Annotated in this window: 57 protein-coding genes (1 of these 57 running past the window's edge); 19 read left to right on the top strand and 38 right to left on the bottom strand. The window is 36.6% G+C overall.

Features of this window, described 5'->3' with window-relative positions; translation table 11 throughout:
- Nucleotides 1–93: 93 nt before the first annotated feature.
- From FD31_RS02320 to FD31_RS02335, 4 genes are all read right to left on the bottom strand, one after another.
- Nucleotides 94–951 carry a GRP family sugar transporter gene (locus FD31_RS02320; protein ID WP_057891165.1) on the bottom strand — a complete coding sequence of 286 codons (858 nt, stop codon included), beginning with the start codon at nucleotides 949–951 and terminating at the stop codon, nucleotides 94–96.
- Between the two features lie 312 nt (nucleotides 952–1,263).
- Entirely contained in the window at nucleotides 1,264–1,938 is a 675-nt protein-coding gene (locus FD31_RS02325) for a 2,3-bisphosphoglycerate-dependent phosphoglycerate mutase (protein WP_057891166.1), read from the bottom strand.
- Between the two features lie 64 nt (nucleotides 1,939–2,002).
- Nucleotides 2,003–2,881, bottom strand: coding sequence for a cation diffusion facilitator family transporter (locus FD31_RS02330; protein ID WP_057891167.1), 879 nt, complete (start codon nucleotides 2,879–2,881; stop codon nucleotides 2,003–2,005).
- A gap of 145 nt (nucleotides 2,882–3,026) precedes the next feature.
- Nucleotides 3,027–3,239: a hypothetical protein gene (locus tag FD31_RS02335; RefSeq protein ID WP_232230838.1), complete on the bottom strand. Its 213-nt coding sequence runs from the start codon at nucleotides 3,237–3,239 to the stop codon at nucleotides 3,027–3,029.
- Between the two features lie 532 nt (nucleotides 3,240–3,771).
- Here FD31_RS02335 and FD31_RS02340 point away from each other — a divergent pair.
- On the top strand, nucleotides 3,772–4,176 hold the full coding sequence (locus FD31_RS02340) for a DUF5067 domain-containing protein (RefSeq protein WP_083483566.1): 405 nt from the start codon (nucleotides 3,772–3,774) through the stop codon (nucleotides 4,174–4,176).
- A gap of 12 nt (nucleotides 4,177–4,188) precedes the next feature.
- Here the strand turns inward: FD31_RS02340 and FD31_RS02345 are convergent, their stop codons facing one another.
- From FD31_RS02345 to FD31_RS02370, 6 genes are all read right to left on the bottom strand, one after another.
- Nucleotides 4,189–4,932 carry a CPBP family intramembrane glutamic endopeptidase gene (locus tag FD31_RS02345; protein ID WP_057891169.1) on the bottom strand — a complete coding sequence of 248 codons (744 nt, stop codon included), beginning with the start codon at nucleotides 4,930–4,932 and terminating at the stop codon, nucleotides 4,189–4,191.
- Nucleotides 4,933–5,220: 288 nt separating this feature from the next.
- On the bottom strand, nucleotides 5,221–5,754 hold the full coding sequence (locus tag FD31_RS02350) for a hypothetical protein (protein ID WP_057891170.1): 534 nt from the start codon (nucleotides 5,752–5,754) through the stop codon (nucleotides 5,221–5,223).
- A gap of 238 nt (nucleotides 5,755–5,992) precedes the next feature.
- Nucleotides 5,993–6,397 (bottom strand): DUF956 family protein, encoded by a 405-nt coding sequence (locus tag FD31_RS02355; RefSeq protein ID WP_057891171.1) that lies wholly within the window; start codon nucleotides 6,395–6,397, stop codon nucleotides 5,993–5,995.
- 108 nt (nucleotides 6,398–6,505) lie between these two features.
- On the bottom strand, nucleotides 6,506–7,417 hold the full coding sequence (locus FD31_RS02360; protein ID WP_057891172.1) for a PTS system mannose/fructose/sorbose family transporter subunit IID: 912 nt from the start codon (nucleotides 7,415–7,417) through the stop codon (nucleotides 6,506–6,508).
- A 19-nt stretch (nucleotides 7,418–7,436) separates the two neighbouring features.
- Nucleotides 7,437–8,252 carry a PTS mannose/fructose/sorbose transporter subunit IIC gene (locus FD31_RS02365; RefSeq protein WP_057891173.1) on the bottom strand — a complete coding sequence of 272 codons (816 nt, stop codon included), beginning with the start codon at nucleotides 8,250–8,252 and terminating at the stop codon, nucleotides 7,437–7,439.
- A gap of 51 nt (nucleotides 8,253–8,303) precedes the next feature.
- On the bottom strand, nucleotides 8,304–9,278 hold the full coding sequence (locus FD31_RS02370) for a PTS sugar transporter subunit IIB (protein ID WP_057891174.1): 975 nt from the start codon (nucleotides 9,276–9,278) through the stop codon (nucleotides 8,304–8,306).
- A gap of 625 nt (nucleotides 9,279–9,903) precedes the next feature.
- On the opposite strand from FD31_RS02370, the gene FD31_RS02375 reads away from it, so the two are divergent.
- On the top strand, nucleotides 9,904–10,440 hold the full coding sequence (locus FD31_RS02375; RefSeq protein ID WP_057891175.1) for a TetR/AcrR family transcriptional regulator: 537 nt from the start codon (nucleotides 9,904–9,906) through the stop codon (nucleotides 10,438–10,440).
- On the opposite strand, the gene FD31_RS02380 is transcribed toward FD31_RS02375, so the two are convergent.
- Entirely contained in the window at nucleotides 10,429–11,256 is an 828-nt protein-coding gene (locus FD31_RS02380; RefSeq protein ID WP_057891176.1) for an N-acyl homoserine lactonase family protein, read from the bottom strand. The genes FD31_RS02375 and FD31_RS02380 overlap by 12 nt on opposite strands.
- Before the next feature lie 319 nt (nucleotides 11,257–11,575).
- On the bottom strand, nucleotides 11,576–12,256 hold the full coding sequence (locus FD31_RS02385) for a DUF4867 family protein (RefSeq protein ID WP_057891177.1): 681 nt from the start codon (nucleotides 12,254–12,256) through the stop codon (nucleotides 11,576–11,578).
- A 146-nt stretch (nucleotides 12,257–12,402) separates the two neighbouring features.
- Between FD31_RS02385 and FD31_RS02390 the strand changes: the two genes are divergently transcribed.
- The gene (locus FD31_RS02390; protein ID WP_057891178.1) at nucleotides 12,403–13,341 is read left to right on the top strand and encodes a 2-dehydropantoate 2-reductase; all 939 of its coding nucleotides are present in this window, start codon (nucleotides 12,403–12,405) and stop codon (nucleotides 13,339–13,341) included.
- A 22-nt stretch (nucleotides 13,342–13,363) separates the two neighbouring features.
- Nucleotides 13,364–14,401, top strand: coding sequence for a PTS sugar transporter subunit IIC (locus FD31_RS02395; RefSeq protein WP_057891179.1), 1,038 nt, complete (start codon nucleotides 13,364–13,366; stop codon nucleotides 14,399–14,401).
- Nucleotides 14,402–14,830: 429 nt separating this feature from the next.
- On the opposite strand, the gene nagE is transcribed toward FD31_RS02395, so the two are convergent.
- A complete protein-coding gene (nagE, locus tag FD31_RS02400; RefSeq protein WP_057891180.1) occupies nucleotides 14,831–16,813 on the bottom strand; it encodes an N-acetylglucosamine-specific PTS transporter subunit IIBC in 1,983 nt (660 codons plus the stop codon).
- 690 nt (nucleotides 16,814–17,503) lie between these two features.
- Between nagE and FD31_RS02405 the strand changes: the two genes are divergently transcribed.
- Nucleotides 17,504–20,155 carry an HAD-IC family P-type ATPase gene (locus tag FD31_RS02405; protein ID WP_057891181.1) on the top strand — a complete coding sequence of 884 codons (2,652 nt, stop codon included), beginning with the start codon at nucleotides 17,504–17,506 and terminating at the stop codon, nucleotides 20,153–20,155.
- A 56-nt stretch (nucleotides 20,156–20,211) separates the two neighbouring features.
- Here the strand turns inward: FD31_RS02405 and FD31_RS02410 are convergent, their stop codons facing one another.
- The gene (locus FD31_RS02410) at nucleotides 20,212–20,952 is read right to left on the bottom strand and encodes a response regulator transcription factor (protein ID WP_057891182.1); all 741 of its coding nucleotides are present in this window, start codon (nucleotides 20,950–20,952) and stop codon (nucleotides 20,212–20,214) included.
- A 387-nt stretch (nucleotides 20,953–21,339) separates the two neighbouring features.
- On the opposite strand from FD31_RS02410, the gene FD31_RS02415 reads away from it, so the two are divergent.
- From FD31_RS02415 to FD31_RS02435, 5 genes are all read left to right on the top strand, one after another.
- Nucleotides 21,340–22,242, top strand: coding sequence for a phosphate ABC transporter substrate-binding protein PstS family protein (locus FD31_RS02415; RefSeq protein ID WP_057891183.1), 903 nt, complete (start codon nucleotides 21,340–21,342; stop codon nucleotides 22,240–22,242).
- 75 nt (nucleotides 22,243–22,317) lie between these two features.
- Nucleotides 22,318–23,235, top strand: coding sequence for a phosphate ABC transporter permease subunit PstC (gene pstC, locus FD31_RS02420; RefSeq protein ID WP_057891184.1), 918 nt, complete (start codon nucleotides 22,318–22,320; stop codon nucleotides 23,233–23,235).
- Complete coding sequence (pstA, locus tag FD31_RS02425; RefSeq protein ID WP_057891185.1) at nucleotides 23,236–24,123, top strand: phosphate ABC transporter permease PstA; 888 nt, start codon at nucleotides 23,236–23,238, stop codon at nucleotides 24,121–24,123. It begins immediately after the preceding gene.
- A gap of 11 nt (nucleotides 24,124–24,134) precedes the next feature.
- Entirely contained in the window at nucleotides 24,135–24,929 is a 795-nt protein-coding gene (gene pstB, locus FD31_RS02430) for a phosphate ABC transporter ATP-binding protein PstB (RefSeq protein ID WP_057891186.1), read from the top strand.
- A 142-nt stretch (nucleotides 24,930–25,071) separates the two neighbouring features.
- A complete protein-coding gene (locus tag FD31_RS02435; RefSeq protein ID WP_057891187.1) occupies nucleotides 25,072–25,416 on the top strand; it encodes a hypothetical protein in 345 nt (114 codons plus the stop codon).
- Nucleotides 25,417–25,602: 186 nt separating this feature from the next.
- On the opposite strand, the gene FD31_RS02440 is transcribed toward FD31_RS02435, so the two are convergent.
- From FD31_RS02440 to FD31_RS02455, 4 genes are all read right to left on the bottom strand, one after another.
- Entirely contained in the window at nucleotides 25,603–26,271 is a 669-nt protein-coding gene (locus FD31_RS02440; protein ID WP_057891272.1) for an HAD family hydrolase, read from the bottom strand.
- Between the two features lie 119 nt (nucleotides 26,272–26,390).
- A complete protein-coding gene (locus FD31_RS02445; RefSeq protein ID WP_057891188.1) occupies nucleotides 26,391–26,708 on the bottom strand; it encodes a hypothetical protein in 318 nt (105 codons plus the stop codon).
- Between the two features lie 96 nt (nucleotides 26,709–26,804).
- The gene (locus FD31_RS02450; protein WP_057891189.1) at nucleotides 26,805–28,565 is read right to left on the bottom strand and encodes a thiamine pyrophosphate-binding protein; all 1,761 of its coding nucleotides are present in this window, start codon (nucleotides 28,563–28,565) and stop codon (nucleotides 26,805–26,807) included.
- A gap of 354 nt (nucleotides 28,566–28,919) precedes the next feature.
- Entirely contained in the window at nucleotides 28,920–29,168 is a 249-nt protein-coding gene (locus FD31_RS02455; protein ID WP_057891190.1) for a hypothetical protein, read from the bottom strand.
- A 268-nt stretch (nucleotides 29,169–29,436) separates the two neighbouring features.
- Between FD31_RS02455 and FD31_RS02460 the strand changes: the two genes are divergently transcribed.
- The gene (locus FD31_RS02460) at nucleotides 29,437–30,102 is read left to right on the top strand and encodes a phosphatase PAP2 family protein (RefSeq protein ID WP_057891191.1); all 666 of its coding nucleotides are present in this window, start codon (nucleotides 29,437–29,439) and stop codon (nucleotides 30,100–30,102) included.
- Nucleotides 30,103–30,143: 41 nt separating this feature from the next.
- On the opposite strand, the gene phnW is transcribed toward FD31_RS02460, so the two are convergent.
- Genes phnW through FD31_RS02490 form a run of 6 tightly spaced genes read right to left on the bottom strand, consistent with a single transcriptional unit; the run spans nucleotide 30,144 to nucleotide 35,493 of the window.
- On the bottom strand, nucleotides 30,144–31,235 hold the full coding sequence (phnW, locus tag FD31_RS02465; RefSeq protein ID WP_057891192.1) for a 2-aminoethylphosphonate--pyruvate transaminase: 1,092 nt from the start codon (nucleotides 31,233–31,235) through the stop codon (nucleotides 30,144–30,146).
- The gene (gene phnX, locus FD31_RS02470; RefSeq protein ID WP_057891193.1) at nucleotides 31,229–32,023 is read right to left on the bottom strand and encodes a phosphonoacetaldehyde hydrolase; all 795 of its coding nucleotides are present in this window, start codon (nucleotides 32,021–32,023) and stop codon (nucleotides 31,229–31,231) included. The genes phnW and phnX overlap by 7 nt, the downstream gene beginning before the upstream one ends.
- 17 nt (nucleotides 32,024–32,040) lie before the next feature.
- Nucleotides 32,041–32,892 (bottom strand): PhnE/PtxC family ABC transporter permease, encoded by an 852-nt coding sequence (locus tag FD31_RS02475; protein WP_057891194.1) that lies wholly within the window; start codon nucleotides 32,890–32,892, stop codon nucleotides 32,041–32,043.
- On the bottom strand, nucleotides 32,889–33,683 hold the full coding sequence (locus FD31_RS02480; protein ID WP_235805320.1) for a phosphate/phosphonate ABC transporter permease: 795 nt from the start codon (nucleotides 33,681–33,683) through the stop codon (nucleotides 32,889–32,891). The genes FD31_RS02475 and FD31_RS02480 overlap by 4 nt, the downstream gene beginning before the upstream one ends.
- Nucleotides 33,680–34,435 (bottom strand): phosphonate ABC transporter ATP-binding protein, encoded by a 756-nt coding sequence (gene phnC, locus FD31_RS02485; RefSeq protein ID WP_057891196.1) that lies wholly within the window; start codon nucleotides 34,433–34,435, stop codon nucleotides 33,680–33,682. Before phnC ends, FD31_RS02480 begins: the two co-directional genes overlap by 4 nt.
- 14 nt (nucleotides 34,436–34,449) lie before the next feature.
- Nucleotides 34,450–35,493, bottom strand: coding sequence for a phosphate/phosphite/phosphonate ABC transporter substrate-binding protein (locus FD31_RS02490; protein WP_057891197.1), 1,044 nt, complete (start codon nucleotides 35,491–35,493; stop codon nucleotides 34,450–34,452).
- 175 nt (nucleotides 35,494–35,668) lie between these two features.
- Between FD31_RS02490 and FD31_RS02495 the strand changes: the two genes are divergently transcribed.
- A complete protein-coding gene (locus tag FD31_RS02495) occupies nucleotides 35,669–36,544 on the top strand; it encodes an aldo/keto reductase (protein ID WP_057891198.1) in 876 nt (291 codons plus the stop codon).
- A gap of 169 nt (nucleotides 36,545–36,713) precedes the next feature.
- Here the strand turns inward: FD31_RS02495 and FD31_RS02500 are convergent, their stop codons facing one another.
- Both FD31_RS02500 and FD31_RS02505 read right to left on the bottom strand, forming a co-directional pair.
- On the bottom strand, nucleotides 36,714–38,042 hold the full coding sequence (locus FD31_RS02500) for an aspartate kinase (RefSeq protein ID WP_057891199.1): 1,329 nt from the start codon (nucleotides 38,040–38,042) through the stop codon (nucleotides 36,714–36,716).
- Nucleotide 38,043: 1 nt separating this feature from the next.
- Nucleotides 38,044–39,216 (bottom strand): homoserine dehydrogenase, encoded by a 1,173-nt coding sequence (locus FD31_RS02505; RefSeq protein ID WP_057891200.1) that lies wholly within the window; start codon nucleotides 39,214–39,216, stop codon nucleotides 38,044–38,046.
- A gap of 110 nt (nucleotides 39,217–39,326) precedes the next feature.
- Here FD31_RS02505 and thrC point away from each other — a divergent pair, with 110 nt between their 5' ends.
- Together thrC and thrB are read left to right on the top strand one after the other, a co-directional pair.
- Nucleotides 39,327–40,817, top strand: coding sequence for a threonine synthase (thrC, locus tag FD31_RS02510; protein WP_057891201.1), 1,491 nt, complete (start codon nucleotides 39,327–39,329; stop codon nucleotides 40,815–40,817).
- On the top strand, nucleotides 40,804–41,676 hold the full coding sequence (gene thrB, locus FD31_RS02515; RefSeq protein WP_057891202.1) for a homoserine kinase: 873 nt from the start codon (nucleotides 40,804–40,806) through the stop codon (nucleotides 41,674–41,676). Before thrC ends, thrB begins: the two co-directional genes overlap by 14 nt.
- On the opposite strand, the gene FD31_RS02520 is transcribed toward thrB, so the two are convergent.
- Nucleotides 41,673–42,521, bottom strand: a complete 849-nt coding sequence (locus tag FD31_RS02520) for an AraC family transcriptional regulator (RefSeq protein ID WP_057891203.1) — start codon at nucleotides 42,519–42,521, stop codon at nucleotides 41,673–41,675. The two genes, thrB and FD31_RS02520, sit on opposite strands and share 4 nt — an antisense overlap.
- Before the next feature lie 145 nt (nucleotides 42,522–42,666).
- On the opposite strand from FD31_RS02520, the gene FD31_RS02525 reads away from it, so the two are divergent.
- Complete coding sequence (locus FD31_RS02525) at nucleotides 42,667–43,470, top strand: alpha/beta hydrolase (protein WP_057891204.1); 804 nt, start codon at nucleotides 42,667–42,669, stop codon at nucleotides 43,468–43,470.
- A 39-nt stretch (nucleotides 43,471–43,509) separates the two neighbouring features.
- Here the strand turns inward: FD31_RS02525 and FD31_RS02530 are convergent, their stop codons facing one another.
- Complete coding sequence (locus tag FD31_RS02530) at nucleotides 43,510–44,472, bottom strand: agmatine deiminase family protein (RefSeq protein WP_083483568.1); 963 nt, start codon at nucleotides 44,470–44,472, stop codon at nucleotides 43,510–43,512.
- 259 nt (nucleotides 44,473–44,731) lie between these two features.
- On the opposite strand from FD31_RS02530, the gene FD31_RS02535 reads away from it, so the two are divergent.
- Nucleotides 44,732–45,484 (top strand): DeoR/GlpR family DNA-binding transcription regulator, encoded by a 753-nt coding sequence (locus tag FD31_RS02535; RefSeq protein WP_057891205.1) that lies wholly within the window; start codon nucleotides 44,732–44,734, stop codon nucleotides 45,482–45,484.
- 13 nt (nucleotides 45,485–45,497) lie between these two features.
- Nucleotides 45,498–46,124, top strand: coding sequence for an HAD family hydrolase (locus FD31_RS02540; protein WP_057891206.1), 627 nt, complete (start codon nucleotides 45,498–45,500; stop codon nucleotides 46,122–46,124).
- 82 nt (nucleotides 46,125–46,206) lie between these two features.
- Here FD31_RS02540 and FD31_RS02545 read toward each other — a convergent pair whose 3' ends face one another.
- From FD31_RS02545 to rpmG, 6 genes are all read right to left on the bottom strand, one after another.
- A complete protein-coding gene (locus FD31_RS02545; protein WP_057891207.1) occupies nucleotides 46,207–47,595 on the bottom strand; it encodes a flavocytochrome c in 1,389 nt (462 codons plus the stop codon).
- A 1-nt stretch (nucleotide 47,596) separates the two neighbouring features.
- The gene (locus tag FD31_RS02550; RefSeq protein WP_057891208.1) at nucleotides 47,597–48,982 is read right to left on the bottom strand and encodes a class II fumarate hydratase; all 1,386 of its coding nucleotides are present in this window, start codon (nucleotides 48,980–48,982) and stop codon (nucleotides 47,597–47,599) included.
- A gap of 96 nt (nucleotides 48,983–49,078) precedes the next feature.
- Nucleotides 49,079–50,608 carry a YfcC family protein gene (locus FD31_RS02555; protein WP_057891209.1) on the bottom strand — a complete coding sequence of 510 codons (1,530 nt, stop codon included), beginning with the start codon at nucleotides 50,606–50,608 and terminating at the stop codon, nucleotides 49,079–49,081.
- Nucleotides 50,609–50,692: 84 nt separating this feature from the next.
- A complete protein-coding gene (locus tag FD31_RS14215) occupies nucleotides 50,693–50,806 on the bottom strand; it encodes a putative metal homeostasis protein (RefSeq protein ID WP_162258534.1) in 114 nt (37 codons plus the stop codon).
- Between the two features lie 14 nt (nucleotides 50,807–50,820).
- Complete coding sequence (rpsN, locus tag FD31_RS02560) at nucleotides 50,821–51,090, bottom strand: 30S ribosomal protein S14 (RefSeq protein WP_057891210.1); 270 nt, start codon at nucleotides 51,088–51,090, stop codon at nucleotides 50,821–50,823.
- Nucleotides 51,090–51,239: a 50S ribosomal protein L33 gene (gene rpmG / locus FD31_RS02565; RefSeq protein WP_057891211.1), complete on the bottom strand. Its 150-nt coding sequence runs from the start codon at nucleotides 51,237–51,239 to the stop codon at nucleotides 51,090–51,092. Before rpmG ends, rpsN begins: the two co-directional genes overlap by 1 nt.
- 267 nt (nucleotides 51,240–51,506) lie before the next feature.
- On the opposite strand from rpmG, the gene FD31_RS02570 reads away from it, so the two are divergent.
- Entirely contained in the window at nucleotides 51,507–52,205 is a 699-nt protein-coding gene (locus FD31_RS02570; RefSeq protein ID WP_057891212.1) for a MarR family winged helix-turn-helix transcriptional regulator, read from the top strand.
- 24 nt (nucleotides 52,206–52,229) lie between these two features.
- Complete coding sequence (locus FD31_RS02575; protein WP_057891213.1) at nucleotides 52,230–53,996, top strand: ABC transporter ATP-binding protein; 1,767 nt, start codon at nucleotides 52,230–52,232, stop codon at nucleotides 53,994–53,996.
- 216 nt (nucleotides 53,997–54,212) lie between these two features.
- On the opposite strand, the gene FD31_RS02580 is transcribed toward FD31_RS02575, so the two are convergent.
- The 4 genes from FD31_RS02580 to trpB form a co-directional block, all read right to left on the bottom strand.
- Nucleotides 54,213–55,007 carry an SDR family NAD(P)-dependent oxidoreductase gene (locus tag FD31_RS02580; RefSeq protein ID WP_057891214.1) on the bottom strand — a complete coding sequence of 265 codons (795 nt, stop codon included), beginning with the start codon at nucleotides 55,005–55,007 and terminating at the stop codon, nucleotides 54,213–54,215.
- A 15-nt stretch (nucleotides 55,008–55,022) separates the two neighbouring features.
- Nucleotides 55,023–55,862 carry an aldo/keto reductase gene (locus tag FD31_RS02585; RefSeq protein ID WP_057891215.1) on the bottom strand — a complete coding sequence of 280 codons (840 nt, stop codon included), beginning with the start codon at nucleotides 55,860–55,862 and terminating at the stop codon, nucleotides 55,023–55,025.
- A gap of 202 nt (nucleotides 55,863–56,064) precedes the next feature.
- Complete coding sequence (gene trpA, locus FD31_RS02590) at nucleotides 56,065–56,844, bottom strand: tryptophan synthase subunit alpha (protein ID WP_057891216.1); 780 nt, start codon at nucleotides 56,842–56,844, stop codon at nucleotides 56,065–56,067.
- Nucleotides 56,837–57,671, bottom strand: partial view of a tryptophan synthase subunit beta gene (gene trpB, locus FD31_RS02595; RefSeq protein WP_057891217.1) — the 3' portion only. 374 nt of this gene lie beyond the right edge of the window; only the last 835 of its 1,209 coding nucleotides appear in the window; its start codon lies beyond the right edge, outside the window; it ends in the stop codon at nucleotides 56,837–56,839. The genes trpA and trpB overlap by 8 nt, the downstream gene beginning before the upstream one ends.

Here is a 57,671-nt window from a genome sequence, read left to right on the forward strand (position 1 = left end):
CCATGCCGGGCGCACATAAAAAAGACACTTCTCGGTATTTTTCCGAAAAATGTCTTTTTGACTTATTTATTAACTTATATAAACCATAACGGCTTATGCGAATGATGTAGCAACACTTCCAACAACAATCAAGACGATTCCTAAAATTGTAAAAGTTAACTCACGGTGACTCTTACGTTCATGTAGCACGAAGATTCCACCGAATGTTCCGATAACTACGTTTAGTTGTGTCCAGATGAAAGCTGATGTATTTCCGTTTGCCTTAGCTGAGAAGATGTACGCAAATGCGGCAATTCCCCAAGCGATTCCGGCGATGATGTTTTGATATTGTTCTTTTTGTTTAAATGAATTCTTATCTGTAAATAAAGCATAAATGATTGAGCCTAACAAGATTCCTAACATTTCTGGTAAGAAAATACCTGTTGGACTTTCTGATTTAACGATTGGCATATTTGGAAATGATGAATAGATCCAGAAACCAACTGTTGTACACAATAGGAAGAGTGCGTCTTTTGTTTGCATCTTTTGTCCATCAGTACTGTCCGAAACTGATGTTAACAACGCACCGACAACGACGATTGCCAATGCAATAATACCGATAATTTTAGCTTGTGCTCCAGCCCAGTCACCGAAAATCAACATCCCGATTACTGAGTTACCTACTAATTGGAACACGGTTGATAGTGGAACTGTTCCCGAAACACCAATTCTCTTGAAAGAAATAAACTGACCAATTTGTCCAATTGTCCACAAAGCACCACAAAGGACTGAGAACCAAAAAGCTTGAGCACTTACGCTTGGTTGTGTAACTAAAAATGAAATCAACCCAACGATAGTAGCACCAGCACCAATACCGAACATTTGGTTAACTGGGGATCCCCCAACTTTACCAGTAATGATTGGCATGAAGCCCCAACCAAGCGCTGGAATTAAAGCAATTAAAATATTCATTATGAAACTCCTTCTTGTTTTAAACTGAATATTAGTAATAATTATTTTTTAACGTGACATATGTGATTGGAAGAAAAAACTATTTGTTTCTCATAATACAATCTCTATTATTCATGCTGAACATTATTACAATTAAATCGCCCACATAAGCCTTTTGGCACAAAAAATGTCATGACTTATCTAGACCATTTTAATAGTTTAACGCATTCTCAAAAAATTGAAAGCATTTTCTTTTAAAAAATCAAAAAAAAATGAAAGTGCATCCAAAGTCTTTCTTGACCTCAATGCTACTTTCATTATTTTCAAATTATTTTATTTTTCAACACGATTACTACTAATAATATTCAACTTATCGTCGAATTCATAAATCAATGGTTTGCCGTTTGCAACTTCCACACCATCAATATCTTGATCACTAATACCTTCAATATATTTGATCAAAGCTCTGATAGTACTACCATGAGCCACAATCAATTGATCTTTGTTATCCAACAATTCTGGTGCCACATGATCGACATAATATGGAATGATCCGTTGATACGCTTCGTACAAACTTTCTGCAACTGGCATAATACTAGACTCATAATATTTATATGGACCAACATTAGCATCAGGTTTTTTCAATGCGGGTGGTACAGAATAGAAACTTCTGCGCCATTGATGAACTTGAGCAACACCAAATTCACGTCTAGTTGCATCTTTATTTTGACCACGTAAAGCTCCGTAATGACGTTCATTTAAGCGCCAACTTTTAGTAATTGGCACGTAATTAAGATTCAAATCATCTTGGATAATATAGGCAGTAATAATAGCGCGTTGCAAAACAGATGTGTGGACATGATCGAAATAAAAGCCTTGTAGCTTCTTAGCAGCCACATGTGCTTGGACGACACCCTCTTGAGTTAAACCAACATTATTCCACCCCGTATATTGATTTAAAGCATTAGCAATACTCTCTCCATGTCTCACCATGACAAGTTTTACCATATTACGACATTCCCAACTTTCATATAGAATTACCTACTAATATTAGCACAATTCAGCTTTCTTATTAATCGATCAGGGAATTATCCAGACCTCTTGAACATTCAGCCTGTAAGGTTACGTGCGTAATATTGAACTTATCTTTTAATAATTTATCAACTTTATCATACAAGCCATCAAGCTCATTCATATTACAATTTCTCTTTACATTAATATGAGCATCCAACATGATGTGATTTTCATCAATCATCCAAACATGAACATGATGAACTTTAACAATTTCAGGGATTGTTAGAATTACGTCCTGAACGGCATCCAAATCAATTTTTGGACTAGCCTCCATCAAGATATTAATTGTTTCTGAAACGACCGTATACGCTTCTTTTAGAAGCCAAATGGCAATGACAATTGTTATAAGTGGGTCGACCCAATTCCAATTGAACAAAATGACGAAAATTGATGCGATGAAAACACCAACGGAAGATAAAGTATCCGTCAACATATGCAAAAACGTCGCTTTGATATTTAAATTATGCTTGGAACCAGCTAATAGCATCAACATTGAGACAAAATTAGCTGCTAAACCAATCAATGAAACAATCATCATCAACTTTCCATTGATATGCTGTGGCTGTGATAAGCGCCGAAATGACTCAACGACCATCATCAACGTTATCACGACTAAGACAATTGAATTAACGAAGGCTGCCAAAATTTCTGCCCGCTTGTATCCAAAAGTCTTCTTAGTATTATTTTTACGCTGACCAATCACGTTAGCTGCGTATGAAATGACAATTGAAAGTGAATCCTCAAGGTTATGGAAAGCATCTGAAATCAATCCTAAACTACCAGAGAAGAATCCTCCGACGAATTCAGTAATTGTAATTACAACATTCAATACGGTGACATAAAAGAAACGTCTACCAGTTACTTTTTCATGATCCATAGCCGTCACCTCCTCGTGTCTATCATACCAATATTTCATTTAAACAGTTAGCGGTTTGAGACGTCTCAATTTTCAACTTTCATAAAGAAAATAAAAAAAGATGGAACCCAACTGTTCCACCTTTTTAACCCTATATTGTATCCTTCTATTTAGTTGTTAGCTTAGCTACAACTTTAATGGGATGAGCTACATCAATGATATCAGAGAATCTGTTTGTAACATAATCTCTCATACCGTCACGGGCTTCTTTTTTAGAAACGTTGTGACAAATGCGCTTCTTAGCAATTGTTTGGCCTTCTTTGCTAAAGAAATTACAAGTAACTTCATAATCGCCATGATTACCAAAAAACAACATCATTGTGACCCCCTTCTATGCAAAATAACTATCTCATTAACTTCGACCAGATATTTATACCACTTTTTCAAAGTCAGTTCAACAACGTATTTTCAAATTTCTTTTTTTAAGAAAAATTAAGCATTATTTAGTTAATTAATTCCTGGTTACTAATTATGATATTATGGTCTTAACGAATTATTCACAGGGGAGTATCGTTATGAAAAGGCAAAACGGCAATGGTAGATCGCGCATGACTCGTTCGGCGCTTCGTCGTAAAAGATTACCATTTTATAAAAAAAATTCTTTCATCATTTCTAGCTTTTTAATTGTCATCGTGCTGATTGGTATATTCGTTTTTTGAAAAGCAAATTCTTCCAATAATACTGCTTCAACCCAACCATCTCACAAAGTTGAAAAAGTTAAGCCTAAGAAAGAAACTAAAAAGAAAACTGTCAAGAAAGCCAAGAAGACTACTAAAACTCCAAAAGTAACAAAAGATCAACCAGCCAAACAAGTTGAGAAACAGCCTGAGAAAAAACAAGAAGCTACCCCAATCAAAAATCCGGGTACATACAATGATTTAACTTATGATACTGATTGGTATACATTCAAAATTTCGAATGAAGTTAAGTTGATCAAAGATGCTAACGGAGATGCTGCTTTATTAGTTAAATACAACTACACTAATAAAACTAACAACAATGAAGTTCCTCAACAAGTTCAAAATAATGCTATTATGCTCAAACAAGACGGCAAACAATTAGCTGCTACAACTGCAACTGGTGACAACGCCGCAATTGTGAATAGTAGTAATAACGGGCAAGTTCAACCTGGAAAAAGTTTTGATGGTGCCCTGCTAGTTAAGGTCGGTAGCACCACTTCCGAAGTTACAATGTACTTTAAGAATATCCAAACAAATGCTTGGCTTGATAGTACTCAACCACTTAAATTAGACTAAAAAAGATGCGGCTTAGGCTGCATCTTTTTTGATTACAAAGTTTTGTAACTGAGTATGAGCAATAAATAAGGCTATCAATAAAAAAATCACTGTAACGTACAAGGAGGCTGCCGAGAAAGACATCTTACTGGCCTCTGCCATCATTTTATTTGAAAACATTGGAAACATATCACGTAAGGCATGTAAAACAATGACAATGGCAATATTATGCGTTTTGATATAAATTGTTCCAAACAAAATTCCAATTGCTGCTGCAAAAATGACTTGAGCGGAAACATAACCAATCGGCAAAGCTTTTAAATTCATCATGTGAATCAGGCCAAACATAATACTAGAGCCGACCACAGCTCCTAAGGCATTATTATGTGTCACCTTTAAAAATAGACTAATTAACAATCCACGGAAAATATATTCTTCCGCTAAACCAACTAACAGACATATAACAATTATTTTCAATTTAACTTGAAAATCAGACACGGCCAACATTGGTGAATCTAGAAAAGCAATGATAATAATTGCAGGTAAAGCTGTAAATAATTGTTTACTAACATTGTGAGCGTTAAACCAATAAACTTTTTGCTGAAAATACTTAGCATTCAAAATATAAGCTAAGAGAAAAACTACCAAGTCCCCTGCGCCTTGCCAAATACTGTTAGACGACTGTTTGGTTACAAATAATCCCATCAAACTCAAAACGACGGGAAAAATCAAACTTGCGATGATAATCTTCGTAATATTATTTTTTAATAGTTTCATGCTTACCCCTTTTCGTTTGTTTAATAACATACTGTAATAATTAAATTATATTCGATTATTGCTTGACATGAAACGCGTTCGATAAAGTATTCTATAAACGTTGAGATACAGGTTTTGTAAAAAAACACTGCATGATTCTCTTTTACAAAGCTTACCCTTCAAATAGTATTTCACATAAATTTGTTTATTTGTAAAAGTCCACTTTGTGGGCTTTTTTGCTATTTTACTTAAAAAACACTCCATAAAAAGGAGAACAAACTCGATTGAATTTGTTCTCCAAACTGTTAATTACAACTTTGAATTTAACAGTTCAACTACTTTTTGAATATCGGCAGTCGTTGTTGGAATTCCTGAGGCTTTCCACGCACAATTCAACCTAACTTCATGATGACTTGTCTTAATCACCAAATAATGAATTTTACGTGCTAATGGAACGTTCAAAGCCCCACCTAATGGATACTGTGTATTCATGATGGATTTACCATCAACAACTGAAAATTTTTTAATAGCTGAATATGGCACTGCAATCGGCTTTTCATACGATGGCATAAAAATAGCTCGAATTTTCTTTTTCCAAGTACTGTAATCATAGTAGTAAATGCCCTGATTATCGATTTTCCAATAACCATAGGAATTCGACAGATGTCTTGGATAAATCAGCATACTTTCGATAACAAAAGCCAGCACGCCACAAAGAGTCCAAATTAATGGATATTTAGGAAACATTGAGTAGACAATCGTCCCGACAACGATTCCAAAAAAAATACTGATCAACAATGGTTCGAAATTGATTTTTCTAGCAAAACTCAACCCTTTTTCCATTTTAATCACCCTATGTTTACTCTATGATCACTATAAAAATAATACTTAACGAATATTTTTACCAAAATATTGTCCTCAAACTATCCCAAATGTCATTTTTGGCATAAAAAAAGCCAGATAAATTTTTTGAAATTTACCTAGCCTTTTAAGATAAATAAGCCCGAAACTAAAATTGACAACTAATTCAAAATTAGATTAAAGAGTTTATTTATATTAATAATTAACATGTGAGCTATTATTAGCTCTTTTTATTTTTTCTGTACTTCTTTGACTTTTTAGATGGATTTCTCGTAAATGCACGTTTGATAACTTGGAAAAAACTCAACGAACGTACAATATGATCTGCCTTAATATAAACTCGAACAGCTCGTAGAACTGCTTTAGGATCTCGAGCAGAAAATGAAAAAGTTCCATTTTTCTTTGTCTCGATTGCAAATCTTGGAATCCATCTGCCACCGAACATAACTGAAACGATGACTAGTCGTACTTCGGTCCAAGGAATTTGGATGTAGTTATTGGCATCACGATCATCGTAAAATTCGAAGCCCTTATCTCCGATCATGATCTTACCGTAATCTGTCATTCCTAAGTGAGAAGTTGCATTCACGACCAAATCCGACTTCGTATTTAATGATTGAACCATTTAAACTAACCCCTTTGTCTCTATATAAAAAGTATTATACTTCTTTATCTATTATCAAAAAAGAGGCGGAACTCAATTGAGCCCACCCCATGTGAAAGTTTCGAATAATTACATAATGTGAAGTACGTGTAGGACAACACCTACAACGAACAAACCAAGAATGACAACGATTGGAGAAACTTTCTTCTTTAGTAACCACATACAGAACAATGTTAGTAGCAAAGCTGCTAATCCAGGGATCAATTGATCCAAGTTATCTTGCAATGTTGTTACTTTGTTAGCTGTCAATGATAGACCAGCTTTTTGTTGAATCAAGGCTTCCTTGATTCCTTGTGCACCGGCTGGAAGATGTGACCAGTCAATGTAAGCACCTTTATCTAGTTTAACTGATGAAACAGTTGGTGTGAACTTAACAACAACCCAACGGTTAATCAATGAACCTAGAATGAACATACCCAAAATTGAAGCACCCTTTGTGATATCTTGTAGAATACCACCAGAAAGGTCATCTGTAATCTTTGAACCAGCTTTGTAGCCAAGTTCTTGTGTGTACCACATGAAGGCCATACGAATGGCATTCCATGCTACGAAGTAAATGATAGGTCCAAGAATGTTACCTGTCATAGCAAGTGAAGCAGCTAAGGCACCAATAATTGGCTTAACAGTGAACCAGAACACAGGATCACCAATACCAGCTAGAGGACCCATCATACCAACTTTAACACCTTGAATAGTTACATCATCAATAGGTGCACCATTAGCACGTTCTTCTTCCAAAGCCATAGTAACACCAATGATAGGTGAAGCTAAGTATGGGTGACAGTTGAAGAATTCCATGTGACGCTTCAAAGCTGCGGCACGGTCTTCCTTTGTCTTATATAATTTTTTAAGTACTGGAATTAATGAATAAGTCCAGCCACCATTTTGCATACGTTCGTAATTCCATGAACCTTGAAGGAATGTTGAACGCCACCAAACGGAAATTCTATCTTTTTTAGAAATTTTTACTTGATCTGCCATGTTTGTGTGTTCCTCCCTCTTAGTAGTTATCTATTATGTCGCCGACTGGATCACCAGTGTTAGAGTTTCCTCCACCACCGTTGCCGCCGTTACCACCTGATTTAGATAATTTCAAGTAGATAAGCGCCATAGAAATACCGATAGCACCAAGACCGATAAGTGTTAATTGTGTAACTGTTGCAAGTACGAAACCAATTGCGAAGAATGGCCATACTTCTCTTGTAGCCATCATGTTGATAACCATTGCGTAACCAACAGCAACAACCATACCACCACCGATTGACAAACCATCTGACAACCAAGCAGGCATAGCATTCAACATTTCCTTAACGGGACCAGCACCAACAGCTAGAATCAATGCAGCAGGGATAGCGATACGAACACCTTGCATTGCAATAGCGATATATTGCCACATTTCAATCTTTCTAAAACTACCTTCTTCGGCAGCTCTATCCATGATGTGGACAATACCAGTTGCCAATGTACGTGCCAAAATTGTTAGTAACAATCCGGCAACAGCCAATGGAACGGCGATAGCAATAGCAGAACCGACACCGGCTTTACCTTTGCCACCAAGAACAAGAATAATAGCTGAAGCAACGGCTGCCAAAGCAGCATCAGGTGCTACGGCAGCACCGATATTAGCCCAACCTAAGGCGATCATTTGTAATGAACCACCTAGGATAAGACAAGGTAATAATTGACCTGTAACTAAGCCGATTAAAGTACAAGCGATAACTGGTTGGTGAAAATGGAATTCATCCAAAATACCTTCCATACCAGCTAAGAAAGATACAATAACGACTAAAATCATTTGAATAGCATTCAATTGCATGATTATAATCCTCCGTGTTATTTCTTACATATATATATTATTTATAAAAGTTTATTTCTCTTTGTTCAATTCATCTTGAGCTTTTTTCATGATGTTATCGAGGTTATCTTCAGAGTCTGTAGGAACTTTACGAACATCAAACTTGATGCCATCTTTTTCCATAGCCTTGTAAGTATCGATATCATTTTGATCAAAAGCCAAAACTTTATTTGGTTGAACTTTACCAACTGAGTGAGCCATTGAACCAACGTTGATTGTCTTCAATGGAACACCTCCGTCAATTGCCTTCTTAACATCTTGTGGTGTTTCGAAAAGCAATAGTGCACGTTCGCCACCAAAATGTTTGTCATCTTTGGCAAGCTTAATCATTTGATCGATTGGGACAACGTGAGCATGAACACCAACTGGTGCAGCTTGCATAATTAATTGTTTACGCAAGTCATCCTTAGCAACGTTATCTGAAACAACGATAATACGTGTAGGATTTGTTGTCTTACTCCATGCAGTAGCAACTTGACCATGCAATAGACGTGAATCAACACGAGCCAATACATATTTCATTGAACCAGGTTGACCACCCTTTGGTCCTTGTTTTGGTGCAGCAGCCTTAGGAGCTTCCTTTGGTTGTAGTGATTCTGGACGAACCTTAACACCATCTTTTGCTGTTTCAATAATGTGAGCAGCAATTTCTTGTGCTGAGTTCATTGATAGACGTGAAGCATATGCCTCAATCAACATAGGCAAGTTAAGACCGGCAACGATAGCCCATTTGTCTTTATGTGCCTCGAACAAACCATTGACTTGGTTGAATGGTGTTCCACCCCATAAATCAACTAAGAACAAAACTTGTTCTTGGTCTTCTAGGGAAGAAATAGCTTCTTCCAATTTTGCTTTAAGGTCATCAGGACCCATGCTAGGTTGCAATGTAACGGATTGAACATCTTTTTGTTCACCGAAAATCATTGAACCTGACATCTTGATGCCATCGGCAAAGTCACCATGGCTTGCAATAATAATTCCAACCATGTTTAATCCTCCTTTATTTTTATGTCATTAAAGCGCTTACTTTGACCTCCCATTTCAGGTCAATACTGACAATAAAAATAGAATAATTTCTAAATAAACCGCTTTAATAGAGCTCACCCTTCATGTGAACCCTTACATAATATCATTTTTTCAGAAAAAAAACAGCTCTTTTAACAAAAAGAACCAAATAAAAACAAAACTAAACTTTTAAAATAAATATTTTAATTCATTTTTCACGCTTCTGGTTCTTCAATCATGTCTATCGCAACGGGAAGTTTAAAAAATAGGTATTATTTAGTCAAAAGTAAATAAGTCGTTTTTTCCTTAATTACTGACACTTTGTGACGATTGAAAGTTTGCTGAATTTTTCACTATTTTCAATTACTATAGAGTTTAAGCCCTTTTATATCAGCATTTTCAATTTGGTTAAAAAAGATGATAAATTACGATAAGATTTTTTTCACATGTTACTTCTATGTAACAGCTTGTTACATATGTTTCTAAGGGTTTAAGTTTGAGAAAAATACTGTCGAACAGATCATAATTTACTGAAACTGGTAGTTACCAATTTGTATAGCCCAATTTTAGTAAAAATAAATTCTTAAGATTTTCTAAAGGAGAAAAAATGGCTAAAAAAGATCTCAGATTTCAAAGAACCGATGAGCTAATTCAATCATCTTTGATTGATTTGTTGCAAAATAAAACTTTCGAAAAAGTTACCGTCAACGACATTTGCCAAAATTCGTTGGTTGGTCGCAGTACCTTTTATCATCACTATACAGATAAGTACGAATTATTGAATCAAATGATTGCTAAGATGAGTCAGAAATTTCAAGAACTTATTAATGGGAGAAACATGCAAGTAATCGACGATACCCTCTTGATTTATTTGTATCATGAACTATACGATCAAAGACAAACATTTCTAACCCTCTTAGATATTAAATCAACTTCCAATGATCTAGCTACAAAAATTCAACGAATTTTGAAAAAAGCTAGTGAGAACCTAACATCAAAAATAAATACTGTTTTACCACTGGATTTCTTAACTGACCTTTATGCTAGTAATGCTCTAATCGCTATCACTTGGACATTAAAAAATGGCTACTCAAATGAAGTAGCCACTTTTATGAATCAATCACTAAAAAAATTAATATCCTAATTCAATTACCTGCTGTTCAACTTCCGGATCATGATTAGCGATTGCTTTAATACAGTCTGGATTATGTGCCATTTCTCTAGTCCATCCTAAAGAAGTAATGGCTTGATTACGGTTAACACAAATACCGGGTGTCAACATCTTATCCCAGGACATTTGCGAATAACCAGTATCAGCTGCCAGCAAAACATATTTACCATCATTACCCCTAATTAAAGTTGAAGTTAGCCCAACAGAATGACCTGGTGTATAAATTTGAACAACACTGCCATCACCAAATAAATCCAGTGACTTATTAAAAGGTCCAATTTTACTTTGTTCAAAATTATACGTTTCAACGTTCACTCCTGACCATTCATGTGGTAAATAAACCAATGATGGCTTGTTTGCTACTTGCCATTCGTCACGCGAAACTAAAATTCTTTTAGCATCCTTTATTAATTTCATGCCACTAGCATGGTCACAATGTAAATGACTCATTAAAACATAATCTAGGTCCGAAGGTTGATATCCTAAAGTTTCTAACCGTTCATCTATCGCCCATCCCCCTGGTAGATAACCTTTGTTAATCTGCATCTGTGGGCCTAATTCTTGCCAATTACTCTGGCGAATCGTTTTACTCCAACCTGTATCAATCAAAATCAACCCCTTGGGATGTTCAATCAAATAACTGGAAACAGGTAAAATCACTTGATTGACCTCGCTCCGAAATAATCCTGTAAAAGCTAAGGGATTACGATAAAGTCCATGATATGGTAATGATCGATCAACTTTTACCAATCCAGTATGTAATACATGAATTCTAATTTTATTCGACATAAGAAAACCTCCAGTTATTCATCTCAATTGCAGATATATCATAACTGGAGGTTTATTTAATTAATAGAATCAATTTGGCACTGATTGTAGCTTACGCCACTAAATATCAATTTTTGTGTATTATTGTAAAAATCCATCAACTTTTTCACGAATGCATTTTGATGTTAATAATTTTTAGCTTGTCTTATTATTCGAAAAAAACATCAAGCTGGAATGGATTAAAAAAAAGCCACGCTAAACTTTAAATTAAAGATTTAGCGTGGCATTTTATTTTGGTCCTCTAACTGAATTTTAGCGGGAACCAAATTTTTCTACCATATTATTCTGCTAATGGTTTCATTTCAATCATCTTACCTGTTAAACCAACTTCAACGCCAATAGCAATCTTATCTTTACGACTAGGATCAACTAATTGGAACTTGTTTTGTTTAACAATACGTTTGTTAGTGCTCTTGAATCCTGCTGGCAACTCTTCATTAGTACCCTTAATCAACATAACAATAATTGAAAAGCCTGAATCGTGAACCTTGATTGGTGCATAGTGTAATGTTGAGCTATAAAATTCAACTACAGTACCTGCTGGAACAAAGAATGTTTGTCCATCGTCGGCTGGGCTATATGAACCTTTAGTATCAAGTATTGAACGTTGGCCTAAAACCATGATGACATCAGTCAACATAATATTAGTTTCACTACCTTGGTGATATTCGATAGCTGAAAAATTAGTTGATTGACCAGTACATTCGCCCGCTTCAATAGGCATGTTGGCATAAATATCCTTGCCCATTTCTTGAATAGCAGGAATTGCCTCTAGTCCTTTATTTGATGGAGTGTAAAAATTGGCTGGACTTGAAATCTTAACATTCTTATCCATATAGTCAGTTACTTCACTAATATCATAGTTTGTATAAACTTTACCGTACTTCTTGAAATCTGGATCATCAATTGAGAGGATCTTATATTCTGGATTTAATTTTTGAAATTCTTCTAATGAACTCATGCTGTTCCCCCATGTTTACTATTGTTTATTTCAAACATAATCTAACAGTTGAAAGCGTTTTAGTCAATAGTTATGTAAATACTTGTAGCTTTTTTCACAATAAACCAAGTATAATGATGAAGTAGAAAACTTAAGGAGAAAACACTATGAAAGTTATTATTGCAGGTGCGGGTGCTATGGGTAGCCGCTTCGGAATTATGCTTCACCAAGGTGGCAACGACGTTACTCTAGTCGACGGTTGGCCAGATCACGTCAACGCCATTAGAAACAACGGTCTAAAAGCTAATTTGAACGGTGAAGATATCACAGTTAATATCCCCGTTATGCTTCAATCAGAAATCAAGGCGGATGAAAAAGCTGATTTAATTATTTTATTCACTAAATCAATGCAACTAGACAAAATGCTCCAAGATGTTAAACCATTGATTTCTGATAATACAAAAATCCTTTGTCTCTTGAATGGTATCGGTCACGAAGATACCATCGAAAAATACATCCCAATGGAAAATATCTTCATTGGTAATACGATGTGGACTGCCGGTTTAGTTGGACCTGGACAAGTTAAACTATTCGGTAATGGTTCAGTTGAACTACAAAATCTTGGTCAAGACCAAGAGTCAGCTGCACAAGATTTAGCTAAAGTTCTTTCAGATTCTGGTTTAAATGCCAAATATTCTGACAATATTCACTACTCTATTTACCGTAAAGCTTGTGTCAACGGAACAATGAACTGTCTATGTTCAATTCTTGACGTCAACATGGCTGAATTTGGTGCAACTAAACCAGCTCACGATATCGTTGTAACTGTTGTAAACGAATTTGCAGCCGTTGCTCATGCTGAAGGTGTCGATTTAGATGTCAAAGAAGTCGTTGAACACGTTGAATCATGCTTTGATCCAGAAACAATTGGCAAACATTATCCATCAATGTATCAAGATTTGATTAACAACCATCGTCTAACAGAAATTGATTACATCAATGGTGCCGTTTCACGTAAAGGTAAAAAATATAATATTGCCACACCATACTGTGATTTATTAACGCAATTAATTCACTGTAAGGAAGATATTCTAGGCGCTAAATAATTAAATTACAGGAGATTCCCCTATGAAAGACAAACTAACAGCTAAGGTTTTCCTTAACAAAGTTTTATCAGGAACAGCTACTGGTATTATTATCGGTCTGATTCCGAACGCTGTTCTAGCCGCTATCTTAAAAATCTTTGGAGACAATCCCTTTGCCATAGCCATTGGTCAAATGGCAATTATTTTCCAACTAGGAACACCACTTTTAATTGGTGCCCTAATTGCCCTACAATTTGGTTTTAAACCAATGCCTATGATGGTCGTTGGTGGAGCTGCCTTCGTTGGTTCAGGAGTAATCAAATTCAACGAAAAAGCTCAAGCATATATCGGTGCTGGTACTGGTGATATCATCAACACCATGTTAACTGCCGCTATTGCTGTAGGAATGATTTTATTGATTGGTGAAAAATTTGGTTCCGTAGCAATTGTTTTAACACCAATCGTCGTCGGTGTCGGTGCCGGATTAATTGGTTTCTACCTCTACCCATTTGTCACTGACATCACTAAGGCTATCGGTGATGGAATCAACTCCTTCACAGCCCTCCAACCAATCTTAATGTGTATCTTGATTAGTTGTGCATTCGCCACATTGATTATTTCTCCTATTTCCACCGTAGCAATCGGTATGGCAATTCAATTAAACGGAATTTCAGCCGGTGCCGCTGCCATGGGTGTTGCCGCTACAACAATCGTTCTAGTTGTTAACTCATGGAAAATCAACAAACCTGGTGTTACCATTGCGATTGCCTTAGGTGCGATGAAGATGATGATGCCAAATCTCTTTAGAAAACCAATCATCCTAGTACCATGCTTAATCACAGCCACAATCTCAGCCATTCCAGTCGCATTGTTCAGTATTTCCGGAACACCTGCTTCAGCTGGATTTGGGCTAGTAGGTTTAGTTGGACCATTAGCTTCATTGGAAGCAGGTTTAAATATCATCTTACTATTGATCAGTTGGCTAATCGTTCCAATCGTAGTTGCTATTGCACTACAATTCTTACTTGAAAAAGTTTTACACTTATATAATAGAAAAGACGTCTTTGAATTCTTAGGCTAATCTTGAGGTTAGCCTTCGAGCATTAAGACAAATAAAACAAGCAATCCAACTTCGGACTGCTTGTTTTTTGCTTTAATTGGAAGAGTTTATCCATCCTTTTTTAGATTCTATTCTAATTAGATTTCAAATGATTTAGGACTTAATTATGTCATGCTAAAAATAACTAATACACTAGCCTCTGGGTGCAAGAATTGTTGGCAGCAGTGCAGGTGGCGTTAGAGCTTTAGCTCTTACACCACGGGACGAGTTTTGAAATTCGCGTTCTTTGCGAAGTTCAAAATCGAGGTTCGAGACCGCATTTTGGCTCGAACCGGTCCTCACAGCGCCAACAATTCTTGCACCCAAAGGCGGCTCAAATTCAAAAAAGAACCAATAAAAGAGCACTGGAAAATTCCAGTGCTCTTAAGTGATTTATGAAGGGTGAAATACTTATTTGGTTGTTACTTTAACAACTTCGGTATCTAATTTAACATCCTTGTCCAAGACATTATATTTCATGTAGGCAACACTAGGCATGTTAGTTACAATCACCATCATGTCAGTCTTCTTGCCTGCTTGCTTGATTTTATCCAAATCTACTTGTGCCAATTGGTCACCATGTTTAATTGTTTGGCCTTCTTTGACCTTCAAATCAAATGGTTCACCTTTTAATTGAACAGTATCAATTCCCATGTGTACCAAGACTTCCAAGCCATTGTCAGTCTTAATGCCCATAGCATGTTTCGTTGGAAAAATCGTAGTAATCGTTCCGTCAACTGGTGCAGTAATTTTACCATCAATTGGCACAACGGCATAACCATCACCGAGCATCTTTTGAGCAAAAGTAGGATCAGACACTTGTTCAATATCTTCCAAGTGTCCATTAGCAACACTATAAAAGACATCTGTTTCCCCAGCTTTGACATCGCTGACAGGTTCTGCTTTTGTTTCTGGCTTATCATCAGTTGTCTTGGAAGCTGTTACAGCAACGTTATTAGCATAAAGCTCCTTTAATGCGTCTGCAACAAATTGCACTTCCGTACCGACAACGATGTGAATATTAACTTTATCCAAAACATTTACACCAGCAACACCGGCACTCATAATTTGGGATTTGTTAATCTTACCCGTATCTTTCAATTGCAAACGTAAACGCGTCGTACAATTATCAATCACACTAATATTATCGTGACCGCCGATACCAGCGTAAACTTTTTTAGCCATAATCATGTACTTATCATCAGTCTTAGAAGTTGAAACTTCCTCAACTGGTGCATCATCAGCTTCAATTGGTTCACGACCTGGAGTTAATAAGTTAAACTTCTTAATTGCAAAGTCGAAACCAAAGTAATAAATAACTGCCATAACTAAACCTTGAACTAACAACATATAAGGTTTGTTAGCAATTGGCATGTGGAAACTCAAAATATAATCGACTAAACCTGCACTAAACGTAAATCCAGCCGTCCAATGCATGAATGCTGCAAAGGCCATTGATAAACCAGTAAAAACAGCATGAATCACATAAAGTGGCCATGCGACGAACATAAATGAGAACTCTAGTGGTTCAGTAACACCTGTAAAGAATGAAGCAAAAGCTCCAGCTAACATTAAACCAGCTGTCGTCTTTTTACGTTCTGGTAAAGCATTTTTATAAATTGCTAAAGCACCTGCTGGTAAGCCAAACATCATAACTGGGAAATAACCAGCTAAATACATCCCGGTAACACCTTTAGTACCCTTGTTAGCCCAGAAATTACCGATATCATTAATACCAGCAATATTGAATTCAAAGACTTGGTTCAAAGCTTGATGCAAACCAGTTGGAATCAACAAACGATTGAAGAATCCAAAGAGACCAGCTCCAATCCAACCTAAGTTAACAATAAATTTACCAAAGGTAATTAAGGCACCATATAAAACGGGCCATATAAATAACAAAATAACTGATAAAACTAACATTACTAATGTAGCCAAAATTGGTACTAAACGTTTACCACTAAAAAATGACAAGGCCATTGGTAATTTAGTTTCGTGAAAACGGTCAAATAAAGCCGCTGCAATCAATCCAGCAACGATACCGATAAAGACATTTCCGGCAATCGCATTAAAAGCTGGATCAACCTGACTAACTTTAATACCCTTTAATAAAGCAACTTGATTTGGTGCTAAAACATAAGTTGGAACAATATAAGCCACGACACCAGCCATAGCGGCAGCACCATCTTTAACTTTTGCCATCCCAACTGATAAGCCAATTGCAAATAACAATGCTAATTGACTAAGAATAGCCGTCCCACCGACTTGTAAGAATTGTGACAATCCCCAACTTTGTGGCAACCAATGACCGATACCTTCAAGTAACGCTGCAGCTGGCAAAACAGCTACTGGTAATTGAAGTGATCGACCCATTCTTTGAAGATAGGTTTTCATTTTCCTATTTTCCTCCCTCAAATTAGAATAAGTTTCTAACGATTCCAATCATACTGGTATACATAGAGGATATCAATGACTTTATTAATATTTATCTACCATGTAAGGTAGTTAAACGTTTTCAGCATGCAATTGGACTAGATTGATTTGCAATTGGTATATTCCGAAGGTGGAATTTACATCAAGTTATATATATCTAAAGCTTGAGAGTTCCAGATAGCCCTTAAATCTCGGTAATATAACAACTTGGAATAAAAGCAACGAATAAACTAGCCGGAGGGAACAAGAACTTAGGTCGCTGTGAAGGTGGCGTTAGGACTTTAGTCCTTACACCACGGGACGAGTTTTGAAACTCGCGTCTTTTGCGAGGTTCAAAATCGAGCTTCGAGACCGCCTTTCGGCTCGAAGCGGTCCCCATAGCGACCTAAGTTTCTTGTTCCCGGAGGCGGAATATCACCATTACCACTGCCTATTTAAATAACATCACATACGAAAAACTAATAGTTACTCTAACATTGACATTATGTATATACCCTGATATATTTATATCTACACATAATTTAAGGAGTGAACTTTAACTGAAAACGAATCTTATATATTTCTTGCATCGAATTCGGAGCTGAGTGTCTGCACATTACTTTTCATAGCAATGCGCTTTTTTTAACTCTAAAAACACACGAGGAGATGTCAATGAAACCTAAACCCTATCAGATAGGATTTAAAGCTTTACAAGAAACATATAACACAAATGAATTTAAAGAAGGACTTTCTACAAAAGAAGCTCAAAAACGTTTGAGTGAAAATGGTCCTAACAAATTAGAGGCTCATAAAACGCCGAAATGGAAAATCTTTTTCCGTCAATTTAATAACATGGTGATCTACGTCTTAATTGCCGCGACGATTATCACACTATTAATGCAACATTATTCCGATGCCATCATCATTTTCTTGGTTGTTATTATCAATGCCATTATTGGTTACTATCAAGAATCAAATGCTTCAGATGCTTTGGATAAAATCAAACAGATGTTGTCGATTGAAGCAACCGTCTACCGTGATGGTCAAAGAAAAGACATCCCTGCTGAGGACTTAGTCGTTGGGGATACCGTCTTCTTAGAAGCTGGTGATAATGTCCCTGCCGACTTAAGAATTATTGATTCCGATAATTTACGTATTCAAGAGTCAGCTCTAACTGGTGAATCCAATTCAGTTGCTAAAATTGCTGATGCTTTCACAGATGAGATGCCTTTAGCTGAACAAACTAACATGGCTTTTGCTTCAACCGCTGTAACTAACGGTAGTGGTAGTGGTGTTGTCGTCGCAACTGCTAAAGATACTGAGATTGGTAAAATTTCTGCTGAAGTTAGTTCTGTCAAACAACGTAAGACACCATTGATGCAAATCATTGATAGTTTAGGAACAAACGTTTCTTACTTTATCGTGGCTGCCTCAATCGTTATTTTCATTATTGGCTTGATTTTTGGAACTTACTCATTACCAGTACTTTCCCTAGCAGTTGTAGCAATGATGGTTGGTGCCATTCCTGAAGGTATGCCCGCTACTACTTCGGTTATTTTAGCCAAAGGTGTTAGTGACATGGCTAAACGTCAAAATACAATTGTCAAAACTTTACCCGCAGTTGAAACGTTAGGATCAGTCGACGTTGTGGCAACTGATAAAACTGGTACCTTAACTAAGAACGAAATGACCGTTACCGATATTTTGATTGATGATCAAGAATATCAAGTAACAGGAACTGGTTATGAACCCGTTGGTAAAATTGTTCAAAATGGAAAAACAGTCGAAATTTCCGAACGATTAAAATTATTTTTAGAAGCTGGCTATCAAGCTAACGATACAACCTTAGTGCATGAGAATAATCAATGGATCATTAATGGTGAACCAACTGATGGTGCCTTTTTGACGCTCTACCACAAGGTTTTTCCTTATGGACAAACGAGCACTTATCAAGAAGTTGATATTTTACCATTCGATTCAGACTACCGTTATATCGGTAAAATCGTCCAAGATGCTGATAATAATCGTTTATTATTCGTCAAAGGCTCACCTGATAAATTATTGGAAATGGCCCAAAAACAAGATAACAACTTTAATTACGATTATTGGTTGCAAAAAGTTCAACAATTCTCAGCCGAAGGTAAACGTGTCATTGCCGTTGGTTACGAAAAAGCACCTAACGATGCCGACGAAGTAACTCACGAAATGATTGTCGACGGTCTGAACTTCTTAGGCTTAGTTGCCATTATTGACCCACCACGTGAAGAAGTTATTGAATCATTGAAAGTCATGCGTGGTGCTGGTGTTGAAGTCAAAATGATCACTGGTGACAATGCCATAACTGCTAAATCGATTGGTGAAAAGCTTGGTTTAGCTGATGAAATTCACGCTATTACTGGACCAGAATGGGACGCCCTTTCTGCCGCCGATAAGATTGTTGCCGCTGATAAGAACCAAGTCTTTGCACGAACAACCCCTAGCAATAAGTTAGAAATTATTGAAGCTTTACAAGAAAATAACAAAGTTACTGCCATGACCGGTGACGGTGTTAACGATGCCCCAGCTTTAAAACGTGCCGATATTGGTGTTGCCATGGGTATTAAGGGAACTGACGTTGCAAAAGATTCCGCTGACATGATTTTAACTGACGACAACTTTGCAACAATGTCATCAGCCATTAAAGAAGGTCGTCGAATCTTCGATAATATTAAGAAAAGTATCCTCTACTTGCTGCCAATCTCCTTTTCGGAAGGTTTGATTGTGGCCTATGCTATCTTGACTAAGCAAGAGATTCCATTACAGCCGAGTCAATTGCTCTGGATCAACATGGTTTCTGCCATTACGATTCAGTTTGCATTAATCTTCGAACCAGCTGAAGATGGCATCATGAATCGAGCACCAAGGAAAACCGGTAGTAAATTAATGAACCGCCACGATATTTTCCAAATGACTTACGTTGCTATTTTAATTGCTGCCGTTAGTCTTATCATCGACATCTATTTGAATAAACAAGGTGTTGGTGAAGTGATTTCAAGTACGACGATGGTTAATACTTTGATCATTGGTAAAATTTTCTACTTATTCAATATCAGAACACCGAAACTAGCACTTTCCAAAGAACTCTTCTCTAATCCTAAAGCCTTCGTTTTCGTTGGTTTAATGATTCTACTTCAACTTATCCTGACATATGTTCCATTTATGCAAGGGATTTTCTACACTGGATCAATCGGATTAACTGAGTGGGGTCTGGCAATTGCTGCCGGTGCTATCGTCTTGGTCATCACTGAAATTGATAAATTGATTCGTTTACAAATGAATCGATAATCTAAAAAAAACAAAATAAAGACACGTCCGTAATGTAATTTTACGAACGTGTCTTTTTATTTTCCTGAAACTAATGGGTAGTCATTATCTAATACATAACCAAAGCCACGGACCGTTTTAATACAATCTTGTGACTCTGATCTCTCAGCTAATTTATCTCGCAAATGACTAATATGAATATCAATTGTTCGACTGGAACCGGCTGAATCATAACCCCAAACACCTTCTAACAATTGATCTCGACTCATGACCTTGCCTCGATGTTGGACTAAATACCAAAATAAACTAAATTCCTTAGGTGTCAGCCCTAAATCATAACCATTGTGTGTTACTCGATAATGCTTAAAATCAATCACAATATCGTTAAATTTTACTGTTTCATTTTTTAATTCTTTGTGTGAGCTTTTCGGAACATCTTTCGTAATTGAAAAACGATCATACACCCAAAATAGTTGTTTGACTTTGGCAACTAATTCCGGATATTCAAATGGTTTCGTGATAAAACTGTCGATGTTGATGTTATAAAACAATGAACGACGTTTCTTTTCTTTAGCTGGCGCCAAAACAATGATAGGACCAGAAATTTTACTGCGTATTGCTTTTAAAATCTTCAATGATTGATGTAAGTCAGTAATCGAAAAATCCCAGAGTAATCCAGCAATATCTTCTTTTTCTACTAATTTTTCAACTTCTTTTGGATCAGTTATATTTCGAATAAACCAACCTTGATTATTGAAATATCCATTAATTTCAATAAAGAGCGGTAATTTATTGCTTAGCAATACTAGCGGTTGCATGTGCATTACTTCCTTCCTGTCATTTAATATTGCAAGGGCAAAAACTATTACAATATTAAAATTCAAGGCATCCTTGCTAACAGATTTCTTGAAATAAACAATAACTATAGCCAAATTATATTTTGATTATAACAATGTAAAGAATGGCGGTCATTCATATCGCCCGAATCGTCCATTGTCTTTCAATATATACAAATATAAATCCAATAATAATTAGCCATCCCTTAATTCCCCTGCGTTTTTCAGTCTACAAAGTAAATGTATATTTTTTTGACAACTTTACAAAAACTTTACATTAAATAAACATTATTTATACACGTCACAGCTATCTTTATAAGTGTTCACTAAAAGATTTCATCAATTTGAATTTGAATAGGGGTTTTAGAAATGAAAAAGAAAACTATTATTTCACTAGTTTTAGGTTTCGCCGCATTGATGTTGGTTCTAACTGGTTGTGGAAATAACAGCAGTAAGAGTAGTACTTCATCAAAAGATTCCAGCAGTGAAGCTTCGGGCAAGATTACAGCAGTTGGTTCAACAGCTTTACAACCACTTGTAGAAAAAGCTGCAACTAACTTCCAAAAGAAGAACAGCAAAGTTAATATCACCGTTCAAGGTGGTGGTTCTGGTACAGGTTTAAGCCAAGTCCAAGACAAGTCAGTTACTATTGGTAACTCAGATATTTTTGCTGAAGAAAAGCAAGGTATCGATTCTAAGAAATTAGTTGATCACAAGGTTGCCGTTGTTGGTATGGCACCAGTTGTTAACAAAGATGCTGATGTTAAGAACCTCTCAATGGAACAAGTAAAACAAATCTTTACTGGTAAGATTACAAACTGGAAAGAAGTTGGCGGTAAAGACGAAAAGATTACCGTTGTTAACCGTGCTAAAGGTAGTGGTACACGTGCCACTTTCGAAGCAGCCGTTCTTAAAGGTGAAGAAGCCGTTAAGTCACAAGAACAAGATTCAAATGGTACCGTTCAAAAAATCGTTGAAAGCACACCAGGTGCTGTAAGTTACCTTGCATTCTCATACATTAATGACAAGATTCAAGCAATCTCAATCGATAACGTAAAACCTACTGACGAGAACGTTGAATCTGACAAGTGGAAGATCTGGTCATATGAACACATGTACACTAACGGTAAAGCCGACAGTGCAACTACTAAGTTCCTTGACTACATGAATTCTAAAGATGTTCAAGACTCATTAGTTAAAGACATGGGTTACATCAGTATCCACAATATGAAAGTTCAAAAAGATTCAAAAGGAACAGTTAGTTCAAAATAAATAATTGAGAAAAGAACTTCAACCTTGCCCAATCTTGGTCGAGGTTCTTTTTTTAATCTACAGGAGTGATTCCCGATGGATGACATTCAAAAAAAATTACAAACGAAATCCAAAGCCACTTTTCAAGACTACTTTGGCAAGGGAATTTGTTACCTTTGTATAGGTTTAATCATTTTATTGGTTACTTGTATTCTTTACTTTATCGCCTCAAAAGGTCTAGCAACATTTACAAAAGATCATGTACGAGTGCTTGATTTTCTAACGAAGTCAAACTGGAACCCTGGTGCTACTGATGCCAAGGGACATCCCGACGTTGGTGCCTTACCAATGATTGTGACTTCATTCAGCGTTACTTTACTAGCAGCTCTAATCGCCACCCCTTTTGCTCTAGGCGTTGCCATCTTCATGGCAGAATTTTCTAGCAAACGTGGTAGTAAAATTTTACAGCCAGTTATTGAATTACTAGTTGGTATCCCTTCAGTTGTTTATGGATTCATTGGATTATCAGTTGTCGTTCCATTTATCCGTGGTATTTTTGGCGGAACTGGTTTTGGTATCCTTTCTGGGACGTTGGTTCTCTTCGTTATGATTTTACCAACGATTACTTCCCTATCCGTTGACAGTTTGAAGTCTGTACCACTTTACTATCGTCAAGCATCACTAGCTTTAGGAGCAACAAGATGGCAAACAATTTACAAGGTTATCTTACGTGCTGCTGTACCAGGTATTTTGACAGCCATTATCTTCGGTATGGCTCGTGCCTTTGGTGAAGCCTTAGCCGTTCAAATGGTTATTGGTAATGCAGCCTTGATGCCAAAGAATTTAATTTCTCCGGCTTCAACTTTAACAAGTAAGCTAACAACCGATATTGGTAATACAGTTATGGGAACCCTTCCTAACAATGCCCTTTGGTCATTAGCTCTAATCTTGTTATTAATGTCATTAGTTCTCAATATGCTTGTTAAATTCATTGGAAAGCGAGGTCGTTTCTAGATGAATGCAAAAAAATGGGATCATGTTGCCACAGGAATCATTTATGCTTTGGTAGCAGCGGTCGTCTTTATCTTAATTGCAATTTTAGGTTACATTCTTTTCAACGGTGTTCCTAATATCTCTTGGCACTTCTTAACATCCCCCGCCCAATCCTTTAGTGCTGGTGGTGGGATTCGTGATCAACTATTCAACTCATTGTACTTACTAGTTTTAACTATTATCGTTTCACTCCCAATTGGTTTAGGAGCTGGTATTTATTTATCTGAATATGCTGCTGAAAATTGGTTTACTGACTTAATCCGGACTAGTGTTGAAGTTTTGAGTTCTTTACCATCCGTAGTTGTCGGTTTGTTTGGTTATTTATTATTTGTTATCAAATTAAACCTTGGCTTTTCAATTTTATCTGGAGCCATTGCCTTAACCTTCTTCAATTTGCCACTATTGACTAGAAATATTGAAGAATCACTCCGGAGCGTTCCTAACTTACAGCGTGAAGCCGGAATGTCACTAGGACTATCCAACTGGAAGACGACAACTAAAATCGTTCTGCCAGCCGCCTTACCAGGTATCCTAACTGGTTTGATCTTGAGTGCCGGAAGAATTTTCGGTGAAGCCGCTGCTCTAATTTATACCGCTGGTCAAAGTGCTCCAACTGTTGATTACACAAATTGGAATATTTTCTCCGCTACTAGTTTTCTTAATCCAATGCGTCCAGCCGAAACATTAGCTGTTCATATTTGGAAAGTTAATACCGAAAGTGTTACTCCCGATGCCGCTTTAATTTCAAGTGCATCATCTGCTGTTTTAATCATCGTTATTTTAATCTTCAACCTAGGAGCACGTTTCTTGGGTAATAAATTGTACAAAAAAATTACTGCCACGAAATGAGGTCCTAACTCTTGAAAGAATATAATTTGAATGATTCATACATCACAAATATCCCCGAAAGAAAGGCTCTCACAACCAAAGATTTACAAGTTTATTATGGTGATAACCATGCTATCTTTGATGCCAATCTTGATTTTCCCCGCTACAAAATCACTGCTTTAATTGGTGCTTCAGGATGTGGTAAATCAACCTTTCTTCGTTGTCTAAATCGCATGAACGATAAGGTAGCTAAAGTCGATGGCGAAATCATGTATCGAAACGTTAATATCAACGACCCCAAAATCAACGTTTATGAAGTTAGACAACACATCGGTATGGTTTTCCAAAGACCAAATCCTTTTGCTAAATCCATTCAAGAAAATATTACGTTTGCTTTGAAAAACGCTGGTATTAAAGATAAAACAGAACTTGAAAAACGTTTGGAACAAAGTCTAAAAGGTGCCGCTCTTTGGGATGAAGTTAAAGATGATTTGAATAAAAGTGCTTTGGCGCTATCTGGTGGTCAACAACAACGTCTCTGTATTGCCCGTTCCATCGCTATGCACCCCGACATCTTGTTACTCGACGAACCAGCCAGTGCCCTTGATCCGATATCAACATCCAAAATCGAAGAGACACTTCAAGAATTAAAGAAAGACTATTCAATCATTATCGTGACACACAACTTGCAACAAGCTTCGCGTATTAGTGATTACACAGCTTTCTTACATTTGGGACATGTTATTGAATACAATTCGACAGCAAATGTTTTTACAAATCCTAAAATCCAAACAACTGAAGATTACGTTTCAGGAAACTTTGGTTAAACAAAAAAGTTTCGACTCCATCAAAAAGGAATCGAAACTTTTTTAATTGCCATTTAAGAAGTAAAACACGCTATTCAGGATTAATTTTTCCCGTCGTGACAGCCAATGTTAAACTTAAAACGTTAAAGAAAAGAGGCTTATCATGGAGGAACAACGTCAAAAGCTTATCGACCTAATGGACACCGCCTATAATGACATTCAAAATCCAAAGTTTAATGATTTTCGTAAAAAATTAGTGGAACTCTCTCAAGAATTAAATAATGACGAGGATTACATTAAAATCATGCTTGCGCTTAGAACTGATTTGCTACAAGCTGATTTAACTCTAAATCTTAAAAATCGAATTTCAGGGTTACCTGCAGAATATAGTGCAATTTATTACTTTATCGAACCCCAATTAAAAGCAATCGATGCTAAAGTTTTGGATAGATATACTCACTTTGGATTTATTCCCCTTAAATTTGGCAGTACAGTTAAATACCCTTAGACTCAAAAAGAGAGTGGGACAAAATAGGTTCATTCGAGCATTAAGGCAAATAGCTCCAGTAATCCGATTTTGGATTGCTGGAGCTATTTGTTTTAAGCGGAAAAAGCTATGTTTTGTTCCACGTTTATGTAGCATGTTTAAAGGCAATAATAGTTTTGTCTCAGACTCTTTTTTAATATAACTTGGTTACATTTCTACAGCTAGATTTTGATAATCATTAATCATTTGATCAATTCTTAAATCACCTGGAATTTTTATTGAAGCCAATTTGGCATCTTCAACTAAAATAACTTTACCAGCTTGGGCATTATTAGCTGCTTGAATGCCAGAAACAGAATCTTCAAAAATTGCACTATGCTCTGAATTGACCCCAACATTCTTCATAGCATGCAAAAAGATATCTGGGGCAGGTTTTCCCGCTAAATTTCCATCATTCAAAGCTACCTTCTGGCGATCAAACCAACGGTCAAGTTGTAACTGCTCAAAGAAGAAATCAACATTACTTGCCTCGGATGCTGTCGCAATATTTACCTGAATCTGCTTTTTCAGACACTTGTCCAAAAATTCTGGCAATCCGGCTACTAATTGAAACTCATTAACTCGCCTTAAACATTCAGCACGATACATCTGTTCTTTCTGTTCCGAAATATCAGCTAATTCTGAATCACTCAACCGTCTTTGTAAATAGTATTCAAAAGTATGCCGATTATTTCGACCAGCAATATGCTGCGCAAATTCAACTTCAGTCATATTTCGATTAAACTGTTGCTTTAAAAAGGCTCGCCATGAATCCTTTTGAATTCCACCGTCAAAAATCATCGTACCATTGAAATCAAAAATCATTGCTTTTATCATAATCAACATCCTTTCAACTCAATCAACTTAATTTTTACATACGTGTGGATAGTATTCAAGACAACTACGACACTTAGAAAAATATTTTAGATTTAGAAAAACATTGCAAATTATGAAAACTATTTAACGCGTAATACTAGTTTATATTTTGTATTGTCATCTGTTTTCTTGATGATATATTTCGTAAAAATTACATGTTTCAAATCTTGCAAATCACGTTTTTCCTGACTCATGAATGCTCGATGAATCTTATGATTAAAGCCCGTCACTAAGGCCATCCAACCATGTGTCACCGCAATTGACCAATCAGCACTGCTACCAACTACTTGTTCCATATGAATTTGATAACAAAAATCAAACGCAGCATTGGCAACCTCAAATTCCGTTTGCTTATTAGCTGTCACTTTTTTCAAATCTTCAATTTTTTCAATTAGCATAAATAAATTCCCCATATATAAAATAAAAAAGACGGGTCTTTTCGACTCGTCTCTTATTTTACTTGTTTATCAAATATTTATATAGCCCGATAACGATTAATCATTATCTCCTTGCGCTCTCAATAGTTCACCCAAAGCTGGTTGGTCTTTAGGATCAATTTCATATTGTTTAGCAAAAGCGTCGACTGCTTCTTGACCATACAACTTAGCATCCATTGGCATGAAGGCTGTGGCAATTGGGTCAACTTGTCTAATAACAGCATTAACAACGATTGGTTTCTTGTTACCAGCTGCTTGCAAGTCTTTAATTTTACCAAATACTTCATCAACATCTTTAATTGATGAAACAGTAAAGCCAATACCACCTAGACCTTCAGTAACTTTAGCCCAATCGGCTCCAGTCAAATCGACACCATATAAGTGTTGCTTTGAAGCCACTTGTTCATAGTAAATGAAACCTAATCTTTCATTTGAAAGAACGACATTAATAACTGGCAATCCATATCTAGCTTCAGTAATAATATCAGGAGCAACCATTGAAAAGCCACCATCACCTGACAAAGTCCATGCTTGTGCATCAGGTACACTCAAAGCACCAGCAAGTCCGGCAGGTAAACCAAAGCCCATTGTGGCGAACAATCCTGATAAAGCAAAACGTTGATTATGATTCATTGGCAATCCACGGACACCGAATTCAGAAACATTTCCGGTATCAACACCATATGTATCGTTGGGACCAGCCATTTCGGCCATTTTCTTCGTAACTGTCTCCGGATTCAAACCTTTACTATCATCTTTAGCACGGTCATCCAACCATCTGTCCCAGTTAGCTTTGTTTTCTTGGTTGGCTTTCAACCAAACTCCAGCTGGCAAAGTTTCCTTTGTATCAATTAGACCTTGCAAATAACTCTTGGCATCAGCAATAACAGCATAATCTACATCTACGGTCTTACCGATATCATAAGGATTATTATTAACGTTAATAATTTTGACACCTTCTGGCCAGAATCTAGCAAATGGAAATTCTGAACCGATGAACAAAATCAAATCAGTATGTTGTAAAGCCTCAAAACCCGATTTACTACCCAAACGGCCAAATGTTCCGATAAAGTTAGGGTGATCAGAACTAATAACTCCAGTGGCTGGAACGGTTGTCATAACTGGAATATTAAATTGCTCTGAAAACTTAGTCAAAACATCCTTAGCACCTAACAATCCAAGACCAGCATAAACTAGTGGATGTTTAGCTTCTTTTAACATCTTCAATGTATTTTGGATGTCTTCAGGATTAACCGTTTGCGTATATGTTTGTTTAACAGTCTTTGGTGTCTTAGTTGGTACATAGTCAATCTCATCACTAGTTAAATTTTCAGGCAAGATTACTACTGAAACACCGTTTTGACGATATGCCTCACGAATAGCTTGATTAATGACATATGGAATTTGTTCAGCCGTTGTTACAGTCCGATTATAAACGGCCACGTCAGCGAACATTGGACCTTCATCCATTTCTTGGAAATAGTTAGTGTTCATATTTTCTTGTGGTACTTGACCAACTAAAGCCAAAACTGGCACGTGATCCATCTTAGCATCATACAATCCATTAAATAGATGTGTTGCACCAGGACCAGCGGAACCAAAGGCTACACCAATCTTACCAGTAAATTTGGCGTCAGCAGAAGCAGCAATTGCTCCGACCTCTTCATGACGAACTTGAATATACTTAACTTTATCCTTTTCCAAATAAAGTCCTTCAACAGTATGATTGATTGAACCGCCAGGAACACCGTAAACGTGATCAACGTCCCAATCCTCAAGAACCTTTACTAAAGCTTGTCCAGCTATCATTTTTGTCATTTTTTCCACTTTCCCTCTTAAAAGTTTCAATCAAAACCGTAAAACCATATAAGTTGCTTGCAAACGTTATCATCGGACACTTTTACGGAAAAATCAAATAATTCATCTTGTTCATAATTTAATTAGTAACTTGATTATTATTTCATCAAAAAATATTATATTTTTCGACATTGCGGACAAAAAAAGTTTGGGACAAAACTATTATTGTCTCCAAACATGCAGAATAAACGTGGAACAAACCATAGCTTTTTCCGCTTAACCCAAAAAGAGCAGCAATCCAAAAATCGGATTACTGCTCTTTTTGCCTTAATACTCGAAAGCTGAACATGGTTTGTCCTACTCTCTGAGTTTTTATCAATTATTAAAAAACCGTGATATGACTAAGAAAACTATTCCACCTACAATTACGCCAATTCCAATAATCAGGTAATTCCATAATCCTAATACCCCTAACAAAATCAAGACTATCCCAATAATTGGATGATGTAATAAAGCAATCCCCGTTTTGATAAATAACCAAATAATCACGAGAATAGCCACTCCAATAGCAATCAACAATGGTGCTGCTGAACTATTAGAACTGGCTGCCATTAATGTGAGCATTTTAAGCCTCCTTTTTTGTAAAACAAATTATATCATTAATACAATCTGGAGGTATATTTATTTGTACGAATCAAGACCTACTGTAATTAACTGAAGGTTGAAAAAATCGAAAAGACATCTTTTACTATCCTAAACGTAAAAAGTTAATTAAATATATTCTAAATTTTTATGTAAATTCCTGTATTTCTTATGAAAATAATATTACAATCAAGGCTTAGGAAAATGATAGGGGCGTTTTCTTATCATTCTATCTTCAAAGGAGTTTATTTTGCTATTAGAAGAAAATAATCACAGAAAATGGTTTGCGATAGTTTATTTGGTCGCATTCTTTCTCTTAGAAATTATGGTCATTACCAACAATTTTATCGTAACTGGTTTTGATCAAACAGCTCAACATATTTTCAGTTCCATGGTTACACCATTTAATACCAAACTATTCACAATTATTACCTTTCTTGGCAGTCCTGCTATGGATGTGATCTACCTAGTCATTATGGCGTTACTGTTTTATCGAATCGGTAGAAAAGATTCAAGTTTCTGGATTGCCTTTATTTTAATCGGCGGGAATATTATTTCCTACTTAATTAAAATAACTGTTAAGCGATCCAGACCGACTGGTAAAATCATTCCTGCTTCAGGATATAGTTTTCCCAGTGGACATGTTTTTGGCACGATGTTAGTTATTCTAACCTTGATTTTCCTAGTTTTGCCCACATTGAAAAGCTTATCAACTCAACATATTATTACTGCCGTTTTAATTATTTGGTTGGTAATAGTCGCTATTTCACGAGTTTATTTACGGGGACATTATCTCAGTGATGTAGCTGGTAGTATGTTATTGGCGGGTGCTTGGTGGGAATGCTCGGAAATGTTGTATTTGAAATATTATGATACAATTGGCAATTTCTTAAAATTGAATAATACGAACCAATAACAAAAAATCCAATTAGCGATTAGGCTAATTGGATTTTTTGTTTATTGACTAATGATATCTTTAATCGCAGCTAGCAACTTAGTAATATCTTCATCATAAACTTCCCCGATGTTACCAATTCTAAATGTTGGTACTTGTGAGATTTTACCTGGATAGATAACAAATCCGTCATTTTTCAATTGATGGTAAAACTCATTGAAATCAAATTCATCATTTGGATAAATGAATGACGTGATGATTGGTGATTGATAAGTTTCATCAATCAAAAGCTTAAAACCAAGGTCAGCCATTCCAGTAGCTAAATGTTTTTGATTACTTTCATATCGCTTATGACGAGCCACCACGCCACCCTCTGCTTTTAACTCAGCAAGAGCTTCATAAAAGGCATGTACAACGTGTGTTGGTGATGTAAAACGCCACTTACCGTTATTTCGTTCCATTTCAGCATATTGATCGTACAGATCAAGTGACAAAGTTCTGGATAATCCTTTGGTTGCTTCAAGAATTTGCTTTCTAGCAATTACAAATGAAAATCCAGGCACACCTTGAATACACTTATTGGAACTACTAATTAAGTAATCAATTTTTTCTTCTTTGACATCAATCGGAACACCACCAAAACTACTCATAGCATCAACGATTGTAACAATTCCGTGTGCTTTAACATAAGGAATAATATCTTCAATCGGATTAAGAATTCCAGTTGTTGTTTCACAATGAATCATTGCAAAATGTGTAATATCTGGATATTGATCAAGATATTCAGTCACTTTTTCCAGAGTAATTGGTTCTCTTTCGTCTACGACCAAGTCAACATGTTCGATGCCATAAATATCGGCCATCTCACTGATTCGTTTTCCATAAGCTCCGTTGATAGCAATCATTAATTTATCGTCCGCAGATATTGTTGAGCTAATGACTGATTCTACACCATAAGTACCACTACCTTGAATCGGTACGGCTGTGTATTCTTCTTCAGAAACTTGTGCTATTTCTAACAGTGACTGACGAAATGATTGAGTGATCTTTTTATAATCGTCATCCCAAGTGCAATAGTCAAAATCCATTGCTCCCTTAACTTCCTCACTAGTCGTTAAGGGTCCTGGTGTTAAAAGTAAGTATTTTTCTACCATTTTTTATCCATCGATTCATTCAAATATTCAATAATTTGTACCAAATCAAAAATGTTATCAATTACAAAATCAGTGTTTACTGATTCAAATTTACGTTTTACGTCGTTACGTTTAGAAATTTGTTCTTCAATACTCAATTCATCAAATTCAATCTGTGATAATCCCATCAAACTACTGCCTTCGACTATCCCAACGGTTTTAACACCGGCATTTTGACCTTCATCAACATCAACCAAAGTATCACCTACTTTGATGATTTTTTTAGGATCATCAATATTGAACTTTTTCATAATGAATTGAATCATGGCTGGGGATGGACGTCCTAAGCCATTAACATCTTCCGATGTAACAACCATGTCTGGAGTATAACCGGCCTCTGCAGCCTTGTCCTCAACAATTTCCATCATCTCTGCAGTATAACCAGTAGTTGTCGCAACTTTTATTCCGTATTCTTTAAGGTAATTGAAAGTTTTTAATACCCCGGATTTCAACTCTGTTGATTCTTTCAAATAACGAAGAAGGGCTTCTTGAAAATCCGCATAGATTTTCTTACGATCATCATCATTTGGCTTAGTCGAATACTTTTGTTCCCATTGTTGTTTAACATCATCAAGTTCTAAGATTTTCCCGATATGGTCCCATTTTGCCATGCCCATATCTTGACGAATATCATCATCACTCAATTCAATACCGGCATCTTTGAACGCCTTTTTAAATGCGATGACAGGAGCTAAACTGCCATAATCGACAGTGGTTCCGGCCCAATCAAAAATTACTGCTTCAATCATAAAATTCTCTCCCTAACTTAACGGTTCAAATAAATTTGTCTAATTTTAACCGCAATAAACTCAAGTGCAAATGTTACTAAAATAACTAAGTAAACGATGAAACCTGTTTCGTGGAAATCAAAACTCATACCACTGGCAACAAACAATTGATATCCAATACCACCAGCACCTGCAGCGGCACCAACAGCAATCGCATTCGCAAAGTTAATTTCTAGACGGATGAATGTCCAAGAAACAAGTGAAGCTACAATAGTTGGCCAAATTGCTTGAAAAACAACGACCCAAAATTTGGCTCCTGTTACTTTTAACGATTCAATAGTGGATTTATCAATTCCTTCGATACTTTCTGAATAGGCTTTAGTTAAATAGGCAATACTATGGAAACTCAATCCTAAAACTGCTGCCGTTGTTCCTAAACCACAAACAATTGAGAAGATCAGTGCCCAGATGATTGTAGGAATTGCACGAACAATCGCCATTGCTACACGAATACCTGCACCCAGATACGCATTGGTTAAGTTTTTGGAAGCTAAAACAGCGAATAAGAATCCAAAAACAGCTCCAATGATAGTAGTCAATATTGAAAGCATGACTGTGCTTGCCAATGCTTGAAGTAACAATGGGACCCCGTCGCTACCAGCGTTAGGTTGTAAAAACATTTGATTTAAAGTTATCGCTAATCCTTTAAAAGCTTCATCAACATGAACGCCTGCAGTATCCAGATGAGTCAAAGTATATCCAGTAATTAAAATCAAACTACCGAAAACAATAAAAATCATTGTTCTTGAAAGAGATTGTTCATGCAATTTAATTTGAGGAGATCGCGGAGTTTTAGGTTTTTGAATAATATTCTCTTCACTATTTATCACAAGATCACCCTCCTAATTTGATTTGAAATCGTCTCTAAGGCAATTACAACAATAATAATTGCTAATACAGTCATCCCCGCAGCATCAAAGCGGAAACTCTTATAGTAAATATCGAAAATAAAACCAATTCCGGTACCAGTCAAAATACCAACTAGCGTAGCATCTCGAACATTATTTTCAATCATATAAAGAATCCAACTAAGAATACTTGGCAGAATCTGTGGAAGTACTGCTTGGAAAATAACTTGGAAGTAACTAGCACCTGTTGCTTTTAAAGCCAACATCGTTTCACTAGCTTCATCCTCAATAATTTCCATAAAGGCACGAATCAAGTAACCAATAGACATTAATAGCAAAGCTAAAAATCCTGTAAAGTCACTTTGTTTGAATGAAAATAGTAAGATCATTGACCAAGCCACCAAAGGAATATTTCTAAAGAAAGACGCTACTCCTCGGACAATTGTTTGTACGAAACTGTTGATACCAGTTACTTTGGAACCCAACAAGGCTACAAAGATTGAAACAATAGCGGCAACAACAGTCGACGAAATGGCCAACAATACTGTTTGAATTAATTTTTGCCAAATCTTTGGAAGATATTCCATTGAATGGGCTGTTGGTCTGAAATAAATACCCAACCAAGCAAAGGCCTTTGGCACTGCAATGAATCCATCAACACTATTAAAATTTAACGCCCAACTGCCGAATACATAAATACCACCAATTAGAGCGATAACTGCTGTTTGATGCCAACCTTTGTGAGCTAAGTACTTTTTAGGTGATTGCATCATTCAAGCTCCTTTGTAATGTCTTGATCATACAGTGTTCTTAAAATGTCCTCTGACAACAAATCAGCACTTTCGTCAAAGACTAAACGTCCCTTACGAATACCAATAATTTGGTCGGCATATTTCTTTGCCATATTGATTTGATGAAGATTGGCAATACAGATTAGGTTATATTCTTCGGTTAAGTCTTTTAGCAATTCCATGACGTTTTGTGCAGAAGCTGGATCTAGTGAAGCGATTGGTTCATCACACAAAATGACCTTAGGGTGTTGAATCAAGGAACGAGCAATCCCCACCCGTTGCTTTTGACCACCACTCAATTCGGAACATCTCTTTAAAGCAAATTTTTCTAATCCAACTTTCTTTAAAAGTGACATTGCTTCTTCTTTTTCTTCTTGCGTATAGCGTCCGAAAACACCCGCTAATGTAGATTTATATCCTAGACGTCCGTGTAAAACATTTTCAATTACAGTTAGTCTTTCCACCAAATTGTAGTTTTGGAAAACCATTCCAATTTGGCGACGATACTTACGTAGTTGTGTCTTATTTGCTGTCCGTATATCATTTCCGTCTAACAAAATCTGCCCATCATCGTCCTTGATCAACTGATTTAAGCTTCTTAAAATAGTCGTTTTACCAGCACCAGAAGGCCCAATAATGGCAACGAATGTTCCTGGTTTGATGTCGAAGGAAATATCTGTCAATGCAGGTCGATCCTTCTCGTAGCTCTTTTGTAAATTCTTAACCTCTAACATAGCCTTACCTCTTATTATTTACCAATTAGTTCATGAGTTGGTTTGTACCAGTCATCATCAACTTTTAGAAGCTTCATCTTGTCACTCTTCTTTTGCCATAGTGTTGGTGTCTTACCTTTACCATCTGAGAATAGATCTTTGTTATCTGTGAATTCTTTTGAAGTAAATAGTTTGGCAATTGCGTCTGAATCTTTCTTGCTTAGAGCTTTTGTATTAACTACGAAAGGTCCATTTTGAACTGGTAGAACTGAGATATTAACTAATTCCTTACCCTTGAATTGTTCAAATGGTGCTTCAGCGTCATCCTTAACCTTGAATGTTGAACCAACCTTGTCATAACTACCTTCTGAAACTTTTAGGAATGGTGTTAGATCAATATCATCGAAGGCTGCAACGTCAACGTCACCCTTCAATAAGTTAATTGCTGAACCTGGGTGAGTACTTCCGTAAAGAACTTTATCAAAGAACTTGCCACCTTCTGATAGGTCGTCTTTGTTCTTCAACTTGAAGTGCTTTTGAATTTCATCTGTTGGAACTGCGAAACCTGATGTTGAACTTGTTGAAACGAATGAAGCTTTTTCGCCCTTAATCTTGTCGATGTTGTACTTGCCGTCTTTCTTGTATTGATCGGCTTTATCTTTATTAACCATTAGGTATGAACGGTAACTAGCACCCTTAGTAGTACCATCTGGACCTGATTGAAGAAGAAGTGGTTCAACCTTACTGTTTTGTGCATGTGCTTGGATATAACCATCGGCACCCATGAAGGCTAATTGAGCCTTACCTGATGCAATAGCTTCAATAGCTACGTTGTAGTCAGTTGTTGTTTGAATGTTAACTTTCTTACCTGTAGCCTTGTGTAATTGTTCTTGCAAAGCTTTACGTGAAGCAGTAAAGTTCTTTGCTGATTCATTTGGATAGAAAACCATAGTAATTTCTTTATTATCTGCACTACCTGCTTTTTCTGAAGCTGAACTCTTAGATGAGCAACCAGCTAGAACACCTGTAAGTAGCAAAAATACCCCTAGAAAAGCGGTCAAAATTCGCCCTTTTTTCATAAATAACTCCCAACTTTCTTTGTCTTTTTTTCGAACAATTTAAGGTTAACAAAGCTATGTAAAGTAATAATAAATTTTCTGTAAAATAATAATTTGTAATATTTACAATATTTATACATTTTATATACATTTAACTAAGCTATAATGGAATTGAAAAAACATAGGAGGTAAATTTATGGCTACAAATATTCCTTATATCGAATTAGCAAATGGCGTGATGGTTCCCCAAGTTGGTTTGGGAGTCTTCAGAATGGATGATGACCAAGTTTTAGATAGTGTTAAGTGGGCTATCGAAAGTGGTTACAGACACATTGATACCGCAAGTTTCTATGACAATGAAGAAGCTGTTGGTAAAGCTATTAAAGCATCCGGTATTGATCGTAAATATCTTTTCATCACAACTAAGGTTTGGAATAACATCCGTGGATATGATGAAACAATTGCACAATTCAATAATTCATTACAAAAATTAGGTTTAGACTACTTAGACCTTTACTTGATTCACTGGCCTGCAGCAGGATTTGAAGAGAATTGGCGTGCCATGGAAGACCTCTATAAAGCAGGCAAAATTCGTGCTATCGGTGTATCCAATTTCAAGGCACACCACATCGAACAATTAATGAAGACAGCAACAATTGCCCCTATGGTTGACCAAATTGAGACACATCCATACTTGCAAGAAACTGACTTGCATGAATATCTTCAAGAAAAGCACATCGTTCATGAATCATGGAGTCCACTCGGTGCAGGTTTAAACAAAGTTGTGGATAACCCTGTTATTAAGGAACTTGCTGAAAAATATGGTAAGTCACCTGCTCAAGTCATCTTACGTTGGCACATTCAACGTGGCGAAGTAATTATTCCAAAATCTACTCACGAAAATCGTATCAAGGAAAATATTGATTTATTTGATTATCACTTTGATTTGACGGCTGAAGATATGGCAAAGATTGCTACACTCGATAGTGATCAACGTGTCGGTGCTGATCCTGATGACCAAGAGTTCTTAGAAAAATCAACTACTTACACAAATCAAAACAACGCTAAGTAACCTAATAATTTAGAAAAAATATCAAAATCAAAAAAGCATCTATTAAAAGTGAATCAAATCACTTTTTAATAGATGCTTTTTGCTATATTTTTTTGAAGCCAATTAATTTACTGCAATCATTGATAGAAATTGACCAAGAGATTAATACACTAGCCGAATGGCGACATTATCATGCAGAAATTCTTTTCAAATGATGTTCCATTGATTCGCGATAAATCCGTTTGATAGTTTTTTCATAATCGTCATTATTAACACCGAAGACAATTTTCAAATCGCTACCTTCTTGAAAGACAAAACGGACGTGAATCAAACTATTATCTAAATAATTCAAAATTTTACCTGCAATTGCAGGACGTTTACTCAATTGTAAAGATACTGCGGCAACGAGTGCAATATTTTGATTAACTTCAACTGAATCAACACCACATGTTTGCTTTAATTTTTCAATAATCACTGGCAAATGAACTGTAATATCACACTGTTGACATAAGAAACTAAATCCGTCATTACCAGAAGGTACCGAGTTAATCGCTAAATCGAACTTTTGGAAGACAGACAAAACTTTTTGCAAGACTTCCAAATGTTTATTCAATTGATATTTTCGAATTGTAATTACAGTACAATCCTTCCGACCAGCAATTCCAGTCACAATGTGATCATATTTCTTCTCTTCGTGGGCACTGACTACTAGTGTTCCGCCAGCTTCAGGTTGATTAGTATTCAAAATAGCTGTCGGGATATGTTTTTCTCTGACAGGACGAACTGCCTCTTCTTGGAAAACACCAATTCCCATATATGATAATTCTTGCAACTCATCATATGTCAAACTATCGATTTTTTGAGAGTGAGCCACGATTCTAGGGTCAGCCATCAAAATACCTGAGACATCTGTCCAATTTTCGTACAATTCAGCATCAACTAAATTAGATAAAATCGAACCTGAGATATCGCTTCCACCACGAGGCATCAAATGTACAGAGCCATTCTCATTGGCACCGTAAAAACCAGGTACTACTAGTTGAGTATGACTTGCTAAAACATTCAATAATCGCTTTTGTGATTGCGGATAGTTCAATCCTTGTTCATCAAAAATCAAAATATCTTTTGCGTCAACAAAATAATAACCTAAAAATGCTGCCATCAATTTAGCAGTTAAGTATTCACCGCGCGAAATTAAATAATCATGGGAACAATGCTGTAATTGCTGAGAAATATTTTGTAAATCATTTTCGATTTTAACAGGCAATTTCAAATCGTCTCTAATTTTTATAATGCGTTCACTGATTGATTTAAAGAGTGGGTCAGCATCATCACCGGAAGCAACTACTTGTTCCAAATCTAATAACATATCAGTTACCTTAATCGGTTCAGAATCACTTTTTCCAGCTGCACTCACGACAACTATTTGACGACTTTTATCATTCTTAATAATCTGCTTAACCTTTTTAAATTGTCCAGCATCAGCTACTGAACTGCCTCCGAATTTAACAACTTTCATATTAGGCAACCCCCTGACTTGGAAGGCTGACCATAAAGGCAGCAGCATCCCTTTGTAAAACGTCTCTCATTAAACGATGCATCTCACCGACTGGAATTTGGTGAACAGCCAGATAAGCACCTTCATTTGTTGGTTGAAAATCCCCAAAAACGTCACTGATATCAGCTTTACTACGTACTAGATAATCACCTTTAGTTAATTCGGGACAATATTCCATTTTTTTGTTAAAATCACGGCGTAAATGGCATTTCTGTTCTTTAATATCCAAAACATCTTGGACAACCGCATTTGCAGTTGGAAACATCCCGGCACCTTGACCAAAGAAATCAAGTTTACCAATCGTATCTCCGTTCAAAGAAATCAAATTGTAATTATCAGGTGTATTAGCTTCCAATGTTCGATCAAGGAATAAGGCTGGTTCAACCACATAGTCGAATTTATTACCCTTTTGATGTGTCCGACCAATTAATTTAATTGCTAGACCTTTATCTTGGAAATACTTCACATCAGCACAAGTAATATTTCGAATACCAAAGATAGGTAGATTCTGGTGATTTCGAATATCAATGTCATAGGCAATATCAGCACTGATACACAATTTGTTAGCTACATCAATCCCATCAATATCGGCACTTGGATCAGCTTCAGCATAGCCTAAATCTTGAGCTTTCTTTAAAACCTCAACAAATGACTCACCGTTACGACTCATTTGATCCAAAATGAAATTGCTTGTACCGTTAAAAATCCCAGAAATGGCATTAACATTATCAATTCTTAAAGCTTTTTCGAGACCTTGAATCCAAGGGATACCGCCACCAACTGAAGCTTCAAAATAAAATTTAACATTATTTTCTTCAGCTGCTTCAGTAAATTCTTTCAAGTAGCGAGCAATGACAGCCTTATTAGCTGTAATAACATGTTTTCCGTGTTGCAATGCTGCCAAAATATATTCGTGAGCTGGTTCAATCCCACCGATAGCTTCCACCACAACATCTGTTTGTTTATCATTTAAAATTTCATTCATGTCATCTGTCATTTCAGATAATAGACGAGCTTTATTTTTTCTAATTAAGATATGACTCACAGAGAGGTTTTGCGTTTGAACATTGGCCTTCTTAATAATTTTGTACACGCCTTTTCCTACTGTTCCAAATCCTAAGATTGCAATTTTCATAGGTTTAACCTCCTGTTTTCATTCTTATTGTGTTTACATACAGTAAACACTTGTTTTTAATTTATAGACAGTTTACTATATAGATAATTTAAAAGCAAGGAGTTAATACGATGAATAACAACTATACAAGTACTCGCAGTCAAAAAATTCAAATTTCAGCTAAGGAAGCCATTAAAAAAGGCTTTGCTGACGATGGTGGGCTTTTTGTCTATCCTGAATTATCAAATCTGAAAATTAATCTCGAAGCTATGAAAGGTTTGAATTATCAGGAAATTGCACAAATCGTTCTGGAAAAGTTATTACCTGATTTCTCAGCCGCTGAAATTCAAGCAAGCATCGAAAATGCTTATGACCACAGTTTTGACACCGCCAAAATAACTCCACTTGTTTCCGTTAATAACTTCCATGTCCTCGAACTATTTCATGGCCCAACCAGCGCTTTTAAAGATATTGGTCTTCAAATGTTACCCCAATTAATGAAACGGGTACTCAAGAAAAATAATCAAGTTATGATTTTGACTGCCACAAGTGGTGACACTGGTAAAGCAGCTTTGGAAGGATTCAAGAATCTTGATCAAACTGCAATCACTGTTTTTTATCCCCACAATGGTGTCAGTAAAGTTCAACAACTCCAAATGGAAACAACATCCGGTAATAATACCGAAATCACAGCCATCAAAGGTAATTTCGATGATGCCCAGAGTAATGTTAAAAAGATTTTCAATGACCAAGCCCTAAAGCAAAAATTAGGTAAGAACATCAGTCTCTCCAGCGCCAATTCGATTAATATCGGTCGCCTAATCCCCCAAGTTGTCTACTACTTTGATGCATACTTCCAACTAGTCGAGCAAAAACAAATTAAACTTGGTCAAAAAGTCAACTTTACTGTACCAACAGGTAACTTCGGCGATGTCTTAGCTGGTTTTTACGCAAAACAAATGGGTTTACCAGTTAATAAATTCATCGTCGCTAGCAATGCCAATAACGTTTTAACAAAATTTTTCAACACTGGTATTTACAATCGCAATATTCCTTTCCTACAAACAGACGCGCCTAGCATGGATATCCAAATTTCAAGCAATTTTGAACGTCTCCTCTACTATAAGAGCAACGAAGATACTGATTATGTTCAAAAATTAATGTCTGAACTAGAACAAACTGGCTCTTATCAAGTATCAGCACCGATTTTGGATGCTATTAAGGAAGATTTTTATTGTGGTTTTGCAACAGATCAAGAAATTGAAACAACTATCAAAAATGTTTATCAAAATGATAACTACTTAATGGATCCACACACAGCCGTTGGTTACAAAGTTATGCGTGACTACCAAACAACTGACCCTGACACACCAACAATCTTACTAAGTACTGCTAGTCCTTATAAATTTGTTCACGTTGTTACTAAAGCTGTCTTGAACAAGTCCTTTGACGACGATCATGAAGCTATGCAACAACTTCAACAATTTACTCAATTACCAATACCAAAAAACTTAGCACAAGTTTGGGATTTACCAATCTTGCATCAAGATGTTATTAATCAAGCAAATATGACAGACTACGTTTTGGAAAAAGTGGAGGATCATTTTCATGATAAAAATTAAAGTTCCCGCTACAAGTGCTAATCTTGGCGTTGGTTTCGACTGTATGGGATTGGCCGTATCCCTTTATTCAACAGCTTCCTTTGAAAAAAATGACCAGCCATTGTCGATTATTGGTTGTGAACCCGAGTATCAAAATTCTGACAATTTAATTTATCAGGCTTTTGTTAAAGGATGTCAGTTTCTCAAGCAGGACGTGCCTAATGTCAAAATTACAATCGACAATCACATTCCCATTTCACGTGGCCTCGGAAGTTCCGCCTTTTGTATCGTTGCTGGCTTAATGGGTGCTAACGCCTGGTTTGGCAACACTCTGACTAAAGAACAATTACTCGATTTAGCTACTCAAATCGAAGGACATCCCGACAATGTTTCCCCTGCTATCTACGGTCAATTAGGTGTCTCATTTATGAATGACGCTGACGTTCAAACCGTTCATTTTGAAGTGGACCCTAAATTACATTTTGTCGCCTTAATTCCTAATTACCATGTCAGCACTGAAAAAGCTCGTAGCATTCTCCCAACGGAAATGTCCTATCAAACAGCTATTTATCAAATCGGCCATGCGGTTGCGCTATCTAAAGCCTTTGAATTAGGCGACTTAGCCTTGGTCAAAACTGCTATTGTCGACAAGATGCATGAACCATTTCGTTCCCAATTGATTCCCGACTATCCATCAGCTAAAGAAATTACTGAAGCAAATCATGGTGTTCTTTATATTAGCGGTAGTGGTTCAACTTTAATGGCTATCACAAAAGACGACGACGCTGCTGATAAAATTATTACAGACGTCAAAAAAAGCTTCCCTAATTGGGAAGCTCATCATTTAACAGTTGATACTAAAGGTGCTCGTGTAATTTAAGAAATTGTCTGCAAATGTTTCCGATACTCTAGCGGTGTTTGATGGTAACGTTCTTTGAAGGCCGCATAAAAACTTTTCTCATCGGGAAAACCGGTTTCAGCTACAATCTGAGTGAATTTATCATCAGTCTTCTCAATCAATTCAGCTGCTTTTTGAACTCGTAAGAATGTTAAATATTTTTTAGGTGACATTCCGAGATATCGTTTAAAGAATTTGGAAAAATAAGCGTAGCTGTAATTATATTGTTTAGCCATATCTGAAAGTTGGATATCGTTTTGATAATCATTATGAAATTCAGCGATGATCTGAGAAATAACTTCCGGAATATCACTCTTTATTTCCTTATCAACTGTAAAATTACGTACCAAAACACTTATTAATTCAACTGACATAGCTAACTGATGCAAGTGGCTATCTTCAGATGTATCGTGACATTGAAAATCATTAATATTTTTGATTAAAGCAATCAATTCATTAAAGGCAGTCAACTGGCTGTCTTTTTTTGGTGCCTTAACGAGTTCAAAATTCTTTTGACGAACTGTTTGGGGCAAGCTGTGTCGTAACCAATCATAATTTACTAGTACCGTAATAATCCGTTGACCTGGCGTAATTATCGTATCAAAGCTATGAATTAGGCGCGAATTGATCACATACACGTCACCCTCATTTAATTGATACTCCTCGTCCTCAATAAACATTGTTCCCGGATTTCCTTTAGCAATATAACAGATTTCAATTGCTTCATGCCAATGCGGTACAACGTACTTTTTCCCAATTGGGCGGTGATAAATACACTTAATGGGATTTGTATAATCAAACTCTAATAATTCCATTGGTGTAGTCATTATCAATTCCTCCTCTTCCGACAAAAAACGGTAGTTGTATAAACAAATATAATCTTATTAAAGATATTGTAAGCGTATACAATATGCTTGTCAATGAGATTTTACCAAATAACCACCACTTCACGCTACTATGGAGGAACAAAAAATGGCACATATTCAATTAAATTACTTTTCAAATGCACTAATTAAGGATTGTCAGATGGACGTCTTGCTTCCACAAATGACTGCAGACCACCCTGACTGGGATGAGGCTAAACTAACTGACATCCCGGTACTCTATTTATTGCACGGCATGAGCGACGACAATACTTCATGGCTCCGAAAAACTCGTTTGGAACGTCTGGTCAAAAATATTCCAATCGCTGTTATTATGCCTAACGCTGATTTAAGTTGGTATGCCAACACTAACTACGGTCTAAATTACTACGATGCAATTGCCATTGAGTTACCACAAATAGTACATGAATTTTTCCCACAAATTTCAACAAAACGAGAGAAGAATTTTATTATGGGTGCTTCAATGGGCGGTTACGGAGCCTACAAAATTGCCTTATCAACTAACCATTTCAGCTATGCGGCAGCTCTTTCGGGTGCTTTTAATCCGAGTGGTTCCAATACTACTTTAGAAAGTTTCCGTTCACAAAACTATTGGGATGGTGTGATCAATCAGCGGTCTGACTTTGAAAATTCACCCGAAAACTTACTCCATGTGGTTCAACAAAAATTAGCTTTAAATGAGTCAATGCCCAAGCTTTATGCGTGGTGTGGGAAACAAGATTTTCTCTTTCAAGATAACCAAAACTTTGTTAATGATTTAACGAATTTAAAAATCTCAGTTGACGGCGAATTCACAAATGGCAAGCACGACTGGTACTACTGGGACAAGTTTTTAGAAAACGTCCTCGAATGGTTGCCAATTGGTTACGTTCCAGAAGAAAGACTTTGTTAAAGGGGGAAATAAAAACCAGAAAAGACCTTAGGGTCTTTTTTATTTGGCAAATCTATCTGGTACATCAAATGTCAGACAATGGATTGACCCACCTAGTGTCGAAATTTTACCGACATTAATTGGAATGATTTTCTTATTTGTTTGGGCAGCAACTAATTGCATCACTTTTTTATCTGACTTTAAACCGTACATCGGAAAATAAATGGCCTGTTTAGTCTCTAACATATTGATATACAAACCCTTAGCCGACGCAATTTTCTTATCATATTGTCCTTTACTAGTATATGCAGATGGTAAAACAACAAACTTCATTTCCGGATCTTGTTTTCGAATTTGGTGTTCAATCTGCTTCAAAAATCCCGGTTCATAACTAAAATCATTAATAAATAATTTATGTGAACTAATGAATTTAACCATCCCATCACTGTGACCTAAAACATCACCTGGTTCTTTCGAAATGATAATCACGTGCTTAATATTCAATTTATCTTGCAGTTCTTCAACAATTTCTTGCTTGGACCAATCGGGATTGTCGTGATAAACCTGATTAGTTAAAATAACCGTCTGGTCGCCGTTCCATTGCAAATTGCCACCATCAAGAATCAAACTAGATTTACTATAACGATAACGTGATTTTAAAAACTTATTGAAACGTCCATTCAGATAATGACTATCTTTAGGTTTGAGATAATTCGGCGCATATTGAAATTTAACTAAGCGTGTCGTAACAACTGGTGCTACATCTCGTAACCAAATATCAGGATAGTAAAAATTTTTAGTTTTAAAATTTTCTTCTTGATCAGCCAAAGTAAAGAACTTATCTTCCGAAACAGCATTTCGTTGTAGCGATTGATTAAAATACTTCAGACTATCTTTAAATGGTTGATAATACTTATCTTCAGGATCAGGCAGACTCGTATAAATCGTTTGAGCAGATACTGAATTACTCGTTTCAAATACTGTTAAAAGTGCCAGAACCGTGGCAATAATCGTCTTCTTCATTGTCATATACCTCTTTCGAAAACCAGTATAACAGCACGTTTTTTATATTATTTTTATAAAAAATATAAAGCCAGTCTGACGCAGTAAATTCATTCTTGACAGAGGTTAGTTTAAAAAATATATATTTTTTTAATTATAAAAATTAACTATTAATCGACCGATTTAAGAAATGTTTCAATACATTTTATTAATTGCTTTTTAAGTCAAAATAAGTTAGTATTCAGTAAGCACTTACATTAGCTTATTGGTGGTGATTTTTGTGCAAAAGGAACGTTTAGATTTAATCTTAAAAACTTTACAAGAAAAACAAACTTTAACCTTAAAAGAAATTATTGAGCTCACGGACTCTTCTCGTGATACTGCCAGACGCGATATTGTTAAACTAACCGAGAATAATCTAGTCGAACGTAACTATGGCGGTATCAGTCTACCCAATACCTTCCAAAAATTGGATAGTTATCTCCAACGAAGTGACGACTACGTTAATGCTAAAAAGGAACTAGCTAAACGGGCTGCCGTCTTTACCAATCAGGCTACCCAAGTTTATTTGGATGTTTCGACAACTGTGGAATTCATGCCTAAATATTTAACTAATTCCAATTTATTTGCAGTTACAAATTCCTTGGATATTGCCGATCAATTGCTTCGTAATTCCCCATGTAAAACGCGAATCCTTGGTGGCAATCTTGATGCTGAAAAACGTTGTGTCACCGGGACTCGACCTTGTTTGGATTTAGAAAACTACACCTTCGACTATGCTTTCTTGAGCAGTGTGGGAATTGATGAAGAAGGCATCTACTATGCTTACGACGACGATATCGACTACAAAGCTAAGATTCGCAAGCAATCCAAAAAATTAGTCTTACTTCTCGACAGCAGTAAGGTTAACGTTAAACATAATTTCAAAGTCCTCAATCTAGATCAAATTGATTACATCATTACTAACGATAATTTGCCACGAAAACTGGAAAATCGTCTATTGAAATCTAAAACACAAATGATTTATATCTAAGGAGAAATGACTTATGACAAAAACAATTTTATTCGACGTGGACGGAACACTGGTTGATACCGAAAAGACAATCATTAAATCATGGCAGAAAACTTTAAAAGACACTTTGAATATTGAGCCTCCTGCTGAAGAACTTTTCTATGTCTTGGGTATCCCAGGAACTAAGGCTGTTCAAAAGTATTCAACTAATCCTCAACAGAGCCAAGAATTATTAAAACTCTGGGAACACAATGACCACCAAATGTTCCACTATTCTAAACTCTTCTCTGGTATTGAAACAATGCTCCAACAACTGATCGACAAAGGTATTAAATTGGGCGTTGTCACATCGCGAACTAATAAAGAAATGCAAATTGTTTTAGATAAGTTCAACCTCGAAAAATATTTCACTACTTTTATCACTGCTTCAAAAACAAAGCTTCATAAACCAAACCCTGAACCAATCTTAAAGGCTATTGAAACCTTAAAAATCGATCCAACCGACACACTTTATATTGGCGATTCAATTTATGATTTCCAATGTGCTCGCAATGCTCAAGTGGAGTTTGCTTTAGCTAGTTGGGGTGCCAAAGATAATCCTGAATTTTCTAAAGTTGACTACTTATTAAAGCAACCAACCGATTTAGTTAAATTGGTTTAATTATATGGGATACAAAAAACACACCTATTTATTTTTAGGTGTGTTTTTATCGTTCTACACTATCTCAACCGATAATTATTTTTTAGTTTTGTAAATATTTAAAGACCTGTTGTCCCGCTTGACGACCGAAGACAACTGTTTCAGCTATCGAATTGCCACCAATACGATTATTTCCATGTAAACCACCAGCTACTTCACCAGCCGCAAACAAACCTTTAATAACTTGTCCAGATTCGTTTAAGACTTGGGTCTGATGGTTAATTGCCACACCACCCATTGTGTAGTGAACGGCCGGAGCAATGTGAATCGCATAAAACGGTGCATCTGATATATTGCGTTCCATACCTGTTGTCCGACCAAATACCGTGTCACTTTGCGTTTTTACAGCTTGGTCCCAGTCAGAAACCGTTTGTTCCAAAACTTTTGGATCAACATTAATCTCTGTTGCTAGCTCTGCCAAAGTTTGACCTGCTTTTACTAAACCAACATGATCATAAAATTCAATTGCTTTAACACGATTACGAATATCTCGATCAAAGATTAAGTAAGCACCAGTTCCACCTAAATCGTCGATGGCTTTTGTGACATTTTTTCTCGTATCCAATTCATTAACGAACCGCTGACCAGCATTATCGACTAAAATAGCCCCCTCTCCACGAACGGCTTCACCAATCAAAAATGCATGTGGAGTATCTTGTTGAACTGTTGGATGAACTTGGATTTGGTCCATATCAACTAGCTTAGCTCCAACTTTTTGAGCCAACTTCAAGCCATCACCAGTTGCTCCCGGTTGATTAGTAGTTCGCAAGCTTAAAAGATCGGAACGATATTCAGCCAACAAATCTTTGCCAGCACCGAAACCACCAGTTGCTAAGACGACTGCATCAGCCTTAATCGTGACCTCCTGGTCAATTTCAGCTTTAACACCAGTAATTTGACCATTTTCAGTTAATAAATCAGTTACTTTAATATTGTCAAACAATGGAATCTCATCTTTAGCAACCCACTTCAATAATTCAGTTACTAAATAACCACCGATTGGAGCTAACGAACTAGGGCGATGTGTCCGCATCGTTTTCATTCCACCAGTGATAGTCAAATCATCAAGTTCAATACCATGTTGTGCCAACCAATCGATTGCTAAGGCACCGTGTTCTGTGAAGAACTTGAGTAATTCAGTATTATTTTGTTTGCCACCGCCGAGATAAGTTTCATTATAAAAGTCTTCAAAACTATCAACAATTTTGTGGTCAAGTTGAACTGAAGTTTCAGCAGCATTCATTCCTGACGATGCTCTGGTTGTATTACCACCAATTTTATCCATTTTCTCTAAAATAACTGGCGAAAGTCCGAGTTCGTATGCTTGAATGGCACTCGTTAGACCAGTTCCACCGGAACCAATAATGATAACGTCATAATGGTCCTTTAATTGATCAATTGTTGTTGGTTCAAAAACAAATTTTTTAGCCATTTTAGTTCTCCTCAATATTAGTCATATCAATCGGTACGACCCATTTATCGAACTGTTCTTCAGTTAATTTACCTGACTTGAGAGCGGCAACTTTCAATGTTGTCCCATCATGTAACGCTTGTTGGGCAATTTCAGCACTCTCATGATATCCAATATGTGGTGATAAGGCAGTAACTGTCATCAATGATTGATCAACTAGTTCAGCCATCCGTTTTTCATTGACCGTCAAACCAGCAATCATTTTATCGGCAAAGCTAGTCATTGTGCCAGTCAATAATTCAGCTGACTCTAGGAAAGTATAAATCAACACTGGTTTGTAAACATTCATTTCAAAGTTACCTTGACTAGCAGCAACATTGACTGTGACATCATTTCCCATAACGCGGACTGCTGCCATCGTAATTGCTTCAGCTTGGGTCGGATTAACTTTCCCAGGCATAATTGATGAACCAGGCTCATTCGCCGGAATATTCAATTCACCATAACCAGATCTTGGACCACTGGCTAGAAAACGCACGTCATTAGCAATCTTCAAGAGATCACTGGCCAATGTCTTGATTGCACCATGGACGACATTTAAGCCTGAATGAGCAGCTAATCCATAAAATTTATTCGTTTCAGCGGTAAATTCATGTTCGTAAGCCTGACTCATTTGGTCAGCTATTTTATCGGCAAAACCCGGAGCGGCATTTAAACCTGTTCCGACGGCTGTTCCACCCATAGCTAATTCACCCAGTGTTTTATTCAACGTTTTCAAATAATCTAAATCATGTTCAAGCGCACTGACCCAACCACTCACTTCTTGCCCAAAAGTTAATGGTGTGGCGTCTTGCAAATGTGTCCGGCCAATTTTAACGACCTTCCAATACTTAGCTTGTTTTTGTTTTAATTCATCAATCAAATGTTGTGTTGCTTCTTCAAGCTTATCAACTGCCATGGCGGCAGTAATATTCATTGCTGTGGGGAAAATGTCATTGGAACTTTGACCATGATTGACATCATCATTGGGCAAAATTTCAATTTTACTATTAATTCTTTGAGCCACATGGGCAACAACTTCGTTCACATTCATGTTAGTTTGTGTTCCAGAGCCTGTTTGGTAAACAACTAAAGGAAAATCTTTACGTAAGTCAGCATCTTCAAGACTTAGAAGTTGGTCAATTGACTCAACAATCAAGTCAGCTTTATCGGCAGAAATTGCTTGAACTTCTTTGTTAGCAATCGCTGCAGCCTTCTTTATTTGTAATAAAGCTTTGATAATTTCGAGTGGCATCTTCGCACCAGTTGAGAAATTATTACGACTACGTTCAGTTTGAGCGCCCCAGAGTGCATCAACTGGGATTTTAACAGCACCGAGTGTATCTTCTTCAATTCTATAATCAGACATTTTTTCCCTCCAAAACAAAGTAATTACCTTAATTATAGCGGAGTTGAAAGTTTGGACAAAACAAAAAGAGCGTGTTTTTCAACACACCCTTAATTTTTAAATCAGCACTCCGACACTCAAGAAAACCAGTATCAAGAGAACTATCATAACTAATAGTTTCATCACAAATTTAAGCCATTTATCAAAACCAACGTTAACCATGGCAAGTGATACCAAGATCAAACCTGTTGGTGCAATTAGTCCAATCAAGCCCTGGCCCCAGTTATACGCATTGATAATCATGGATCTGTCAATTCCCACAACATCGGCTAATGGTGCCATGATAGGCATAGATAGAACTGCCAAACCTGATGATGATTGAATGAAGAATCCTAAGATAATATATACGAAGAATAGTACACAGATAAATAGCACACTGTTCATACCTTTAATTTGGTTACTGAAGTAGTTCATGATGGTATCACTAACAAAACTCTTTTCCATTACGATACCAACTGATCTAGCCAAACCAACGGTCAAAGCAACACCTAACAAGTCTCCAGCCCCGGAAACGAAACTATCAACAAACTTGCTTTCTTTCAAACCAGCTGTAAATATCAAAACGTAAGTTACAGCCAAGAAAACAACCGCAATTTCAGTGAAGTACCACCCTAGTTGTTGCACACCATAAATCATCACAACGAAACCTAATGCAAAGACAATCAGTGATAACTTCTGGCGCATTGTAAAATCACCTTTGGAGTTTAAATCTAAATCGCCTAAGAATTTCTCTTTATCAGACTCCGCTTGGTCAGCAACAAATGATTTGGAAGGATCTTTTCTAACTTTTTCAGCGTAGTGAATCGTGTAAATAATTGAAATACCAATTGATGCGACCCACATCAAAACTCTCATTGGCATACCGTCAGTGAAATTGATTCCGGCAGCGTTAGAAGCAATAACGGTCGAGAATGGATTAATGGTCGAACTCATTGAACCAATCGCAGTACCTAAATATACCGCCGCAACCACGGTCAACGTATCATACCCTGCCAATAAGAATATTGGAATCAAAATTGGATAGAAGGCAATGGTTTCTTCAGCCATACCAAAAGTAGTCCCACCTAAACCAATCAAGGCAGTTACAATCACAATCAACCACTTCTGCTTACCTTTCAACACTTCAGATAAACGCATCATTCCGGAGTTCATCGCCCCAGTTTGATTAACGACCCCAATAACTCCACCAAGAATCAGTACGAAAACGATGATATCGACACTATCAACGATACCTTGAACTTGTGAAGTTAAAAATTGATTAATCGTCCCAAAGAGCCCTCGTTTGGGCTTTTTTATTTCACGATAAGTATTCGGAATGGCAGCTGGACGATAAATTGTTCCATCCTTAAACTTTGAAACATCGATTTTGATCTTATAATTATCGAGTGTCTTTTGTGTAGCACTCTTTTTGATTGTCTTACCAGATGCCTCGGTAATGACAAATTTATCCAACCCTGAATTGTATTCCAAGGTACTATATTTACCTGATGGAATAAAGAAAGTCAGAGCTTGAACCATAATTAAAACAATAATAATAACAGTATACGCGGACGGAAAGCTGTGCTTTTTCTTCTTAGCATTTGCCATGTTTGTCCCCTCTTTTCCCATTAATTAAATCCTTCACAATTCAATTATATCAGGAAAAGAAAACGTTTCCATTAGATTATTATTTTATTTATTTAATTTACGCTTACTGTCCTTAATGGCACGTAAAGCGCGCTTTCGAGTCTTAATGTTAGGACTCTTCAATCTACGATAAGCAGTTGCTGTAGTCATTTTTTCCATAATATTTCTCCCTTTTACCAACTAGCTTTTTTAACACCCGGAATCTGACCGGCATGAGCTAATTGTCTAAAATTCAAACGTGACATCCCAAATTTACGCATATAAGCGTGAGGACGTCCGTCTAATGAGTCACGGTTCTTTAAACGAACAGGACTTGAATCTCTTGGTAGTTTTGAAAGAGCGATGTAATTACCCTTAGCCTTTAGTTCCTTACGAATTTCAGCGTAACGAGCTACCAATTCCATTTGTTTCTTGTTTCTTGCAATCTTTGATTTTTTTGCCATTATTTTACCTCTTTAAAAATTTCCCTTTGTCTTGTTTTTGGTGAATATTTCATTAATTCCAAACGATCTGGATGGTTCTGTTTATTTTTACTTGTTAAGTAGAGACGCTCATTTGTCTTACTACACTCTAAAATTATATTTTGACGCATTATAAATCCTCTGTTTCTAAATAGTAATTTTTATCATCTATCTATAATATTCATTTTTTATTTGAAAGTCAATTATTTAGTTTTTGGGGGCCGCCTCCGGGTGTGAGTCAATGAATCCGGCTGTGAGGACCTTTCTCACATCTTTCAGCGGCATTAAAAAAATGAATTTTATGTGTTGACATTAATTCGGTACCGAACTATAATTCATTTTGCAATAAAGTTCGGTACCGAATTAATTTCATATAAACGAAAAGAGGAATTTTAAATATGAGTAAACTTACAGATGATTTAATGAAACAACTACGTTTTATCAGTGAAGCCGGTAACTACTTCATGAGCCAAAAGAAACAAAAGCTAACTGGTCAACAACGTGTACTGGCTATTCTCAAGCTTGAAGATGGCTTAACTCAAAACTATCTTGCCGAAGTTTTAGATCTCCGTCCTAGTTCAGTCGCAGAGCTATTGAAGAAAATGGAAACTAACGGTGACATCACTCGAACCGAAGATGAACAGGATAAACGAACAAAACATGTTCATTTAACTGATGCTGGTCGCCAAAAAGCTGAAACAAATGCCTCACTTAAAAATGACGATTATAGTGAAACTTTCTTTGCTGGTTTAAATGCTGATGAACAAACACAGTTCAGTGATTACCTTCAAAAGATTTCCGATGGTTGGGATGAAGATTTCCAAAAGAATTCCGCTAAGTTCGTTGATCCGACTGACAAATTCAAAGCTATGCTCAACATGCGTGATCAAATGATGCATATGCGTGATGATATGACCGATGAGGAAATTAACCAAATGCGTCATGAAATGAGAAAAAACATGCACAATATGCCATTTGATGGTCGTTGCCGTCCTGACTTTAGAATGCCAAGACATGACCATCATGAAGATGGTGATTTTGGACATGGTCACAGACCTGACTTTCGTAACAACTTCTGGCGTGGACCAGAATACTAATTTTAATTTTGTGAGGATATTACAATGCACAATGGAGCAATGATGGGACGTGAATTGCCAAAGCGTAACGGCACATTCAAGTTCCGAGATTTTATGCGTTTGATTAACAGTGTTAACCCTAAGAAATCACTCTTTATCTTGGGAATGCTACTAAGTTTAGTAACTAGTGGTGCTAGTTTAGTCGTACCACAATTAACGAAGGGTTTAGTCGATACGAGTGGACTTTCCAAAATTGATAGTAAAATGTTAGTTGTTTTAGTCTTAGCATTTTTAGTTCAATTAATTTTTGGAACAGTCGGCAGTTTTATTCTCCGTTATGTCGGTGAAAGCTCTGTCAAAACATTACGTGAAAAGTTATGGGCTCACCTATTACAATTACCCGTTGATTATTTTGACGATCATAAATCAGGTGAAACAAGTTCCCGATTAGTCAATGATACAAGTGTTATCAAAGATTTAATCACATCTCAATTTCCAAACTTCATCACCGGAGCTATACAATTAATCGGTTCCATGATTATTTTGTTTTTCATGGACTGGAAAATGGCTTCATTAATGTTTGGTATCATCCCTATCTTTGTCTTGATTCTATTACCAATTGGTCGAATAATGTCAAAACTAGGTCGCAAACTCCAAGCAGCCACGGCCGATTTTAATGCTGATGCTAGTGAAAAATTAGCTGAAGTTCGTTTAATTAAATCTAGCAACGGTGAAAGTTTTGAACGTACAACTGGTGGTAATTTTATCGACAAGATTTTTAAAGTTGGTATTAAAGATGCTCGCGTTGAAGCTGTTTTACAACCAATCATGACAACTGCCATGTTAGGAATCTTCGTTGGTATTTTAGGCTATGGTGCCGTTAGAATCCAACAAGGTACCCTCTCAAGTGGATCATTAGTTGCTTTCCTACTATATTTATTCAACATCATCACACCCGTAGCTAGTTTTGCTACATTCTTCTCTCAAGTTCAAAAAGCTATGGGTTCAACTGAACGCATCCAAGAAATCTTGCAAACCGAACCAGAGATAACAACAACTGGTAAAACGGTCAACGTTGAAGGACAAACTATTACTGCGGCTCACTTGGACTTCAGTTATGATTCTGATGAACCAATTTTGCATGACGTTTCCTTTGAAGCTAACCCTAATACAGTGATTGCCTTTGCTGGACCTTCTGGTGGTGGTAAATCAACTATCTTCTCCCTATTAGAAAGATTTTATCAACCAGACAGTGGTTCAATTTTAATCGGTAATCAAGATATTAAGAATGTAGATTTAGCTAATTGGCGTTCACAAATTGGTTATGTTTCTCAAGATAGTGCTGTTTTTGCCGGTAGTATTCGCGACAACCTGCAATATGGTTTAAATAAACAATTGACCGATGAACAATTATGGCACGGCTTGTCATTAGCTTATGCAGATGAGTTCGTTCGCAACTTCCCTGATCAACTTGAAACTCAAATCGGTGAACGAGGCGTCAAACTTTCTGGTGGACAAAAACAAAGAATTGCCATCGCCCGTGCCTTTCTCCGTGATCCAAAGATTTTGATGTTAGATGAAGCTACAGCCAGTCTTGACTCAGAATCCGAAGAAAAAGTTCAACGTGCTTTAGATCAACTGATGGTTGGCAGAACTACCTTAGTTATCGCACATAGACTCTCAACAATCGTTGATGCAGATCAAATTTACTTTATTGAACATGGTGCTGTTACTGGACATGGTACGCACCAAGAATTGATGAAGGACCATAGTTTGTATGCTCAATATGTGAAAGAGCAAGTTGTAAACTAGCGAGGGCGCAGACAGGGCGCATAACTCCCAAGCATTTTCGTAGAGCTGTGAATTGCACACTGATTTTGTGTGCGATTTACAGTTCTATGAAAAACGGAAGGAGTTGCCCTGTCGTAGCCCGTTTTAGAGCCATTGCATATATATGGTTTTGAACTTCCAAAATACTCAAAAGCAGGCACTGGAACCCCCTCCAGTAACCTGCTTTTTTATTATCCATTAAAAAATAGTTGGCACCAGCCCACCATCAACACGTAAGGCTTCACCAGAGAATGATGAGGCATCAGGACTAGCAACAAATGCCGCAAAGCGACCAATCTCTGCTGGTCTAATTAAACGTTGAATCTGGGAACGAGAACGATGATGTTTCATAAAATCCTTTTCCCATTTATCCCTTGGCAAATCACTATCCTTGTACATATCATCAAGCATCTTTTGCACACCTTCAGTTAAGGTTGACCCCGGCATGATTGTATTAACTGTTACATGCGTATCAACTGTCAGCTTAGATAGACTCTTGGCTAAAGATAAGTTCATCGACTTAGTCATGCTGTATTGTGGCATTTCACCAGAAGGCATTACAGCCTCTTCACTTGCAATAAAAATAATTCGACCAAAATCTTGTTTTAACATTTTAGGTAAGTAAAATTTGGCCAACGAATTTCCAGACAAAACATTAACACGGAAAAATCTTTCCCAAATTTCGTCCGTAATTTCTTCATACTCCATCGGTTGAAAAATACCCATATTATTAACTAAAATATCCACTTCTGGAACTTGGTCAAATAACTTCTGCCGGTCTGTTTCATTAGCTAAGTCAGCGGCAACACCCAATGGTTTAGTTTTAGGAAAATCATGTTTAATTTCTGCCACAATCAAATCTACCTCTGACTGTTTTCTTCCATTAATGATGACATTAGTTCCTTCACGAGCCATTTCAATTGCAATTGCTTTACCGATACCTTTAGTTGAACCAGTTATCAAAGCCACTTTATTTGTTAAGTGAAGATCCATAACATTTCCTCCTAATTAGAAATCGAATTCATCTGGGTTTGGTCCCACACGTAAATCTTCGTTCAAGGCATTAATTTTGTCCATATCTGCTTGGTCCAAAGTAAAATCAAAGACGTCCGCATTACTTGCCATACGATCAGGATGAACTGATTTAACAACTAGCAAGACATCTCTTTGAATATCCCAACGTAAAATAACTTGAGCAGTTGATTTGCCATATTTATTAGCGATGGCTTGTAAAGTAGCATCCTTCAAAATTTTACCTTGCATCAATGGTGACCAAGCTTGAATTTTAATGTCATGTTTAGCGGCAAATTCACGAAGCTCAGTTTGAATCAACTTAGGATGTGATTCGACTTGGTTCAAAACAGGTGTCACTGTTGCAAATTTAGCTAATTCTTCTAAATGGTGAATTTGAAAATTGCTGACACCGATAGCTTTAATTTTGCCTTCTTTATAAAGTTGTTCCAAAGCTAAATATGAATCTTTGAACGAATCGTCACCAGGCCAGTGAATCAAATAAAGATCTAAGTAATCTAAGCCTAATTTTTGAAGACTGTCATTGGCTGCAGCAATTGTTTCATCATAAGTTAAATGATTATTCCAAACTTTTGAAGTGATGAATAAATCTTCACGCTTAAGGTTATTTTCCTTGAGACCACGTTTGATACCTTCTCCAGTACCTGCTTCGTTACCGTAAACTTGGGCTGTATCAATCAAGCGATAACCTTGCTTAATACCGTTGGCAACAACATCAGCCGTCTCCTCGTTAGGAATTTGGAAAACGCCTAAACCAAGACCTGGAATGGCTGTTCCATTATTTAATTTAATGCGATCATTTAATGAAGTAATCATATAATTCTCCTTGTTATTGAATTCGTATTATTAATATAAACCGAATTGTAATAATTGGATAGTATGTACTTTTTAGTGTTATAGGTACTTTGAGGTGCCTACCAAATATGCCATCTTCAGAACCGAGGAAAATAAAAAAAGTATTAGAGAGAAAAATGATTTTTTCGCTAATACTTTTTTAAATTATCACAAATTTAGTTGATTACGCTTTAACGCTGATAGCATCTTTAATACTCAGAGCATATTCACCCAAGTTCTTCTGAACATCCCCACCGTCAGCTACAATTTGCACAACAGCACTACCGATAATGATACCGTCAGCAATTGTTGCCAATTTTCCAGCTTGTTCTGATGAATGAATACCAAATCCGATGGCTGCCGGAACATCAGTTACTTTTTTAATTCGTTCAATTGTCTCACTCAATTGTTGAATGGCTAATTCATCACGGACACCAGTCACTCCAAGTGAAGAAACAACATAAATAAAGCCAGTTGCTGATTGAGCAATTTTTTCAATTCGATCTGCCGATGTCGGAGCAATTAAAGGAATTAAATCAACACCATATTTTTCAGCATATGGTTTCAATTCGCATTGTTCTTCAATTGGTGCATCCGGAATAACTAACCCTGAAATATCTAATTCCTGACAACGTTGACAAAACTTATCATAACCATATTTGAATGGAATATTTAAATACGTTAGAAAGACGATTGGAACTGAACTTTTTTGACGAATTTTCTCAACAATTTCAAAAACTACGTTCGTATTTACATCTGCTTTAAATGCCCGTAAATCAGCTTTTTGAATGACTGGACCATCGGCCACTGGATCGGAGAATGGAATCCCTAATTCAACAATATCCGCTCCATTTTGAGCTAATGTTAAAACATTTGCCACGGTCGTCTCAATATCAGGATCATCAGCTACAACAAATGGAATAAATGCTTTTTTATTTGCGAAAACTTCTTTTAAATTACTCATCAATATCTACCCCTCTATACTTAGCAATTGAAGCAACATCTTTATCACCACGACCAGAAACAGTACAAATGATGATTTTATCTTTACTCATTGTTGGAGCCAATTTCATTACATAGGCTAAAGCATGGCAACTTTCAATTGCAGCAATAATACCTTCAGTTTTAGCAATATATTCAAAGGCATTAACCGCTTCATCATCAGTAATACCAACATATTTAGCTCGCTTTAATTCTGCTAAACGAGCGTGTTCTGGACCAACGCCAGGATAATCCAAACCAGCTGAAATGGAATATACTTGATCAATTTGACCGTCATCATTTTGTAAGAATAATGATTTCATCCCATGGAATATACCCACTGATCCACGTTCAATCGTAGCGGCTGTTTGATCAGTATCGACGCCTTTTCCAGCAGCCTCACATCCAATCAATTCAACATCTTTATCGTCAATATATTCGGCAAAACTACCAATTGCATTACTACCACCACCAACACAGGCAACCACAGCATCTGGTAAACGTCCTTCAGCCTCTAAAATTTGTGCTTTGGATTCTTTACTAATCACACTTTGAAAATCATGAACCATCTCTGGGAAAGGATATGGACCAACGGCTGATCCTAACACATAAAAAGTATCATCAATTCTTGAAGCCCAGTTTTGTAAAGCAGCATTGACGGCATCCTTTAAAACCATTGAACCACTAGTTATCGGATGAACTTTGGCACCTAATAATTGCATCCGATAAACATTGAGTTTTTGACGATCAGTATCGACTTTACCCATGAAAATCTCACATTTCATCCCGAAGAGTGCTGCAATCGTAGCT

The organism is Companilactobacillus nantensis DSM 16982 (genome assembly GCF_001435815.1).
Lineage (GTDB): Bacteria > Bacillota > Bacilli > Lactobacillales > Lactobacillaceae > Companilactobacillus > Companilactobacillus nantensis.

Coding starts and splice junctions, on each gene's coding strand:
- FD31_RS02575 (WP_057891213.1), top strand. CDS start 52,230: ATGCACAATGGAGCAATGATGGGACGTGAATTGCCAAAGCGTAACGGC.
- phnW (WP_057891192.1), bottom strand. CDS start 31,235: ATGGTAGAAAAATACTTACTTTTAACACCAGGACCCTTAACGACTAGT.
- FD31_RS02335 (WP_232230838.1), bottom strand. CDS start 3,239: ATGATGTTGTTTTTTGGTAATCATGGCGATTATGAAGTTACTTGTAAT.
- FD31_RS14215 (WP_162258534.1), bottom strand. CDS start 50,806: ATGGAAAAAATGACTACAGCAACTGCTTATCGTAGATTGAAGAGTCCT.
- FD31_RS02545 (WP_057891207.1), bottom strand. CDS start 47,595: ATGGCTAAAAAATTTGTTTTTGAACCAACAACAATTGATCAATTAAAG.
- FD31_RS02410 (WP_057891182.1), bottom strand. CDS start 20,952: ATGCAACCGCTAGTATTGCTAAGCAATAAATTACCGCTCTTTATTGAA.
- FD31_RS02440 (WP_057891272.1), bottom strand. CDS start 26,271: ATGATAAAAGCAATGATTTTTGATTTCAATGGTACGATGATTTTTGAC.
- FD31_RS02490 (WP_057891197.1), bottom strand. CDS start 35,493: ATGAAAAAAGGGCGAATTTTGACCGCTTTTCTAGGGGTATTTTTGCTA.
- phnC (WP_057891196.1), bottom strand. CDS start 34,435: ATGTTAGAGGTTAAGAATTTACAAAAGAGCTACGAGAAGGATCGACCT.
- nagE (WP_057891180.1), bottom strand. CDS start 16,813: ATGAAAACCTATCTTCAAAGAATGGGTCGATCACTTCAATTACCAGTA.
- FD31_RS02520 (WP_057891203.1), bottom strand. CDS start 42,521: ATGACTACACCAATGGAATTATTAGAGTTTGATTATACAAATCCCATT.
- FD31_RS02345 (WP_057891169.1), bottom strand. CDS start 4,932: ATGAAACTATTAAAAAATAATATTACGAAGATTATCATCGCAAGTTTG.
- FD31_RS02370 (WP_057891174.1), bottom strand. CDS start 9,278: ATGGTTGGAATTATTATTGCAAGCCATGGTGACTTTGCCGATGGCATC.
- FD31_RS02395 (WP_057891179.1), top strand. CDS start 13,364: ATGAAAGACAAACTAACAGCTAAGGTTTTCCTTAACAAAGTTTTATCA.
- FD31_RS02360 (WP_057891172.1), bottom strand. CDS start 7,417: ATGGCAGATCAAGTAAAAATTTCTAAAAAAGATAGAATTTCCGTTTGG.
- FD31_RS02455 (WP_057891190.1), bottom strand. CDS start 29,168: ATGCTCACATTAATGGCAGCCAGTTCTAATAGTTCAGCAGCACCATTG.
- thrC (WP_057891201.1), top strand. CDS start 39,327: ATGAATAACAACTATACAAGTACTCGCAGTCAAAAAATTCAAATTTCA.
- rpmG (WP_057891211.1), bottom strand. CDS start 51,239: ATGCGTCAAAATATAATTTTAGAGTGTAGTAAGACAAATGAGCGTCTC.
- trpA (WP_057891216.1), bottom strand. CDS start 56,844: ATGAGTAATTTAAAAGAAGTTTTCGCAAATAAAAAAGCATTTATTCCA.
- FD31_RS02580 (WP_057891214.1), bottom strand. CDS start 55,007: ATGGATCTTCACTTAACAAATAAAGTGGCTTTGATAACTGGTTCAACT.
- FD31_RS02390 (WP_057891178.1), top strand. CDS start 12,403: ATGAAAGTTATTATTGCAGGTGCGGGTGCTATGGGTAGCCGCTTCGGA.
- FD31_RS02525 (WP_057891204.1), top strand. CDS start 42,667: ATGGCACATATTCAATTAAATTACTTTTCAAATGCACTAATTAAGGAT.
- FD31_RS02385 (WP_057891177.1), bottom strand. CDS start 12,256: ATGAGTTCATTAGAAGAATTTCAAAAATTAAATCCAGAATATAAGATC.
- FD31_RS02330 (WP_057891167.1), bottom strand. CDS start 2,881: ATGGATCATGAAAAAGTAACTGGTAGACGTTTCTTTTATGTCACCGTA.
- FD31_RS02415 (WP_057891183.1), top strand. CDS start 21,340: ATGAAAAAGAAAACTATTATTTCACTAGTTTTAGGTTTCGCCGCATTG.
- FD31_RS02480 (WP_235805320.1), bottom strand. CDS start 33,683: ATGATGCAATCACCTAAAAAGTACTTAGCTCACAAAGGTTGGCATCAA.
- FD31_RS02500 (WP_057891199.1), bottom strand. CDS start 38,042: ATGAAAGTTGTTAAATTCGGAGGCAGTTCAGTAGCTGATGCTGGACAA.
- FD31_RS02325 (WP_057891166.1), bottom strand. CDS start 1,938: ATGGTAAAACTTGTCATGGTGAGACATGGAGAGAGTATTGCTAATGCT.
- FD31_RS02505 (WP_057891200.1), bottom strand. CDS start 39,216: ATGAAAATTGCAATCTTAGGATTTGGAACAGTAGGAAAAGGCGTGTAC.
- FD31_RS02435 (WP_057891187.1), top strand. CDS start 25,072: ATGGAGGAACAACGTCAAAAGCTTATCGACCTAATGGACACCGCCTAT.
- FD31_RS02550 (WP_057891208.1), bottom strand. CDS start 48,982: ATGTCTGATTATAGAATTGAAGAAGATACACTCGGTGCTGTTAAAATC.
- FD31_RS02350 (WP_057891170.1), bottom strand. CDS start 5,754: ATGGAAAAAGGGTTGAGTTTTGCTAGAAAAATCAATTTCGAACCATTG.
- FD31_RS02450 (WP_057891189.1), bottom strand. CDS start 28,565: ATGACAAAAATGATAGCTGGACAAGCTTTAGTAAAGGTTCTTGAGGAT.
- FD31_RS02555 (WP_057891209.1), bottom strand. CDS start 50,608: ATGGCAAATGCTAAGAAGAAAAAGCACAGCTTTCCGTCCGCGTATACT.
- FD31_RS02365 (WP_057891173.1), bottom strand. CDS start 8,252: ATGCAATTGAATGCTATTCAAATGATTTTAGTCGTTATTGTATCTTTC.
- FD31_RS02530 (WP_083483568.1), bottom strand. CDS start 44,472: ATGAAGAAGACGATTATTGCCACGGTTCTGGCACTTTTAACAGTATTT.
- phnX (WP_057891193.1), bottom strand. CDS start 32,023: ATGATTGAAGCAGTAATTTTTGATTGGGCCGGAACCACTGTCGATTAT.
- FD31_RS02445 (WP_057891188.1), bottom strand. CDS start 26,708: ATGCTAATTGAAAAAATTGAAGATTTGAAAAAAGTGACAGCTAATAAG.
- thrB (WP_057891202.1), top strand. CDS start 40,804: ATGATAAAAATTAAAGTTCCCGCTACAAGTGCTAATCTTGGCGTTGGT.
- FD31_RS02540 (WP_057891206.1), top strand. CDS start 45,498: ATGACAAAAACAATTTTATTCGACGTGGACGGAACACTGGTTGATACC.
- FD31_RS02495 (WP_057891198.1), top strand. CDS start 35,669: ATGGCTACAAATATTCCTTATATCGAATTAGCAAATGGCGTGATGGTT.
- pstA (WP_057891185.1), top strand. CDS start 23,236: ATGAATGCAAAAAAATGGGATCATGTTGCCACAGGAATCATTTATGCT.
- FD31_RS02585 (WP_057891215.1), bottom strand. CDS start 55,862: ATGATTACTTCATTAAATGATCGCATTAAATTAAATAATGGAACAGCC.
- rpsN (WP_057891210.1), bottom strand. CDS start 51,090: ATGGCAAAAAAATCAAAGATTGCAAGAAACAAGAAACAAATGGAATTG.
- FD31_RS02380 (WP_057891176.1), bottom strand. CDS start 11,256: ATGTCGAATAAAATTAGAATTCATGTATTACATACTGGATTGGTAAAA.
- FD31_RS02405 (WP_057891181.1), top strand. CDS start 17,504: ATGAAACCTAAACCCTATCAGATAGGATTTAAAGCTTTACAAGAAACA.
- FD31_RS02355 (WP_057891171.1), bottom strand. CDS start 6,397: ATGGTTCAATCATTAAATACGAAGTCGGATTTGGTCGTGAATGCAACT.
- FD31_RS02375 (WP_057891175.1), top strand. CDS start 9,904: ATGGCTAAAAAAGATCTCAGATTTCAAAGAACCGATGAGCTAATTCAA.
- FD31_RS02320 (WP_057891165.1), bottom strand. CDS start 951: ATGAATATTTTAATTGCTTTAATTCCAGCGCTTGGTTGGGGCTTCATG.
- pstC (WP_057891184.1), top strand. CDS start 22,318: ATGGATGACATTCAAAAAAAATTACAAACGAAATCCAAAGCCACTTTT.
- FD31_RS02570 (WP_057891212.1), top strand. CDS start 51,507: ATGAGTAAACTTACAGATGATTTAATGAAACAACTACGTTTTATCAGT.